The organism is Paraburkholderia sp. CNPSo 3272 (genome assembly GCF_024206495.1).
GTDB lineage: Bacteria > Pseudomonadota > Gammaproteobacteria > Burkholderiales > Burkholderiaceae > Paraburkholderia.
Genome location: NZ_JAMBPQ010000003.1, coordinates 170938 through 228608, shown reverse-complemented (window position 1 = coordinate 228608; position 57671 = coordinate 170938). Strand labels below are relative to the sequence as shown.

48 protein-coding genes and 2 pseudogenes (2 of these 50 only partly in view) are annotated in these 57671 nt (G+C 63.8%); 32 read left to right on the top strand and 18 right to left on the bottom strand.

Annotation, left to right across the window (positions count from 1 at the left end; all coding sequences use genetic code 11):
- The 4 genes from M3I53_RS05420 to M3I53_RS05405 form a co-directional block, all read left to right on the top strand.
- Window positions 1-392 carry the 3' portion of a 1-aminocyclopropane-1-carboxylate deaminase gene (locus tag M3I53_RS05420; protein WP_254314950.1) on the top strand. Its footprint begins 625 nt before the window's first position, so the window shows 392 of its 1017 coding nt (coding positions 626-1017); its start codon lies off the left edge, out of view; its stop codon occupies window positions 390-392.
- Between the two features lie 391 nt (window positions 393-783).
- Window positions 784-2454, top strand: coding sequence for an MASE1 domain-containing protein (locus M3I53_RS05415; protein WP_254314949.1), 1671 nt, complete (start codon window positions 784-786; stop codon window positions 2452-2454).
- Window positions 2455-2482: 28 nt separating this feature from the next.
- Window positions 2483-3100 (top strand): response regulator transcription factor, encoded by a 618-nt coding sequence (locus M3I53_RS05410; protein ID WP_254314948.1) that lies wholly within the window; start codon window positions 2483-2485, stop codon window positions 3098-3100.
- Window positions 3101-3584: 484 nt separating this feature from the next.
- Window positions 3585-3893 carry a DUF4148 domain-containing protein gene (locus tag M3I53_RS05405; RefSeq protein WP_254314947.1) on the top strand — a complete coding sequence of 103 codons (309 nt, stop codon included), beginning with the start codon at window positions 3585-3587 and terminating at the stop codon, window positions 3891-3893.
- Between the two features lie 166 nt (window positions 3894-4059).
- On the opposite strand, the gene M3I53_RS05400 is transcribed toward M3I53_RS05405, so the two are convergent.
- Window positions 4060-5016 (bottom strand): alpha/beta fold hydrolase, encoded by a 957-nt coding sequence (locus M3I53_RS05400; RefSeq protein ID WP_254315104.1) that lies wholly within the window; start codon window positions 5014-5016, stop codon window positions 4060-4062.
- Between the two features lie 598 nt (window positions 5017-5614).
- Here M3I53_RS05400 and M3I53_RS05395 point away from each other — a divergent pair.
- Window positions 5615-5917, top strand: a complete 303-nt coding sequence (locus M3I53_RS05395) for a DUF4148 domain-containing protein (RefSeq protein ID WP_254314946.1) — start codon at window positions 5615-5617, stop codon at window positions 5915-5917.
- 136 nt (window positions 5918-6053) lie between these two features.
- On the opposite strand, the gene M3I53_RS05390 is transcribed toward M3I53_RS05395, so the two are convergent.
- Entirely contained in the window at window positions 6054-7406 is a 1353-nt protein-coding gene (locus M3I53_RS05390) for an epoxide hydrolase family protein (protein ID WP_254314945.1), read from the bottom strand.
- Between the two features lie 109 nt (window positions 7407-7515).
- The gene (locus tag M3I53_RS05385) at window positions 7516-8541 is read right to left on the bottom strand and encodes an alpha/beta fold hydrolase (RefSeq protein ID WP_254314944.1); all 1026 of its coding nucleotides are present in this window, start codon (window positions 8539-8541) and stop codon (window positions 7516-7518) included.
- 889 nt (window positions 8542-9430) lie between these two features.
- Between M3I53_RS05385 and M3I53_RS05380 the strand changes: the two genes are divergently transcribed.
- The gene (locus M3I53_RS05380; protein ID WP_254314943.1) at window positions 9431-10579 is read left to right on the top strand and encodes a branched-chain amino acid ABC transporter substrate-binding protein; all 1149 of its coding nucleotides are present in this window, start codon (window positions 9431-9433) and stop codon (window positions 10577-10579) included.
- Between the two features lie 89 nt (window positions 10580-10668).
- Window positions 10669-10803: a hypothetical protein gene (locus tag M3I53_RS38145; RefSeq protein WP_302057554.1), complete on the top strand. Its 135-nt coding sequence runs from the start codon at window positions 10669-10671 to the stop codon at window positions 10801-10803.
- A gap of 9 nt (window positions 10804-10812) precedes the next feature.
- On the opposite strand, the gene M3I53_RS05375 is transcribed toward M3I53_RS38145, so the two are convergent.
- The 4 genes from M3I53_RS05375 to hflK (M3I53_RS05360) form a co-directional block, all read right to left on the bottom strand.
- The gene (locus M3I53_RS05375; RefSeq protein ID WP_254314942.1) at window positions 10813-12807 is read right to left on the bottom strand and encodes a cation-translocating P-type ATPase; all 1995 of its coding nucleotides are present in this window, start codon (window positions 12805-12807) and stop codon (window positions 10813-10815) included.
- A complete protein-coding gene (gene hflK / locus M3I53_RS05370; RefSeq protein ID WP_254314941.1) occupies window positions 12804-13838 on the bottom strand; it encodes a protease modulator HflK in 1035 nt (344 codons plus the stop codon). The genes M3I53_RS05375 and hflK (M3I53_RS05370) overlap by 4 nt, the downstream gene beginning before the upstream one ends.
- Entirely contained in the window at window positions 13835-14818 is a 984-nt protein-coding gene (gene hflC / locus M3I53_RS05365) for a protease modulator HflC (protein WP_254314940.1), read from the bottom strand. Before hflC ends, hflK (M3I53_RS05370) begins: the two co-directional genes overlap by 4 nt.
- A gap of 129 nt (window positions 14819-14947) precedes the next feature.
- Window positions 14948-16834 (bottom strand): protease modulator HflK, encoded by a 1887-nt coding sequence (gene hflK / locus M3I53_RS05360; RefSeq protein ID WP_254314939.1) that lies wholly within the window; start codon window positions 16832-16834, stop codon window positions 14948-14950.
- Window positions 16835-17101: 267 nt separating this feature from the next.
- Between hflK (M3I53_RS05360) and M3I53_RS05355 the strand changes: the two genes are divergently transcribed.
- Window positions 17102-18511, top strand: a complete 1410-nt coding sequence (locus M3I53_RS05355; protein WP_254314938.1) for a diguanylate cyclase domain-containing protein — start codon at window positions 17102-17104, stop codon at window positions 18509-18511.
- Window positions 18512-18814: 303 nt separating this feature from the next.
- Window positions 18815-20140, top strand: a complete 1326-nt coding sequence (locus M3I53_RS05350) for an MFS transporter (RefSeq protein ID WP_254315103.1) — start codon at window positions 18815-18817, stop codon at window positions 20138-20140.
- Window positions 20141-20152: 12 nt separating this feature from the next.
- Here M3I53_RS05350 and M3I53_RS05345 read toward each other — a convergent pair whose 3' ends face one another.
- The 6 genes from M3I53_RS05345 to M3I53_RS05320 form a co-directional block, all read right to left on the bottom strand.
- Window positions 20153-20950, bottom strand: coding sequence for a sulfite exporter TauE/SafE family protein (locus tag M3I53_RS05345; RefSeq protein WP_254314937.1), 798 nt, complete (start codon window positions 20948-20950; stop codon window positions 20153-20155).
- A 133-nt stretch (window positions 20951-21083) separates the two neighbouring features.
- Window positions 21084-21596 carry an H-NS histone family protein gene (locus M3I53_RS05340; RefSeq protein WP_254314936.1) on the bottom strand — a complete coding sequence of 171 codons (513 nt, stop codon included), beginning with the start codon at window positions 21594-21596 and terminating at the stop codon, window positions 21084-21086.
- A 234-nt stretch (window positions 21597-21830) separates the two neighbouring features.
- Entirely contained in the window at window positions 21831-25301 is a 3471-nt protein-coding gene (locus M3I53_RS05335) for a YhaN family protein (RefSeq protein ID WP_254314935.1), read from the bottom strand.
- A 3-nt stretch (window positions 25302-25304) separates the two neighbouring features.
- On the bottom strand, window positions 25305-26555 hold the full coding sequence (locus M3I53_RS05330; RefSeq protein WP_254314934.1) for a DNA repair exonuclease: 1251 nt from the start codon (window positions 26553-26555) through the stop codon (window positions 25305-25307).
- Between the two features lie 2619 nt (window positions 26556-29174).
- Complete coding sequence (locus tag M3I53_RS05325; protein WP_375542472.1) at window positions 29175-30173, bottom strand: ParB/RepB/Spo0J family partition protein; 999 nt, start codon at window positions 30171-30173, stop codon at window positions 29175-29177.
- Complete coding sequence (locus M3I53_RS05320; RefSeq protein WP_254314931.1) at window positions 30170-31378, bottom strand: AAA family ATPase; 1209 nt, start codon at window positions 31376-31378, stop codon at window positions 30170-30172. The genes M3I53_RS05325 and M3I53_RS05320 overlap by 4 nt, the downstream gene beginning before the upstream one ends.
- Window positions 31379-32769: 1391 nt before the next feature.
- On the opposite strand from M3I53_RS05320, the gene M3I53_RS05315 reads away from it, so the two are divergent.
- Complete coding sequence (locus M3I53_RS05315) at window positions 32770-34113, top strand: replication initiation protein (RefSeq protein WP_254314930.1); 1344 nt, start codon at window positions 32770-32772, stop codon at window positions 34111-34113.
- A 254-nt stretch (window positions 34114-34367) separates the two neighbouring features.
- Here the strand turns inward: M3I53_RS05315 and argG are convergent, their stop codons facing one another.
- From argG to M3I53_RS05295, 4 genes and pseudogenes are all read right to left on the bottom strand, one after another.
- Complete coding sequence (argG, locus tag M3I53_RS05310) at window positions 34368-35702, bottom strand: argininosuccinate synthase (RefSeq protein WP_069263475.1); 1335 nt, start codon at window positions 35700-35702, stop codon at window positions 34368-34370.
- A 180-nt stretch (window positions 35703-35882) separates the two neighbouring features.
- A pseudogene (locus M3I53_RS05305) lies at window positions 35883-36110 on the bottom strand (GntR family transcriptional regulator); the annotation flags it as partial.
- 334 nt (window positions 36111-36444) lie between these two features.
- Complete coding sequence (locus M3I53_RS05300) at window positions 36445-37455, bottom strand: glycosyltransferase family 2 protein (protein WP_254314927.1); 1011 nt, start codon at window positions 37453-37455, stop codon at window positions 36445-36447.
- A gap of 63 nt (window positions 37456-37518) precedes the next feature.
- A complete protein-coding gene (locus M3I53_RS05295; protein WP_254314926.1) occupies window positions 37519-37779 on the bottom strand; it encodes a hypothetical protein in 261 nt (86 codons plus the stop codon).
- Between M3I53_RS05295 and M3I53_RS05290 the strand changes: the two genes are divergently transcribed.
- From M3I53_RS05290 to M3I53_RS05245, 10 genes are all read left to right on the top strand, one after another.
- A complete protein-coding gene (locus M3I53_RS05290; RefSeq protein WP_254314925.1) occupies window positions 37778-38863 on the top strand; it encodes an FUSC family protein in 1086 nt (361 codons plus the stop codon). The genes M3I53_RS05295 and M3I53_RS05290 overlap by 2 nt on opposite strands.
- 520 nt (window positions 38864-39383) lie before the next feature.
- Window positions 39384-40667, top strand: coding sequence for an MFS transporter (locus M3I53_RS05285; RefSeq protein ID WP_254314924.1), 1284 nt, complete (start codon window positions 39384-39386; stop codon window positions 40665-40667).
- A 117-nt stretch (window positions 40668-40784) separates the two neighbouring features.
- Complete coding sequence (locus tag M3I53_RS05280; RefSeq protein ID WP_254314923.1) at window positions 40785-41714, top strand: LysR family transcriptional regulator; 930 nt, start codon at window positions 40785-40787, stop codon at window positions 41712-41714.
- Window positions 41715-41844: 130 nt separating this feature from the next.
- Window positions 41845-42339, top strand: a complete 495-nt coding sequence (locus M3I53_RS05275; protein ID WP_254314922.1) for a hydroxyquinol 1,2-dioxygenase — start codon at window positions 41845-41847, stop codon at window positions 42337-42339.
- A 40-nt stretch (window positions 42340-42379) separates the two neighbouring features.
- Window positions 42380-43399 (top strand): hydroxyquinol 1,2-dioxygenase, encoded by a 1020-nt coding sequence (locus M3I53_RS05270; RefSeq protein WP_254314920.1) that lies wholly within the window; start codon window positions 42380-42382, stop codon window positions 43397-43399.
- 51 nt (window positions 43400-43450) lie between these two features.
- A complete protein-coding gene (locus tag M3I53_RS05265; protein WP_254314919.1) occupies window positions 43451-44917 on the top strand; it encodes an aldehyde dehydrogenase family protein in 1467 nt (488 codons plus the stop codon).
- 7 nt (window positions 44918-44924) lie between these two features.
- Window positions 44925-45992 (top strand): maleylacetate reductase, encoded by a 1068-nt coding sequence (locus M3I53_RS05260; protein WP_254314917.1) that lies wholly within the window; start codon window positions 44925-44927, stop codon window positions 45990-45992.
- A gap of 55 nt (window positions 45993-46047) precedes the next feature.
- Complete coding sequence (locus tag M3I53_RS05255) at window positions 46048-46920, top strand: intradiol ring-cleavage dioxygenase (RefSeq protein WP_254314916.1); 873 nt, start codon at window positions 46048-46050, stop codon at window positions 46918-46920.
- Complete coding sequence (locus M3I53_RS05250; RefSeq protein WP_254314915.1) at window positions 46917-47237, top strand: YciI family protein; 321 nt, start codon at window positions 46917-46919, stop codon at window positions 47235-47237. The genes M3I53_RS05255 and M3I53_RS05250 overlap by 4 nt, the downstream gene beginning before the upstream one ends.
- Before the next feature lie 3 nt (window positions 47238-47240).
- The gene (locus tag M3I53_RS05245; protein ID WP_254314914.1) at window positions 47241-47582 is read left to right on the top strand and encodes a Rieske 2Fe-2S domain-containing protein; all 342 of its coding nucleotides are present in this window, start codon (window positions 47241-47243) and stop codon (window positions 47580-47582) included.
- A gap of 192 nt (window positions 47583-47774) precedes the next feature.
- Here M3I53_RS05245 and M3I53_RS05240 read toward each other — a convergent pair whose 3' ends face one another.
- Complete coding sequence (locus M3I53_RS05240) at window positions 47775-48224, bottom strand: ester cyclase (RefSeq protein ID WP_254314912.1); 450 nt, start codon at window positions 48222-48224, stop codon at window positions 47775-47777.
- A gap of 243 nt (window positions 48225-48467) precedes the next feature.
- Between M3I53_RS05240 and M3I53_RS05235 the strand changes: the two genes are divergently transcribed.
- The 12 genes and pseudogenes from M3I53_RS05235 to M3I53_RS05180 form a co-directional block, all read left to right on the top strand.
- Window positions 48468-49193, top strand: coding sequence for a 2OG-Fe(II) oxygenase (locus M3I53_RS05235; protein ID WP_254314910.1), 726 nt, complete (start codon window positions 48468-48470; stop codon window positions 49191-49193).
- Window positions 49194-49218: 25 nt separating this feature from the next.
- Window positions 49219-49770, top strand: a complete 552-nt coding sequence (locus tag M3I53_RS05230) for a methylated-DNA--[protein]-cysteine S-methyltransferase (protein WP_254314908.1) — start codon at window positions 49219-49221, stop codon at window positions 49768-49770.
- Window position 49771: 1 nt separating this feature from the next.
- A pseudogene (locus M3I53_RS05225) lies at window positions 49772-50535 on the top strand (2OG-Fe(II) oxygenase).
- Window positions 50536-50828: 293 nt separating this feature from the next.
- Window positions 50829-51539, top strand: a complete 711-nt coding sequence (locus M3I53_RS05220) for a DUF969 domain-containing protein (protein WP_254314907.1) — start codon at window positions 50829-50831, stop codon at window positions 51537-51539.
- Window positions 51536-52486 (top strand): DUF979 domain-containing protein, encoded by a 951-nt coding sequence (locus M3I53_RS05215; protein ID WP_254314905.1) that lies wholly within the window; start codon window positions 51536-51538, stop codon window positions 52484-52486. Before M3I53_RS05220 ends, M3I53_RS05215 begins: the two co-directional genes overlap by 4 nt.
- A gap of 10 nt (window positions 52487-52496) precedes the next feature.
- Window positions 52497-53519, top strand: a complete 1023-nt coding sequence (locus M3I53_RS05210; RefSeq protein WP_254314903.1) for a DUF2891 domain-containing protein — start codon at window positions 52497-52499, stop codon at window positions 53517-53519.
- 171 nt (window positions 53520-53690) lie between these two features.
- Window positions 53691-54131 (top strand): CBS domain-containing protein, encoded by a 441-nt coding sequence (locus tag M3I53_RS05205; protein WP_254314902.1) that lies wholly within the window; start codon window positions 53691-53693, stop codon window positions 54129-54131.
- 240 nt (window positions 54132-54371) lie between these two features.
- Entirely contained in the window at window positions 54372-55937 is a 1566-nt protein-coding gene (locus tag M3I53_RS05200; RefSeq protein WP_254314901.1) for a methyl-accepting chemotaxis protein, read from the top strand.
- A gap of 67 nt (window positions 55938-56004) precedes the next feature.
- A complete protein-coding gene (locus tag M3I53_RS05195; RefSeq protein ID WP_254314900.1) occupies window positions 56005-56403 on the top strand; it encodes a VOC family protein in 399 nt (132 codons plus the stop codon).
- A gap of 35 nt (window positions 56404-56438) precedes the next feature.
- Window positions 56439-56693, top strand: a complete 255-nt coding sequence (locus M3I53_RS05190) for a hypothetical protein (RefSeq protein ID WP_254314899.1) — start codon at window positions 56439-56441, stop codon at window positions 56691-56693.
- A gap of 56 nt (window positions 56694-56749) precedes the next feature.
- Window positions 56750-57196: a lipocalin-like domain-containing protein gene (locus M3I53_RS05185; protein WP_254314898.1), complete on the top strand. Its 447-nt coding sequence runs from the start codon at window positions 56750-56752 to the stop codon at window positions 57194-57196.
- Between the two features lie 244 nt (window positions 57197-57440).
- Window positions 57441-57671, top strand: partial view of an ABC transporter substrate-binding protein gene (locus M3I53_RS05180; RefSeq protein ID WP_254315102.1) — the beginning only. Its footprint extends 1035 nt past the window's final position; only the first 231 of its 1266 coding nucleotides appear in the window; it begins with the start codon at window positions 57441-57443; its stop codon lies beyond the right edge, outside the window.

Below are 57671 nucleotides of genomic sequence, written 5' to 3'. Positions count from 1 at the left end.
GCTTCGCGGCGGACGGCCGGGCGGACCGCGTGATCGGCATCGACGCTTCGGCTACGCCGGAGAAGACCCATGCGCAGATCACGCGCATTGCGCGTCATACTGCCGGACTCGTCGATCTCAACCGCGATATCAGCGAGAAGGACGTGATTCTCGACACGCGTTATGGCGGCCCGGAGTACGGGTTGCCGAACGACGGCACGCTGGAGGCGATTCGCCTGTGCGCGCGGTTGGAGGGCGTGCTGACCGATCCCGTGTACGAGGGCAAGTCGATGCACGGCATGATCGACAAAGTGCGCCGCGGTGAATTCGAGCCGGGGTCGAAGGTGCTGTATGCGCATCTGGGCGGCGTGCCGGCTTTGAGCGCGTATAGCTTTATCTTCCGCGACGGCTGAGTTCAAGCGATGGTTCGCTCACGCGCGGGGCGCACGCCCCGCTCTTTGATTTTGATCACGGTATGTAGGGCGCATCGCATCGAAAAGATCCCGCCAGCACCAACGAGCGGAGAACCTGACGTTGTTGAAAGACGCTTCGACATGAGAACATAGGCGATTCGACGGTCGCGGCGTGGGCGACCGTCATCGCAATGTTGTCGTAACGCGAAGCACTTCACGCATAAGGAGTGCTGTGTAGTGTTTGATTAACGCGGTGGGTGCCAGCACAATCATAAGACCAGGTCGGGAACGAGCGCCGAGTGACTCACGAACTGACGGGCGGTTCCCTCCCCGTTCACTCCCAGGCAGCACGTAGCGTATTCGCACTCCGGCTTCTGGATTGGAAGCGAAAATGGCTACCACTCGGGACATTTCCAGATTCAGCCTCTTCCTGCGCACCGGAATCGTTGCCCTGGCGTATTTCGCCGGTGCAAAGCTAGGACTTTCCTATGCGGTAGTGGGGGGCGCAATCTCTCTCGTATGGCCTTCCAGCGGCATCGCTCTCGTTGCGCTGCTCGCGCTCGGCATCGAGGTCGCGCCGGGTATTGCCGTTGGTTCCTTTCTCGCCAACGTATCGGGCGGCGTGCCTGCAGCCGTGGCCGCGGCGATAGGCATCGGCTCCATGGCTGGGCCGTTGACGGCAGCGCTATTGCTGAACCGCGCCACTCGATTCCAGACCACCCTTGCGCGCATCAACGATGTGTTGGCCTTCATCGGCCTCGCTGCGGTGACGAGTACGGCAGTCAGTGCGCTGGTCGGCACGACCGCCCTGCTCGGAGGGGGACTCGTGCCTGGCGCCGGGTACGCTGCAGCCTTTCTGAAATGGTGGCTCGGCGACATGATGGGCGTTCTCGTCGTGGCACCGGCCCTATTCAGCTTCCTCACGTATTCGAACCCGGTCCGATCCGCACAGCGGATCATGGAAGCGTGCGGACTGATTGCTGCAACCTTTTGGGCGAGCTACCTTATCTTCGGTGCCCCGCAACTTGCCGGGCACGGCTACTACCCTGCAGCGCTCGCGATCTTTCCATTCATTATCTGGGCGGCGCTGCGCTTCGATCGCCTGGGCGCCAGCATCGTGACGCTGATGATCTCGGTCGTGGCAATCTGGGGCACTACTCACGGTACGGGGCCCTTTGCTGCCGAATCTCCTGTGGACAGCCTCGTGAGGTGGTGCGCCTTTGCGAACGTCGTGGCGGTGACGGGACTGTTGCTGGCGGCGGCACGCGCTCAGGAACGGGGCGCCCATGCCCTGCTGCAGGCGGCCCACATCGAACTGGAGCGACGCGTCGAGGAGCGCACCGAAGACCTGGAGAAGGCGAACAACGAGCTAAAAGCGGAGATGGAGCGACGCCGTCTGCTGGAAGGGGAGCTGATCCGGATCGGCGATCAGCAGCAGAGACTCATTGGGCAGGAACTGCACGACGGACTTGGGCAACAGCTGACCAGCCTGGGCCTGTACTGCGCCGCCTTGAATCAGAGACTGCAGACCCAGGGCGACCCGGCCGCCGCCGAGGCCGCTAACGTCGTCGGCCTGGTAAAACAGGCGTCCTTGATGACCCGCAGGATCGCCCATGGCCTGGACCCGGTCGCGATGGAATACGGCGGACTTGCGGACGCACTGCATGCGCTGGCGGAGACGGCTGGCGCGCTCGATGGCGTAGATTGCAAGCTGCGGATCGCGCCGGATGTGGACTTGCTGGACCCGCTGCTGCAGATCAACCTGTACCGAGCCGCACAGGAAGCCGTCAACAACGCGCTGAAATATTGTCGTGGCCACCGCATCTGGATCGACCTCGAGCGGGCGGGCGGTCTGCAGACGCTCTCGATCAGCGACGATGGGGTAGGCATCGGCCCTGAGGAAATGGAGCGTGCCGCGGGTCTTGGACTGCACAACCTGCGCCACCGGGCGAGCCTTCTGGGCGGCTCCTGCACCGTGACCCGCAACGGCTTGGGCGGCACCACCGTCGCGATTAGCTATCCGCTACCGGAGGGTACTGGCCATGCAGAGGAAATGCGCTAGCCCAGGCCGTGCGACTCAAATCCTTATCGTGGATGACCACCCCATCATCCGGGACGGGATGACGCTCTTGCTCAATCTGCAAGAGGATCTGCACGTCTGCGGTGCAGCGGGCAGCGCCGACGAAGCGCTCGCGGCGATGAAGTGTCTGCCCGACATGGCCATTGTGGACATCAGTCTGCAGACGGACTCCGGCCTCGAGTTGGTGAAGACGCTGCGGCACCGCTATCCGGATCTGGCAATCCTTGTCCTCAGCATGCATGACGAAAGCCTGTTTGCCGAACGCGCACTCCGCTCAGGGGCAAACGGGTATCTCATGAAACTCGAGGCCACGGAGCATGTCGTGAGTGCCATCCGCGAAGTGCTGGCAGGCAACATCTACATGAGCGCCGCCATGCATGAGAAGCTCGCGCGTGCGCTTGCCGTCCCAAACAGAAAGCCCGAGGGCCAAATTGCGAGCCTTTCGGAACGGGAATTCGAAGTTCTGCACCTGATCGGGCTCGGCTTCAGCACCCGCGATATCGCAGAGAAGCTGAACCGGAGCGTGAAGACCATCGAAGCGCACCGGGCCAATATCAAGGAGAAGCTGAATATCCGCAGCGGCAAGGAGCTGACGCGCTTCGCAATTCAGTGGATCGAGAGCCAATAGCGCTGAGCCTGTCTGCTGAATAAGGCAATCCCCTAGCCTCTTTTAGGACGGGTACCTGGTTCGTGCACATGGAGTCGGCGCATACAGTCGTATCTACCCAACACCGAACGCTCTGTCGCCGGTGCGTTTGCGGAAGCCGTACAACGGCAAGCGCATGGCGATGCGACCCTTCACGACGCTCGCTGTAGCAGCCCTTCAGCGCGAGTCGTTTGCAGATGTTCAACTTAGTCGTGCTCAGGGCAAGGAGATTCGCTTTGAGCAGGATCTCGTTCGTTACAGGAGGAAATCAGCGAAATGAAACGGCTAGTTGCGGCGCCGCCCGCGCTCGCGTGACCGGGCGGTTCCCCTGACGCCGAGGTCCACCGGATGTGCGGCCAGCTCGCTTGAACGTACCCCGGTTCACTGCGTCGATGGGTCGTTGACGCCGGTTGCATACAAGAAGACTCGTCGAACCGTACGTGGCAATCGTTGGAGGTAGCTCATCATGAAATATCTTGCTCAAACTGTCGTTATATTTACTATCGCGGCCGCTCCGGCTCTCTCGATCGCACAGTCGAACGGCCCCGTGACGGCTGAACAGGTTCGCGCCGAGCTCGTCCAGCTCGAACAGGCTGGCTATCACGTCGGTGACGGCGACAATGCAAGCTATCCAGCCGATATCCAGGCTGCCGAAGCGCGCGTGGCCGCGCAAAACGGCGGGAGCAGTTATGGCGGGACGGTCAGCGGAACGTCAGCATCCGGCGCGCCTGCGCCAGCCATTACCGGTTTGAAGCCCGTCTACTTCGGTCAGTAAGACATTGCGTTGACGGACTGTGTTGTGTGGTCTCGCAGCACGGCGCACTAGCGCATCACACTTTACGCGAAGGCCCCTGTCCCGAATGGAGAGGGGCTTTTTGATTGCTTCGCGGAGGTTCGGGGGAGAAGGCGACGATCGGTAGAGGGCTGTACTACGCGGGGATCTACCGAAGATTTGCTTGAAAAAACGTAAGCGCCATTTCGTCAAACTGCTTGTGAAAGACTGTCCGATCGAAGCCGTTCGCATCGATGCAGTAGCCCGGCTCATTGTTCTTCATTGCCGCGGGACACGGAGCAAGAAAAGCAAAATGCGCCGCGTTGGAAACAATGTGATATTCAGGCCTGTGAGGAAGCGTCCTGGCGAGTGCGTCAGCGTTGCGCGGCAGCACGCCGGCGCCACCGAACTGGGAAGCCCAGAGCTGAACTGGCGCTTGCACGTTCTTCAGGCTCGCCGCGGTCGGGAACGCATCGAACGGGTCCGCTAGCACAAAGGCTTTGATCCGTGCGTCATGAGTCAGGTGGTCGGTGGACACCTTTCCACTTCGAACCTGTTTGCAAATCGGAGCGCTCGGGTCCGGGCACGTAATATCGGCGTGCGGGAAATCGGGGTTACCGCCGGCCAACACCAGGCCCGTGTAGCCGCCGCGCGAAAAGCCAAAAAAGCCTATCCGTTGCGGGTCGATTCTGGCTGCGTCGGGGGCCGTGCTCACCATGTAGTCGATAAGACGCTTGATGTCGGTCGGTCGCTCGACGAACACAGACATATCGTCGGCCCGAGTCATGTCAGAGAACGTATCGCCTGGATGATTGATTGCCGCCACGACAAAACCCGCCTCGGCAAGCGTCTCGGCAAGGTCTCGATGGCCAAGGTACGATCCGCCATGGCCATGCGAAATGACAACGAGGGGAAGCTTTTCGCCAACGGTCGGACAGTCGAGCCGCCCCTTCAGGACATATGGACCGATCGGCACTTCCTGGGCAGGCTCACCACACGGTGTCCACACTATCGCTTTTAACGCCGGACCGCCGGCATCAGCCGGAATCTGCGCGAACTTTATTCCCGCGGCGTGTGCAATTGCCGTAGACAAACACAACAGAACGGCCAATATGGGCGTTTTCATGTGGTTTTGAGAGGCGAGTTGTCTGCTTTCAATATCCTGATCGGCGGTATCGCTGCGCAACGGCTCGATGGCCGAGTTCGGTCAGATCCTGATTTTATCCTCGTGCGCCAACGGCGGGATTTTGGATGACGCGGTCGCTCAGGTGTCCGATTTCCCGCGCAGGCGAATGGCGTCTGATGGGCCGTTTCCCGCCCAACCGAATGTGCGATTTGGAAAACCGCACTCGAGCAATCCTCGCAGTCTTCAGCAGCCGGTCATTCGTCGGCGAATGACGTCTACGGCGCACACTCCCGCAGTTGCTGCGCGAGCAGACCCGCGTGCGGATGGGAAACGGTGGGAACACTGGCAATTCCGGCCGGTCTTGCGGCACTGCGCCGACCTCGGCCGTAACGCCGTGGGTATCGATTCGACGCGGGTTGTCGAGAGCCTCCATCAAATGATGGAGGCCAAAACGATCACTCGCGCATACGATCGGAATAGACGACAACGATAATGCTTGCGCGCTGCAAAGTCTGGCAAGGGGTCGAACCAGGTTTCGGATGAGCGGGCCGTTTGCAGCGCGAGTCAGCCGGAGTCACTAACCCGGAGGTGGGCCACTATGAAGACGCTAGTCCACACAGTTTGCGCGGTCGCCGTCATGGCTGTGCCAATTGCATCGTTGGCGCAGGCGGATGGAGGACTGACGCGCGCGCAAGTACAAGCCGAGATCGCTCAGCTTCAGCAAGCCGGCTTCAATCCAGCCAATGCGAATACCGTCGACTTTCCCTCCAGCATGCCGGCCACCGACGCTGGCGCCGCCGGCCAGAATAGCGGCTACGGCCCTGCCATGAATGGCTCGTCGCAGATGGGCCATCCGGCCAGTCCGACTGGGATGAAGCCGGTGTTCTTTGGCGGGTCGTAAGCTCTTTTCGTCTGACCGGCTTGGACGATTGGAGAGCATGCCGTCTGCGCCTGAGACGGCATCGAGCGTCGTACCTTGCCCGCTTCGCGCCATTGAGGAATCCGAATAGAGGAGGCGAAAGCCTCCTTCCTGCCCGTTACGTGCGCAACGGCCTCAAGCCTGCGCGAACCTCCTGCGCGAACAGGATCGGCTGTTCCCACGCCGCAAAGTGACCGCCTTTGTCGGGCCGGTTGTAATAGACGAGATTGTGATACGCCCGCTCCGCCCAGCTGCGCGGGGCCTGATGACTCTCGCCGGGGAACGCGCTGACGGCGGCCGGAACGGAAACGTCAGCGGCAGCGTAGAAGTTGAAGTGCGACTCCCAATAGAAGCGCGCTGCTGATATTCCAGTATTCGTCAGCCAGTAGAGCGTGATGTCGTCGAGGACGTCGTTCAACGTCAGGTCACCCGAGGAATGTCCGTTGATCGTGCGCCCATACACCGCGGATGTGAGCGCAGCCGCCGGCTGCGCATAGCCGTCCGGGTGATCGAGAAGCCAGCTCGCCAGCGCGATGGGCGAGTCCGCCAGTCCATAGAGCGTTTGTGGACGCGTGCCCTGCTCCAGGGCGTAAGCGCGTCGCTTCGACAAGGCGCTCAGTTGGCCGTAAGCGAGCCTTTCGTCCGCCGAGAGACTGGCAGGCGCCGGATCGCCGGCCAACAGCGCCCTGGTAATTTCAGGCGGAACCGTCGCGGGAAAGTTGACGTGAATACCGATCAACTCTGGCGGTGCCTGCTTCGCCATCACGTTCGCCACGACGCCGCCAAGATCGCCGCCCTGCGCTGCAAATTTCGCATAACCCAGGCGCTTCATCAGCACGACCCAGGCGCGCGCCGTACGCTCCGGTCCCCACCCGGTCTCTTTGGGTTTGCCCGAGAATCCATAGCCCGGCAAGGACGGAATCACCAGATGGAAGGCGTCCGATACACTCGCGCCATATGCACTCGGATTCACCAGCGGATCGATGATCTTGAGCTGCTCGATGACCGAACCAGGCCATCCGTGCGTGACCACGAGCGGCATCGCGTTCGCATGTTTCGAGCGGACGTGGATGAAATGAATGTCCAAGCCGTCGATTTCCGTGACGAAATTCGGCAGCGCATTCAGTCTCGTTTCGACGTTGCGCCAGTCGTAACCCGACGACCAATGACGCGCGACTTCCTGAATCATCGCAAGCGGCACGCCTTGCGTATCGTCGGCGACCGTCTCGCGGTCCGGCCATCGCGTCGCCTTGATGCGTCGGCGCAAGTCGGTCAACTGCGACTCCGGCACATGAATGCGAAGTGGACGGATAGCAGTCTTGTCGCCGCCAGTTGCCGCGGCAGCATCAGTGATGGATTGATTTTCTTGCGCGAAAGCCAGCTGACTCAGCGAGCCGGCCGCAACGGCAGCCGCGGCCACGCTCACAAAACGTCGGCGAGACGGCGAAGGGAGAAGAATATCGGTCGACATAAGTGTTCCTGTTGGCGATGAAGTTGGCGATGAAGCCTGGTCCTAGATTGATCGCAGCGTGATCTGACGCGCTACGGATTGCGATGGCGGCGGCAGCGCAGCACCCAGATCAGCTTTTCGGTGCGCCCGGTTGATCGCCTTGCAGGAATTCGATCATTGCTCTCGCAACGAAATCGGGCTGCTCTTCCTGGATGAAGTGGCCGCTGCTCTCCACCTTCAGGGCAGTGAGATTCGCCGTCTTCTGCGCAACGACTTTCTTCATCCATCCGTAAGCCGGGCCACCCAATGCAAGAACCGGCATCTGCAAAGTGCCGTATGCCTTGTTGTCGATGACATCCTGCGGGAAGGCCTGGTACCACGCATTGCTTGCACGGATCGCGTCAGCCGTGTTGTATGCCTGCTCGTACACGGCGCGATCGCGCGCGTCGATTGAGCCCGCATCCACGAGGAAGTAGTTGAATAGCCAGTCCTGTTCCACCCGGATGCGGCCAGCCAGAAGCTTTTCCGGCAAGCCCTGCACCTGGTTGAACGCGAACCACCACAGATACGGGCGCGCCGTGCCCAGCCTGTCGCTGAAGGCGCCTTGCGCCGGCAGCAGCGGGAACGACATCAGGCTGTCGTCTGGATGCGGCAACTCCATCATCACGAGCTTGTCGGTGGCCTGCGGATAGTTCTCGGCATACGCGAATGCCACCGCCGAGCCGATGTCATGTCCGGCGACACTGGCTTTGTCATAGCCCAATGATCGAACCAGCTCGTAGATGTCCCGGGCCATCGTCTTCTTGTCGTACCCGCCTGCAGGTCTCGAAGATGAACCCATGCCGCGCAAGTCCACGGCGATGACGGTGTGCTGCCCGGCCAGAGACGGCATGATTTTGTGGAACGTCCACCAGGTTTCCGGCCAGCCCGGCAGCAGGATCAGCGGCGCACCTTTGCCGCCCACGACGTAGTGCAGGCGTACACCGTCGAGCTCGGCGTAGCCGTTTTTGAATCCAGGCAACGACTTCACCAGCGCCGCATCGGCTACGCTCGCATGCTTCGCAGGCGTCGCCTTATGCGGAGTCGTCGCCCCTGCGCCGGCACTGAACTGCGCCTGCGCGTAGCTCGGCGAAAGGGTTAAGGTCAGCGCTGCCAATACCGCGCCGGCAGTGGCAATCTTCGATATCACTTTCAAGGTACGTCTCCGTCGGTGGTACGGGCACAGGCCGCGCTAGTGATGTTGCATATGCAACATCGGCAATCAGGAAGTTGTGGCATGCGCGGCCGTTACTGGCCTGCGCTGCCTGCGATAGCGCGTGGACTGGCCCGCGCGATGGGCGTATTTGAGCGCGCAGACGTATCTCGAATGTGTCGGGAAAGCGAGGCATTTGTGATTACACGTATCAGTGCCGCGTGCAGATACACTGCGATACAGAACGCAACCGTGCATTTGGAGGGGTCTGATTTCTTCAGAACTATGCGTATGCTTGTTCTGCAATCCTACTGAACGGCCGATACGGGCCCGCTCGTCCCGCTCTGCGTGGTCCGCTGGATCGCGTGGCCGCGATACCGCTACCAGCGTCCCCATCAGCGATTCCGGCAACACCTGACCGACATGCGAAACGTGCGAGCGCTGCGGTCGCGACGCGCTTGCCGTGCGTACCTTGAAATGGACGTGGTTTACCCGAGCCGGTGCTCATGTCGATTACATTTCTATTACGCTTATTTTCGCGCCGGCAGAGCGTACTTGCCCTGATTGCCCCGATTTGGCCGGCTATGCAGAAATGCGCATGGAAGCCGTCGTGAACGGTCAAGACGAAGCGATATTGGCTTCCTATAGTCGCACTCAGCGTCTCGCCCCGGCGTCTTTCGTGCGGAGCGGTCCGATCGATTCCATGCCTATTCTGGAGGAGCCCAGCCCGCAGTCGACGCGAACAAGAGAGTCGTGAACCGGCCGCCGACCGCGCAAGGCAGACAACGCGGGCGAGCCCGGCCGGTATGCACGCCACAGCAGTGAACCCATGCTTGCCGACAAAGGAAACAACATGCGTTTTGCGAAGACTCTTACCCCTATCGCAGTTGCCGTTGGAGCACTTCTCGCTGTAGCACCGCTCGCCTCGCGCGCGGATACCGTCGTTAAAATCGGTTTTGCCGCGCCGCTCACCGGACCGAACGCGAATTACGGCAAAGACCTGGAAAACGGCGTCAAGATGGCCCTCGACGACGCCAAGGCGCAAGGCGTCAAGATCAACGGCCAGCCCGTCTCGTTCGAACTCGTCGCCGAAGACGATCAGGCCGACCCGCGCGTGGGCGTGCAGGTCGCGCAAAAGCTCGTCGACGAAGGCGTTTCGGTCGTCGTCGGCCACTTCAACTCGGGCACGACGATTCCCGCTTCCGAGCTGTACGAAAAGGCGGGCCTGCCCGACATCGATCCGGCCGCCACGAATCCGGTCATCAGCGGCCGCGGGTTCAAGAACATCTTCATGGTGATCTCGAGCGACGCGCAAAACGCGGGCACCGCGGGCGCCTACGCGGTCACGACGACGAAGGCCAAGCGAATTGCCGTCATCGACGACCGCACGGCGTTCGGCCAGGGCGAAGCCGACGAATTCGTGAAGGCCGTCAAGGCGCACGGTGGGGAGATCGTCGACCGCGAGTACACGACGAACCAGGCGACGGACTTCAAGACGCAGCTCACGAACATCAAGAGCAAGAACCCCGATCTGATTTTCGTGGGCGCCCTCAACCCGCAGGCGGCCGGCATCATGAAGCAGATGGCCCAGCTCGGCATCAAGGCGCAGTACGTGGGCGGCGGCGGCGTGAAGGATGTGGACTTCGTCAAGCTTGCGGGCGACGTGTCCGAAGGCGCCATGGCGTGGGAATACGGCCGTCCGCTCGACAGCACGCCGGTCGGCGCGAAGTTCGCCGACCGCTTCAAGCAGAAGTACGGCGTGGAGGTGCTCTCTTACGCGCCGTTCGGCTACGACGCGGCGTGGGCCGCCATCAAGGCGATGCAGGCCGCCAATTCGACCAAGCCCGACGACTATCGCGCGAAGATGCAAGGCATCGCCTTCGACGGCATTACCGGCCATATCGCGTACAACGCGAATGGCTCGCTCAAGAACGGTTCGTCCACGGTCTATCAGGTGAAGAACGGGCAGTGGGTGACGGTCAAGACGGTAAGCGGTCTCTGATCGCCCACGCGGCCCTCGCCTCGTTCAGGCGAGGGCCGCGTGCAACGCGAGGATTTGCACCGCCACCGGCAACTGCACTCCTGGAGGCTATGCCGGATACCGCCATGATCCCCAGTTGTCCACCGCCGTTGCGGGTGTCGTTCCGCCGGCGGCACGGCATTCTGCCGAGCCCGGCGATGAAGCTGCTGGAGCAGTTGCGCACGTTGACGGCGGTGCCGCACTAACGGCGTTCGTCATTCGTCGCGCAGGAGACGCCCCGCGTTCGCGATCACCACGAACGTGCCCACGTTGTGCAGCACCGCGCTCGCCACGGCGCTCAGCACACCCAGCGCCGCGAGCGTGAGGACGGCCACCGTCCACGCCAGCCCGATCGCTGCATTCGCCGTCGCGATGCGCCGGCAGCGCCGCCCGAGGCGCACGCTGTCCGGCACGCGGCGCAGGTCGTCGGCGAGCAGCACGATGTCGGCGGCGGCGACGGCGATATCGATGCCGCGCTCGCCCATCGCCACGCTGGTCGCGCCGGCCTTGATCGCGAGCACGTCGTTCAGACCGTCGCCGACCACCATCGGGCGGTGCCCCGCGCCGATCTCGCCCAGCACATAGTCGAGCTTGTCGTGCGGCAGCGCATGCGCCACCACGGTGTCGATGCCCACTTCGGCGGCCACGCGGCGCGCCACGCGCTCGCGGTCGCCCGTGAGCAGCGTCGCACGCTCGATGCCGAGCGCACGCAGCCCGTCCAACGCTTCGCGGGCTTCCGCGCGCACCGTGTCGGCAAAACCGAACCACGCCAGCAGGCGGCCATTGAGCGCGATGCCTGCGCATGGGCCGTCCAGTTGCGCGGGCGTGGGCGGCATCGCGCTCACGTATTGTTCCAGCAGATCATGGCGGCCCAGCACCGCCTCGCCTTCCGGCATCGTCGCGAGCACGCCGAGTCCGCGCAGTTCGCGTGAGTGCGGGGGCGGCTCGGTGTGCTGTATTCCCGGCGCGCCGTAGCGCAACAGCGCGCGACACACCGGATGTGCGCTCACCTGGGCGAGCTGCACGGCCAGCGCCAGCGTACTGGCTTCGTCGGCGCCCGGCTGCAGCATCACCGTCGTCACGCGCAACTCGCCGTGCGTGAGCGTGCCTGTCTTGTCGATGACGAGCGTATCGATTTCCGCCAGCGCGTCGATAAAGGCAGCATTCCTGAACAGGATCCCGCGCCGCGCGCCCGCCGCGATGCCGGCGATCGCGGTTGAAGGCGCTGCCAGCACGAGCGCGCATGGGCACGCGGCGACGATCACCGCGAGCATGGCCGAGGCGTTCGCGCTCACGAACCACACGATCGCCGCGATCAGCAGCACGAGCGCGAGGTAGGCGTCCATATAGCGTTCGAGCGCCTGCGTGATGGGCGGCTTCGCGGCTTCGGCGCGCTGCATCAACTCGACGACCTTGCCGAGCGTCGAGGCCTTGCCGACGTGCGTGATCTCTACGCGCAGCGGGCCGTCCAGATTCATTGCGCCGCCGAAGACGCGCGCGCCCTCGCCCGCGTCCTGCGGCAACGATTCGCCCGTGATCGGCCCGTTGTCGATGGCCGAGCGGCCGTGCCGCACGATGCCGTCCGCGGGCACGCGCGAGCCGGGCAGCACATCGACGACGTCGCCGGGACGCAGCGCGTCATAGGGCACGGTCTCGATCGCGCCCGCGGCGCTCACGCGCCGCACGTCGCCGGCAGTGAGGCGGCCCAGCGCGCGGATTGCTTCCTGCGAGCCGAGCACGCTGCGCTCTTCAAGCGCGTGGCCGAAGGTCATCACGATCGGCAGGAGCGCGGCCGTCGTCATGTCGCCCACGGCCCATGCGCCCAGCATGGCGAGCGCGATGAGGCGGTCGGTCACCCCGTGCAGACTCGGCGTCCTGAGGCTGCGCCACGCGCCCGCGAACACGGGCGGCGCGACCACGAGCGAGGCGACCGCCGCCAGCACTTGCGCGAGCGTGGCGTCGCCGCTCGCCAGATGCGGCCACGCGAGCGAGAGCAGCAGCAATGCGCCCGCGAACAGCGCGAGCAACGTGTGGCGAGTGATGGCGCGGCGCTCGGCGTCCGACATGACGAGCGTCGCGACGGATGGCCCTGCGCGGCCTTCGTGCCCTTCGTGACCATCGCGCTCGTGGCCGTGTGCGTGCGCGGATCCGGTTTCCTGTGCGGCGCCGGGTGCGCGCTGACTCGTCGGCGTTTCGTATGGCATGGTCATGGCGCGCGTCCCGGCACCACGAGGCTCGATGCGTCGTTGGGGTCGAGCGTCGTCACGCGCGCGGCGTGGGCGAGCACCGCCTGCACGCGGTCCCGATACGCACGCGCGAGCAGCCCCGGGTCGTGGTTCGCGCCGAGCGCCGCTTCGAGCTGCGCGATCGTCGAGGTTTCCGACTGCGCCGTCGCCACGCGCTCCGCCGCGCTGGCTTGCGCGTCCTGCACGATGCGGTCGGCGCTCTGCTGCGCGTGCTGCCGCGTCTTTTCCGCAAGCGTGCGCGCCTGAGCGACATCGCGCTCGGCGTTCTGCAGCGAAGTCAGCACCGCGTTGAACGCATCGACAGCCGAGGCCGGAAACGACGCTTGCAGATCCATGCGCGAGACCTCGATGCCGAGCCCCGCATGCGCGGCAGTCAGCGCGTCGAGCTGACGCTGGACCGCGCGCGCGAGATCGCCGCGCAATTGCTCGCGGCGCGCGGCCATCTGCTGATCGGCGGCCACCATCTCCGGACGCGCGACGAGGATCGAATCGAGGTCGCGTTGCGCGGCGGTTTGCGCGAGCGCGGCCGAGACGATGCGCTCGAGCGCGGCGTCGAGATGCGCGAGCTGCAACGCATACGCGTAAGGGTCGCTCACACGGTAGAACAGCGTCGCGCTCACCTGCACGACGCCGTTGTCGCCCGCGAGCACGTAGCCGGAACCCGCTAGCGCGTCGCTGGCATCGCTCAATTGCGCGGGTGCACCCGGATCGCGCGTGAGCGAGACGATGCGCCGCTCGAGCACACGCTCGCTGCCCGGCACGAGCAGCACCGTTTCGAATGGCCGCGGCAACGCGACGAGCAGCCCCGCGCCCTGGCTGCGCACGTAGGCGCCAAAGCGCATCACGACGACGCTGCTGTCGGCGGGAATTCGGCGCACGTTCGACGTGGCCCACGCGAGCGCGGCCAGCACGGCCAGCGCCGCCACAAACCAGAACGACAGACGCACCGCCTGTGCGCCGGGCCCGAGCGCCGGGAAGTTGTCGCTCGTGCTCATGGCGTGTGCCCGCGTGCGTGCGCATTCGTTGCGGGCGCAACGACCGGCCCCGACGGCACCGCGGCCGCGCCGAGCCCGGGCGGCCCCTGCACGAGCGCGCGGAACGGCGCGGCGTCGGTGCGCAGGATCAGGTTCGTGTTGCTGTTGACAACCGTCCCGAGCGTGTCGAGCGAGCGCAGCATCGTATACAGCTGCGGATCGGCGGCGTAGCTCTTGCCGTAGATCGCCGCGGCATCCTTGCGCGATTGCGCTTCGATATCGGCGGCTTTCACATTGGCGTCGGCGATCAGCACGCGCGCGTCGCGATCGGCGTCCGAGCGGATCTGGGCCGCTTCGCGCAGGCCTTCGGCCGTGCGCTGCGCGGCCACCGTCTCGCGCTCGGCGCGCATGCGATCAACCGTCGCTGCCAGCGTCACGGCAGGCAGCGTAAGGCGTTCGAGCCCGACCTGCACGACGTGCACGCCATAGGCCGCATACACCTGCGCATCGACCTGGCGGCGCAGCGCTTCTTCGAATGCGCCAATGCGGACCTGCGATGGATCGGTGTTCACGAGCGAGGCGAGATCGAAGCCGGCCGACGTGGTCTGCAAGGCCGAGCCGACCAGCGAGCGAATCTGGCGCGCGGCTTCGTCGGGTTCATTGCGCACCGCGCGCACGAAGCGGCCAATGTCGTTCGCGTTGGCGGGCACGCGCCAGGCCACATAGGCCTGCACGATGATGCGCAAACCATCGCGCGTGCCGACGTCCTGTAAAGCGCTCGAGGTCGTGTGCAGGCGCAGGTCCACCGGCACCGCGGCCTCGATGGGCGCGGGCAGGCGCCACGCGAGGCCGGGCCGCAACAGCACGCGCACGGGGTCGCCAAAGCGCGTGACGACGGTAGCCTCGCCCTCGCGTACCTGCACGACGCTCGCCACGATGAGCGCAACGACCACGCAGAACAGCGCGAACGCCACGCGCAGCGCGAAACGCCGCGGATTCACGGGCGCCAATCCAACTGAGCCACGGGAGCCGCCTGCGCCGTGGTCATGATGATGATGGGAATGCGCATCGCCGTGTGTATGCAAAAGGCTCACGTTCGAATCACCTTGCTCTGTCTATGGGGTAATGGGTCACCACGCCTTCTTCATGCCAGCCGCGGTGGCCGGGCTCAACGTGCGCAGATCGATCGTCGCGCGGCTGCCGCTCGCGAGCCGGTCGTCGATCACCGTCACGCTCGCGTTTTTCAGCCCTTTTTGCAGGCTGTGCAGGTAATACTCGAAACCGAATGCCGGGCCGCCGAGCTGCTGCGCGATCACATCGGCGTCGAAGCCGATCTGTTGGGCGCGCGCGGCGGCAAGCGTGTCCGCCGCGTTCGCGCTGCCCAGCGCGACGGTCTCGATCGCCTGCTGCTGCGCTTGCCCGAGCGCAGTCGCCGCGAAGCCGTGCGCCTGCACCACGCTGGCTTGCGCGCGAATCTGCGCGGCCTGCACGCCGTGATATGCGGCGGCCGCGCCCGCGGGCGGATGCACGCTCTCGATCACCACGGCCACGACCTCGATGCCGCTCGCAAGGCGGTCCAACTCGTGCTGCACGGCGCTGCGCAACGCGGCGGCCATGGCCGTTTGCGGCGTGTCGAGCAGCGACGGCAGCGTGCGCGACGCAAGGTAACGCACGACCTCGCGGTTCGCGATCGAGCGCACCGTGTCGTCCATGTCGACGGCGCGATAGAGCGAGGCGCGCGCCGCCGCGTCCGTGAGGCCGACGCGATAGTCGAGCCGCACGTCGGCGCTCACGATCTGGAACGCCTGCTGGGCGCCGCTCGTGCCCGCGATCACCTGAGTCGTCTCCCAGGGGTGCGTCACGTCCCAGAGGCGATTCAATTGCGCGGGTGTGTCACCATCGGCGGAAACGGCAGGCGCGGCGCGGCTGCTGTCGTTCGCGCTGCCCGAGACGATCAGTTGATGGACCGCGCCGTTGTCGATCACGCGAGCGCGGCCGAAGGGCCAGGGCAGGCCCACATGCAAGCCCGGCTGCCACACGGCGACAGGTGCGCCGAAGCGCTCGTACACAGCGCGCTGATCGGGGCCGAGGATCGTCACGCCGCCGAGTAGCCAGCCCGCCACCACCATGGCCATCAGCGCCCCAGGCAGGAGGCGAACGAAGCTCTGGAGCGCCCAGTTCTGCCGCAGGTCGATGCCATAGCGCATACGCAATTGGGCGTTGAGTGCGGCGACCGGACGTGCCTGCACGCTCAACACGCCCGCGATGGTGCTATGCAGGAAGCGGTCCTCGTCGGGCTTTCCCAGCGCAGCGAGCAGCGCACGCAGACCGAGTTCGACGGCAATCGCGCCACAAAGCAGGGCGACGATACGCACGAGCCACGTGAGCGGCTCGCCCGCATAAGCCAGCGCCGCGACCGATGCCGCCATACTCAACGCAGCGACGAGCACCACGCGCATCAGGCCCGCGAGCGCGGCGGACTCGCGCGACTGCGCGGCGCGCTGCGCATGAAAGCGCTCGGCCACGAGCGCAGCGAAAGCGACGACGAGCGCAGCGGCTCCCGCGACGAGAAAAGACGCGGATTCACGTTGCGAAACGGTTGGCGCAAAAGCAGGGGACGTCCACGCAGAGAGGGCGAACGCAAGCGAAACTAGCGCGGCGAGCGGCGCGATCCACCGTTGCCACGGAAGCGACCGCAGCAGGCCGCGCATGTCGGCGGCCTCCGAATCGCGCTGGAACGCGAGGCGCAAGAGGCGCAGCGCAGTCTTCGCGACCGGTTCGCCGGCCGGCGCGCGCGCCGCCAACAGCCGCGTGCCGAAGGCGACGATGAACAGGTTGAGGCACGCGCTCGACATCACGGCGCACAGGCGCGCATCGAACGGCACAGCGAAAACGAAAGCCAGCGCGCCGAACACGCAAGCCAACCCCAACGCGGACCAGCCAAGCCTCGTCTGGCCCGCAGGACCGCCGAGCCAGCCATAGCCTTCGCGGTGGTCGCGCGATACGCGATGCATCATCAGCAATCCTTACATGCAAATTACATGAAACAGGCCCGCGCGTAACGACCACCGATCGCGCGACGCCGAAATTCGCGCGCCCAATGTAGCGCGCTCAAAACCGAAACTCAATATAACTGGGCTCGTTCATCCGTGCCCCACTATTTAGCCGATTCGGAGCACAATACCTTCAGTCAATTGAGTCTGCTTTCCGGACGCGGGCGGCCACTCGCGCTGTCACGCCACGATCACAATTCTCGAGCTGAGCACCAACCCAAAAGTCATCATATGGACGGCTTGCTGATCGGTCCGGCAACGCGCAGGCAGGCGCTCTTCGCCAGCGTATGCGCGTTTGCGATTCTCCTCACGCTCGCGCTCGCGGCGCCGCATGCCCGCGACGCGCTGCCCGGCATCGCCCCGTTCATGCCGATGTGCGCGCTCACGGTGTTCACCACGTCGAGCATCGCGGCGTTCCTGCTGGGCGCGCGTTTCGCGGCTACGCGCGTGGCCATGCTCGCCGCGCTGGGCGGCGCCTACGCGTTCACGGCCATTACCGTCGCGCTGCAGCTGTTGATGTTTCCTGGCGTGTTCGGGCGCACGGGGCTGCTCGGCGCGCTGCCGCATAGCGCCGCATGGATGTGGGTGTTCTGGCACGCAGGCTTTCCCGCGCTCGTCATCGTGGCCGAACTGGTGAGAAAGCGCCTGCCCGCCCCGCCGTTTGCCCGCGAACGTCTCGACGCGCGCGGCTGGCTGCTCATCGCGGGCCCGGCGGCGGTCGCCGCCCTGCTCGGCGTACTCGTCACGCACGTCGATCTCGCATCGCCGTTTCGCGACGTTGCGAGCGCTGTGCCGACGGCGGCTCTCTCGCCGGCCTCGGCCATCGCGAACAATCTCGCGGGCCTCGTGATTTGCGCGCTCAACCTGATCGCCATCGCGCTCGTGCTGCTCAAGGGACGGCTGCGCCTCGTGCTCGATCTGTGGATCGTGGTGGCGCTGCTCGCCTCCCTCGTCGACGCCGCGCTCAATACGCTCAGCATCGAGCGCTTCACGGTGGGCTGGTATGTCGCGCGCGTGTTCAGCATGTTCGCGCCAGGCGTGCTCGTGTGCGTGCTCGTATGGGAAGTGACGGCGCTCTATCGCCAGCTCGCCCAAGACCACGCCACGCTGATCCGCGCCTCCGCGCGCGATGCGCTCACGCGTGTCTACAATCGCAGCTATTTCGACGAGCAGTTCCACCAGGCCTTCGAGCGCGCCGCGCGTAGCGGCCAGCCGCTCTCGCTCGTGATGCTCGATGTCGATCACTTCAAGCCCTACAACGACGCCTTCGGCCATCTCCACGGCGACGCCTGCCTCGGCGCGGTAGCGGGTGCGCTCGCCGCAACGCTTGCGAGCGCGCCGCACGCGCCGGGCGGCTTCGTCGCGCGCTATGGCGGCGAAGAATTCGCGCTCGTCCTGCCCGATACCGGGGCAGATGAAGCCGCGGCGCTCGCCGAAGGCGCACGCGCTGCCGTCGAGCAACTGGGCATTCCCTCTCCCGCCGCCGGCGGCCTCGTCACGGTGAGCGCGGGCTGCGCCACCCGCGACGCGATCGTTGCGTCGTCCCCCAATGCGCTGATCGAAGCCGCCGATGCCGCGTTGTATGCGGCCAAGCACGCCGGCCGCAACCGCGTGAGCCACACAGGCGCGAGCATCGCGTAACCCCTGCCGATTCGTTGCCGTTCGCATTGCATGAGCGGCATTGCGAAGCGCGGCATTGCCATAAGCGCAACGCATTTGGGTTTCAACCAGGTGCTTCCATGTCAATGCATCAATAAAGTGCGTGCTATGGCTTGTATCGGCATTTGCATACGTCGCGCGCAACCCATGCAAATACATCGATGCATGCACATTTTGTCCCCACACGCTTTCAAAATGTAATGAGGAATCGGGATGTCCATTGAAAAATCGGCGGAAATTGCCGCCCGCTTCGACCGGCTGCCGCCGTCGCGCACAGTCTGGTCGATGGTGATTCTGCTGTCGCTCGGCGGTGTATTCGAGTTTTACGACCTCTTCTTCACGGGCTATGTCGCGCCCGGCATGGTGCACTCGGGTCTTTTCACGCCGGAATCTCTCGGCTTCTTTTCCGCACTCGGGCCGCTCAAGGTGGCCGGCTTCGGCACCTTCGTGTTCTCGACCTTCGCGGGGCTTTGGGTCGGTGCGCTCGCGTTTGGCCAGGTCGCCGACCGGTTCGGGCGGCGCATGATCTTCACGTGGTCGCTGATCTGGTACATCGTCTGCACGGCGATCATGGCGTTTCAGACGAGCGGCCAGGCGCTCAATATCTGGCGCTTCATTGCCGGCATCGGCATTGGCATCGAGCTCGTGACCATCGACACGTACATTTCCGAGTTGATCCCGAGCGGGGAGCGCGGCCGCGCCTATGCGGTCAACCAGTTCATCACGTTCAGCGTGGTGCCCGTAGTCGCGTTTCTCGCCTATATCCTCAAGGACTCGCATCCTATTGGCCTCGACTACTGGCGCGTGGTGATCCTGATCGGCTCGGTGGGCGCGGTGGTGGTATGGTTCCTGCGCCGCAGCATTCCCGAAAGCCCGCGCTGGCTCGCGCGCAATGGCCGTGAGGACGAAGCGGAACGCATCGTTGCCGACATCGAGCGGCGCGTCGCCGCCGAAACGGGCACGGCTTTGCCGCCGCTCGGGACGATCTCGCTTGAAAAGGCCGGGCGCGGCTCGCTTGGCGAAATATTGCGTGCGCCGTATTCGCGGCGCACGGTGATCCTGTCGATTTTCAACATGGCGCAGGTGATCGGCTTTTACGGCTTCGCCGCATGGGTGCCGACGCTGCTTATCGCCCGTGGCGTCCATATCACGCAAAGTCTTGCGTACGCCTTTGTGATTGCCATCGCCAATCCGTTCGGACCGCTGATTGGCGTGTGGTTCGCCGACAAGCTGGAGCGCAAGACGCAGATCGTCGGCGGCCTCCTCATCATGGCGATCGTGATTACGCTATTTGCGCAAGCCACGCAGCCGTGGGTGCTGATCGTACTGGGCGTGCTGTTCACGCTCGCCTCGAACGTGATGTCCTACGCCTATCACGGTTATCAGGCCGAGCTTTACCCTACGCGTATCCGCGCCCGCGCCGTCGGCTTCGTGTATTCGTGGAGCCGCATTGCCGCCGCGTTCGCGGGGCTCGCCATCGGCATCCTGCTCCATCATTACGGTGTGCCTGGTGTCGCCGTGTTCATTGGCGCTTCGATGGTCGTGGGCATCGTGATGATTCTGCTTGGGCCGGTGACGCGCGGGCTCTCTCTAGAAGCGATCAGCCATTGAGTCAGGTGATCGTCAAAACAGGACGTGCGATTTGACGATCATCTGTACGGCTGCGGCCAGCACGCACACGAGCACGACCACGCGAAACGCGAGCGGATGCATTCTGTCGCGCAACGGTCGAATGAGCAGCATGCCCGCGATGGCGGGCACGCTGGCCGCCGCCGAAATCGCGAGATCGACGAGATTGGCGTGCGCGCCGTGGCTGAACGTCGTGATGAGCGTGATGACCGAAACGACGAGAATGATCGCGATCTGTTTCGTAAAGGCGCGGCCCGTGGCGCCCGACGCGATCAGATACATGGCGAGCAACGGGCCCGGCACGGCGGCAATGCTCTCCATGAGCGCGGCCCCAAAGCCGAGCGCGAAACCCACTGGCCGCGCGAGTGCAGGCGCGAGTTTGAAACGCGGCGAGACGAGCAACAGCAACGCCGCCACGATCAACGCGACGCCCGAGGCCGCCTGGGCGTGATGCGGCTCCAGCGCGATCAGGACGGAAACCCCAATCACATTGCCGATCACGGTGCCAATTAACGGCGCCGCGATATTGCGCACGGTGGATAGCATTTCGCCCCCCTCCAGCGCCTGCGGAATATTGCCGAGAATGATCGGCATGGACAGCAGCAGCACCGCTTCCTTGACCGGCAAAAAATACGTGACGATGGGCATGGCCACTAGCGGCACGCCGATGCCCGTCACGCCCTTCACCATGCCACCCAGCACGAGCGCAATCGCAATGCCGAGCAATTGAAGTACGTCGAGCGATTGCAGATGGGGCGCGAGAAGACCCGAGGAAAAAGAAAGGCCGGACATCGGTGACATTTCGGGGCAATGGGCGCGCGTCGTTTCGCGCCGCTCATGTGAAAGTGGCCGCGGGCGTCGAAACGCCGGCGCGGCCACCGGTTCGCAAGCGAATTTCGCTTATGCGCTTTTTTCAGCGACTTTATTAAGCAGCCGCTGCGGCTTGTGCCGACTTCGCGCCGGCTCGACGGCCTGCCGTTTTACGCCCCGCCCGCTTTGCGGGTGCCGCTTTCTTCGCGGGCGCGGCCTTAGCGCGCTTCGCCGCGGTCTTTTTCACCGCGGCGGCATTGGCGCGCGGTTTGCGCGCGGCGTTGCTAGCGGTCTTTGCCGCGCTGCCGTCGATCAGGAATTTCGAACGGTCTTTCACGTCGCGAATCCATGCCGGCGCACGGCCGCGGCCGGTCCACGTGGCGCCCGTTTTCGGATCGGCATATTTGGCCGCAACGGTGCGCTTTGGACCTGCGGCTTTGACGCCTTTGCCAGGCTTGCGGCCGCGTTTCTTGCCGACGAAGCGGTCGATGTCGGCCACGCTCAGGCCGTGTCTGGCCATCAGATCGCGAATTTTCGTGAGACCGACCGACGCTTGTTTTTCCACGATCGATTCGGCCTGCTTTTGCAGCTTTGCGATCTTCGATTGAATTGCATCCAGGGTGACCATTCACACCTCCTTATTCACGGTTTTTACGGACACCCTTCAACCATCACTGGCCGATCGAATTGCGATCTTGTCGGCCGGGGCGTCGCGAAAGACAGGGTGATTATGAAGTCAAATCACGCATGGTGGCAAATTTAAACGAATGTTTTGTAGTGGAAAACATGTTTCCTGATCGGACTATTGATCGTTCCGCAAACAAAGTCTCCATGAATTTCCATTGAGAAAACATTCGCACCGCTACGCGAGGACAGGCGTACGCTGCAATTCGACAATGTTGACCCGCGCGCCAAAAATCTCGCGGATCATGGGCAAAAGGTGATCGTGGTGCGTGAGAAACAACACCTGGGTTTTCGCGGAGAGATTCCGTAATGCCGCGAAACCGGCCTTTGCTCGCTCGTCGTCGAAATTGATGAAGAGATCGTCGGCCACGAAAGGGAGCGCCGCCTTGCTCACCAGCTGCAATTCGAGGGCCGCGATGCGCAGCGCGAGAAAAAGCTGATCGCGCGTGCCTTCACTCATTCCACTCACTTCCACGGTTTTGCCGTCGCTGCGGCGCGCATGCAACGCGGGCGGATTGCGTTCGTTGTCCACCACGAGCCTCGCGAAATCACCGAGCGTGAGTCCACTGAATATTTCACCCGCGCGACGCAGCATCGGCCCCTGCTTCTGGTCGCGATAACGATCCGTTGCCCATTTGAGCAGGCGGCTTGCGGTCGCGGCTTCGAGATATTGCTCCGCGGCGTCGCCCATGGCGCTCAGGGCTTCCTGGCGTTTCGCTTCGGCGAGCGCGGCATTGGCCTGGCCGTTGATCGCGTCGAACGCTTGCTTTGCGCTGACCTGTTGCTGCAGGCACTCGCTCAGCGCACGGTCGCCCGCTTCGCGTTTCTGGTTTACGGTTGCGAGCAGCGCGGGCACCTCGGTGATGTGCTGCTCAGCGATCTCCGCCTCGATGGCCTCCTGCGCAAGTCCGTCGCCTTCGCGCACGAGCGTGTCCCGCGCCGCCGAGATCGCCTTCGACAGCGCGCGGCGCACGTCGGAACGCTCGGCGAGCGGCAATGCCGCGTCGATCTCGTTCACGCCCGCGAGCTTCAGAATGGGCTCGATGCGCGCCTGTGCGCCCGCCACCGCCGCTGCTGCGTCGGCCACGCGCATACGGGCAACCTGCACGTCGGCATCGGCCTGAGCGAGGGATTTCGCCGTTTCGCGCGCGGTGGCGAGCCGCGCCGCGAGCTGACGCGCCACGTCGATGCCGTCGCCCGACGCGGGCCATTCGGGCGCGAGCGCCTCGGCGAGGCGTCGCGCGTCGGCTGCCAGAATCGTCAATTGCGTGCAGATCGCACGAATGCGGTTACGGGGTACTTCGGCATCCGAAAAAGCGGCAGCAATGGCATTGGCGAGTTCGATGGCGCCTTCCGCTGCTGCGAGCGTCGCCGCGCGTGCGCCGAGATTGGCTTGCGCGAGCGCCTCACGCCATTGCGTCTGCCACTTTGCGTAGGCGTCCTGTTCAATCTTCAAGCGCGATTGCGCGGCTTCGCTCGCGCGTTCGGCGTCGCGAATCTGCGTTTCGAGACCTTCGCGCTGCACGGCGCTCTTCTGGGCCGATTGCACGACGGTTTCCGCCATGCCAATCAACGTCGTCAGCGCATCGTCTTCATTTGCCTGTGCGACCGGCCGCAAGGCTTCCAGCAGCGCCGCATGCGCGGCAATGCGCGCCGCGCGACGCGCTTCGAACTCGCTCGCGCGGCGGTCGCTTTCGCTCTGTGCGTTGAGCGCCGCTTCGCGATTCGCGAGCCACGCGCCCATGTCCGCAAGCGGCATGCCAGGCAGTTGCGCGTCGATTGCAGATTGCGTCCAGCTATTGCGAAAGGCCTTGAGTTCGCGCTCGCGTTCGCTCAACGCTGCAAGCTTGCGCTGCGCGTTCGCGCGCGCCGTCTCGACTTGCTGACGCAAGTTCTGCAATGTGGCCGCCGCCTGCGAAGTGCCGAGCTGTGCATCGACCAGCTCGTCGGCCAGGCGCATCGCGTCGTCCACGGCGGGCGCACCATCCGCGAGACTGACGCGCGCCGCCTTGACTTCGTCCCACGCGCTGTCGCGGCGTGTGCGCGCAGCCTGCACTTCTGCGGTCGTGACAACCTTGTTGCCCTGCGTGAAATGCGTCTCCTGCAATTCGAAACGCTCGATCTCTTCTTGTGCGGCCGTGACCGCTTCTCGCGCTGCGGCCACCGCGCTCGTGCGCTCGCTTTCTTCCTTTTGCAGTGCGGCCAGGCGCGTGGCCGATGGCAGGTCGAGCGCGCGCAGTGCTTGCACCGGCTTGCTCCATCGACCGAGCAGTTGGCGCTTTTCTTCGACCGTGCGCTGCGCATCCGCCAGTTCGCGCTCGAGCGCATTTTCCTTCGTCACACTGTTGCGGAATTCGCGCGCATCGTCGAGCGCGGCGTGCAACGCACGCGGCACGTCGATACCGGGCAGGCGCACAAGCTGCTGCTGCAATTGTGCGAGCTTGCGCGTCTGTTCGTCATGCGCCTCGCGCGCCGTCGTGAGCGCCTGCTCGCGAAGACCGTGATCGCGCAGCAGGTTGGTCACCGTCTTCAGCGCGAGCGCGCCGGGCAACGCCGCACGCAATGCGGCTTCGTCACCCGGCCAGCCAAGCTGGGCCGCAGCGGCGAATGCGGCATCGAGATAGTTGCGGATCTCAGTTTCACGCACCAGCAATTCACGCGGATGATTGACGCATTCGCCGCGCAGCGTGTCGAGTGCGTCGATTTCGGCGGCGAGCGCAAGTGCCGCGCGATCGGGCTCGATCGCATCACGTGACGCTTCTTTACCTGCAAGATCGGCCTGCCACGCTTCCTGCACTTTACGCTCGGCGGCGATGTCGGCTTGCGCCTTCAACAGATCGGCGTAGGCGGTGGGCGGTAGATCGATGACCTCGCCCAATGCGGCCAACTCGTTTTGCTTGAGCGAAAGCTCTTCTATACAGGGAGCGAGACGGCGCACGCGTTCGAGCTTCGAGCGCTGCGATTCGAAACTGCGCTGTTCGGCGCGCAAACGCTCAATAGCCTGTTCGACTGCTTCGAGCGCGTCCTTCTTCTCGACCCAATCGCGCGTGCGCACCTGCGCGGCCTTCAGTTCGCTCGTTGCCTCGGCGAACGACGTTTCCGCTTGTGCGTACGCACTGCCGCTGCGTCGCGGAGCCCAAAGTTCGGCCGCGCGACTTTCGAGTTCCTCGCGCACGGGCCCGAGGCGCCCCACACCCACCGCCGATTCGAACAACACCTGGCCGAGCTTGTCCGATGCGTCAAGAATGCTGCGCCCCCCTTCAACGAGCCGCGCATGATCGAGGCCGAACATCTGCTCGAAGAACTCCTTGCTCGTGCCGTCGAGAAATGCGGCGAGAAAGTCCTCGGGTAGTTTGTCGTCTTGCGGGGTGCGCAGCGAGTTCCGGCCGCGCGCGCGATGAAATCGTCGCTCGGCCGCGTCGTTTTCCAGCACGCCGCCAATGCGCAATTCCGGCGTGTTATGGAGAAAATCGAGCGGCGTTTGCAGCCGCATGCCAAACAACAACTCCGACACAGCGGTGCGCACTGTGGACTTGCCCGCTTCGTTCGGCCCGACGATGACGTGGAAATCGTGCGCGGCGTGGGGAAACGGCAGGGTCGTATCAGTGAATTTTCCGTATTTGATCAAATCGAGTTGCTTGAGACGCACTGGTCATTCTCCCGTGGAAAGGCGCGCAAGCAGCGCGGGGCCGACCTGCTCCACCAGCGCTGCGAGTTTGCCCTCGCGGGCGAATTCGAGCAGTGGCGCGTCTTCTTTCACTTCGCTGCGCACCTTGCCGACGAAGGCGCGCAAATCGCGTTCGAGCAGCGCGAGAAATTCGGCGTCTTGCGTGGCGGCTTCGAGTAGCAGTTTGAGATCGGCGAGCGCTTCGATCTGCTCGTTCTGTGCGGCAGCCGTATCGGCCGCGCTCGTTTCGAGCTTGACCTTTTCCAGCCACAGCGTGTCATTGCCGATAATGCCGACCTGATTGAGCACTTCAGCGCGCAATTGCGCGGCGCGCCCGAAAAAGAGTCCATGTGCCGGCGACTTGCCCGTCACCGTCACGCGCACCGCGCGCGGCACATGCGCGTCGACGGATAGCAGCGCTTCGAGCGCGGCGCCAATCTTGCGCGACAGATCCGCGACGCTTTCGCAGTCGCTCGCGTCGACGCCCACCGACTCCCAGCGCAGCACATCGAGGTAGAGACGTTCGACCTCCGTGCGGCAGCCCTCGACGCTCACGAGCACGGCGCCCCGGCGCCCCGTTTCGCGGATGTGCCGGCCCTGCAGATTGCCCGGGAATACGATCGTCGACTCTTCCGCCCACTGCTGGAACTCGTGGACGTGACCTAGCGCCCAGTAGTCGTAACCCTTCGCGTGCAATTCGGCACGCGTGCATGGCGCGTAAGTCGCATGCGCGGCATAGCCTTCGAGCGCGGTGTGGAGCACACCGATGTTGTAATAACCGGAAACCGGCGACGGGTAACCCACGGCGAGATTTTCCACCACGGCTTTGTCCTTGAAGCTCTGTCCGTGCAGCGCCACCTTGATGTCGTGCAGCGCGTGAGTTTCAGCCTTGCGATGACTGAACACCGTCACGTTGTCCGGCAATGTGAGCTTCCTGGTCATTTCGCTTTCTGCGTCGTGATTGCCCCACAACGCGAAGACGCGAATGCCAGCCTTGCGCAGACGTCCCATCTGCTGGCCGAAGAAGACACCGGTGTTGTGGTCCTTCCAGTCGCCGTCGTAGAGATCGCCGGCGAGGACGACGAACGCGACCTCTTCGTCGATGGCGCGATCGACGAGCAGGCGCAGCGCCTCGCGCGTGGCGTTGCGCAATTGGGCGACCGGCGCATCGGGGTATGCGCTCAGGCCATGAAGCGGGCTGTCGAGGTGTAGATCTGCCGCGTGGATGAACTTCACGACGTTTCCTGTATGGTGTTTACGGGCGCTGAATGGAGAAAGGGTGACTGCTGCTTTCTCGCGCGAGCAGCACATGATGGGCGCTGGCGATTTGAGCGTGACCACGAGCCGGACCGGAGCCCTGTCTAGTGTTCTGCAACGGGGCCCAATTTTAATCGACGCGCATGGGTGGGATACGGGTACCGTCGTACGTCGAGGGGTGAAGCGCGGCTTCGCGCGTCACTCCGGCGCAAAAATTGAAAACTACAAAATACGTATTGAAATGTACGATGGATGCTGGCGAAGCGGGTTCTGGCTCCTAGGCACTCATTCTGGCTGTGTTTCGGGGTCGTAATGTCGTTACCGCCGTGAAACAAGAAGTAGAATTTGGATTGTTTCAGGCATAGAACGCCCGTCGCATAAGGCTTTCGGCGATTTATTGGTTGTGGGTTAATTGTTTCACGCCCTTGGGATCGCGTTCTGAGGGCGGATTGACCCGGTGTGACGATAGTTTCTACGATGTGGTTCTGTTCGCGTCGGGGTCGATGTGCGGTTCTGGGTGCTCCACTCGTCTCCTCTATTTCTCGATGGAGACGCGTCGATCGCTACTTTGTTTGCTCGGGGGCAGTCGCAGCACTGACGCGAGCGGCCCCACATTGGTTGCTTCGTCCCCATCGGATCCGCGTCATCAGTTAGTTGCATTTATGGCGCCAATCTGCGGGGCAAATAGCGGGATTTCTTCCGTGATCGTTCGTCCCCCCGCCTAGTCCTCGCGTTGCTGTGCTGACCTGGTTCAGTTCGTTCATAGGCGCCAACCGACATGGCGCACGATACCAAGAGTCCCACACACCGCGCACAACGGGCTCACCTCAGACTTACGGGCCATCAGTTCTGCCGCCGCTGCCCCGCCGGTCGTCCCGAAAGGAGGGGTCAAGTGAGAAGGACTGAGCGGCGCTGCCTCGCCTGTGCCGGAGACAACCAGGCTGGAATCTCAGCGTAAGGCGCAAGCGACTTACGCGAGCACATGGCGCGGCCGGCCACTATCAAGCCGTCCGTTTGGGGGGCCGCTACGCTCATGCACTGATCGGGCATGAGCGTAGCGTCACATTCGTGTGCCGCGTAGACCGAAGCGCGCTCACCACCCGAGAATGTGTCGGGGAAAAATCAAGATCAGCGATGTGGCAAAGCCATGGCTCCCGGCCACCTGCGAAGACTGTCTGCGCGGGCTCCTGGGGGCAAACCGAGAGCGGGCGTAATGTCCCAGTTGGGGCACATGCACCAGCAACTGCAAGTCAGAGGTGTGGCAGGTCCATCGTACGATGCAGATCGCTGGACATGTAATGCGCCCGCCCATTGGCGGCAGCACATGCTCTCAGGAAGCGATACCGAACATAGCGCTCCTCCAATTCTTCGAAGAGGCTTGATTTCGGCCAGAGCAGCGGAGGGGCATCCTCGTCTTCCGGTGACAGGGAGGTAACCGCTATTTGAAGCCCCAGATAGTTGAGATACGCCGGCGACGTGACGAGTCGACACGCAGACACGCTCGATAGGACGCACACGCTGCCGACGCGAATTGCACCGAGGCAGCCAGCACCGCCAGAGACGTCCACACGAGCGGTTGCCTTTTCACGCGTCACAGTCCGTGAGGCCACAACTGCTGAGAGCCAACGACTGTGTGTCGACTCGACACACTGCCTCGGCCCACAAATCCGCCATGAATCCCGCACACCGCACAATGTGTGTTGCCGGGCAGATCACCTCATTGTTTTCGTTCTGCTGCTGTCGCGCGTGTCCCGGGTCGCAATCCCCCCCGGCGGCGACGGAGAGGAGGCAGTGGCAGTGTGTCGACTCGACACACTGCTCCGGGCGGGAAGTCAGTCTCCGAGCGAACAGGCGAGGGACACCCTCTCGCTCTTACACACTGAACGATGAGTGCGGAGACGAAACCTCACCCTCATGCTCATTGTCGTGTTCCCATGACTCCCGCGGTTCGGAGCCACAGTCCGTCTGTGTCGACTCGACACACTGCTTTGGGCGGCGGGAGTCAGCACGCGAATGGGACAAGCGACGGTTCGCCCTCTCGCTCCACACAAAGCACCATGCCTCGCTGCGGAGATGACCTCACCCCCAATGCTAGTTGTCGTGCGTCCCATGGCTACCGCCGTTCGGAGCCGCGGTCCGTGTGTGTCGACTCGACACAGCGCCTAACCCCAAACAAGTGAAATTGACGACCGCCGCCACCCGGTTTTCGAGCGCGCCTCGCGCCGACGGCAGCCCGTTGGGCGTCGCCGACGGAGTAATCGAGGCGGCTATTTGTATCGTCTTTCGGCACGCCTGCTCGCTCGTGTGTCGAGTCGACACACGAGCCGCGTCGACTGCCTTGATATGCTGGCCCGGCAACCAACCCTCCCCGTGCTGACTACTACTGGAATCCGCGAGGCACCCACAGCATCCTCACAGCCCGCGCTCCCGGCCACGACTCACCTTGCTCGTGTGTCGACTCGACACACGCTCGCCCGCCCACCAACGCCTCTCATGCGACGGGCAACTGTGTGTCAACTCGACACACGACCTAACCCCGCAAAAAGAAAAAGCCCGCCGAAGCGGGCTCCCATCTCCATCAACAATCTCACGGCCCAATCAGCCGGGTTTCACATTGAACAGCTGACTAATCAGCTCCCGAATTTGCGTTTCCTGGGCATCCGACAACACGCCAGTCTTGAGCTTCACCGTAAAGCTGTTCGTGTCCTTCGTAATGCTGCCGGCGTGGCTCTTGCCCGAAAAGATCTTCTCGATGCTGCGCTCCGATACGCTTTCGGTCGACTCCCCTCGACTGGCTTGCGCTCCAATCGCCGCAGCCAGCTTGCCTTGATCCAGCGTCCGCTCGACCACCGCCGGCCACAACTGGCGCGCTGCCGAAAGACCCGCCGAGCCGAACTTCTTGATTGCCGAAACAACCTCGTCAGCGGCCGACCCGCCGAGCAGTCGCGGATTCAGATCAAGATCGCGTCGGATGAAATCCGGCAGATTCTCAAAGGCCAAAAAGCGGTACAGACCTTTGCGCGACATCCCCAACGCCTCGGCCATACGCTTGCGAGTTGGAAACTCTCGTTCGGCGCGGCGCAGCGACTGCCCGATCTCGTAGTCGGTGAGGTCTTCGCGGCCGACGTTTTCCACGAGCGCGAGAACTGCCATGTCCTGATCGGAGCACTCGATCACGGAGGCACGAATGTCCTGCGCCTGAATCAGGGCGTGCGCACGAAGACGTCGCTCGCCAGCGATCAGCTGATAGCCGTTCTCCGCACGACGAACAACGACCGGCTCGATAAGCCCGACTTCGCGGATCGATTCAGCCAGCGACGCAAGGCCCTCGTCGCTGAAGATCTTGCGCGGCTGCCACGGGTTCGGCTGAATCGCGTTCACCGGAAGCATGAGCTTGTCGCTCGTGTTCTCCAGTTCCTGGATGCGCTGCTGCGCCACCGCCAACGCGCCGAGCATGCCGGGCCCGGTCTTGAACGCGCTGCTGCGTCGCGCCGGCTCGGCCGGAGCGACGGCTGCCGGCCGCTCTGTGGCTGGCCGCTCCGACGACGAACCGAGTTCACGGGTCTTCGCCGCCATCTTGTCGCGGAATGAACTCACTTGCCGGCCCTCCATTTTTCTACGTAAAGATCGTCGATCCACTGTACGTAATCAGTTAGCGGCTGACGCACGCGCGCCACTGTTTTGTCAGCGAGGTCTCCCTTGCTGATGTCGAACACGGTAGCCATGGCGAGTGCGCCGTTACTCATTGCGGAGCTGGCCGGCACCTCGAGCGCGTTCACCCAGTCCTTGTAAGTCCGCTGCACCCATGAGCGCACGACCGGTGCTGACGACGTCTTGCCGTAGTCGACCTTCGAAAGCAGAACGGAAACGAAGTCGTACGTCTTCTCGTCGCCGCGTTCCATGATCGTGTGCGCCAGGTCTGAAAACAGGCTCCAGAACGAGACCGAACTGATGAAGTCCAGACTTTCGGGCACGAGCGGCATGACCATTGCGTCGGCGGCCATGAGCGCGTTGATCGTGAGATAGGACAGCGACGGCGCCGTATCCAGAATGATGTAGTCGTATTGCTTGCGCAGCACCTCCACTCCCTGGCGAAGCAGATCCCAGAACTTGAATCCCGGGTTCTTGATCACGGTACCGGGAATATGGAACTCCGCGGAAAACAGCGTGGGGTGCGCGGGAATAACGTCAAGCCCGTCCCAGTAGGTTTCCTGCACAAAGTTCAGCAGACCGCCTTCCATATGCGGGTCGTAGATGAACGGCAGGACCGTGCTATCCTCAGTCACTTCCTTTTCGGCATACAGACCGCAAAGTTCCGTGAGCGACGCTTGCGGATCCAGGTCGATCAGCAGAACCTTGCGGCCACGCAAGGTCAGGCCTTGAGCGAGACACATGGTCGTGGTCGTCTTCGTCGAGCCGCCCTTGAAGTTGGCAACCAGGATCACCTTGCCGTCGGCGTCGCGCACGCCGGTGTGGAGCGGTGTCTGATAAATATCGGAAACCTGCTGGACCCAGGTTCGCGCTTCGGGCAAGGTGAAGACCCGGCTACGCCCGGACCCCTGCGCCACGCCTTGCGGGAGACCTTCGCGGGTGGCAAGCAGGTTGTTCAATTTGATGCGATCAATGCCGCACATCTCTGCGACCTGAGCGGACGTGAAGGTGGGCGCCATCTTTCGGGGTCGGGGCGCCAGCATCATCTCCCGAAGCTCTTCCGATAGCCGACCGGCCTCTTCGGCAAATTCAGTGATCGCGGAAAGATCCACACGTCGATCGATCGACGGCAATTCGATAGTTTTCGCCATTAATACGCTTTTTATCAGAATTTGGATAAAGCGTAGAATACAGCAAAAGCGTATGAAAACACACTAATTGAGGGCGATATGAAAAAAAATGGCCCTTCAAAACGGTCTCTATTGCCCTCGTGGGACGTTCCTAAGGGGAAAGTACCCGCGAAACCGGCAACGTCACCACGGCCGCGATAGACCCTTTCTCTCCTGTCTGCCTAATTTTGGTTCAAAACGTCGGGGCCAGAGCACTTCGTTGCCTCCACGCCGGTCGCGGTTTTTGTGCGCATCCCGCTGCGGTTCTTTTCGCGCAAGCTTCATCGCTCGCATGCCCCCGCACAGTCACGGTTTTTGTGCAATTCGATCGCATGATCCGCCGCCGCTCCCCGATCTAGCGGTCAGGTAACGATTTTTGTGCTTCCAGATTTCTGCTGCCCAGCCGGGCCAGCCACAACTGCACATAAACCGTTACCGCACGCGCAGTGAAAGCCTTGCTGCACCGGCCCCCGCCACCACACGGCACAAAAACCGTTACCTGATTTCCCCTCCGCACCGGTAGGGCTGGCATTTCGCTGTTTCGAGGCGCTTGAATTCCCGGAGGACGTACCTCAGCGCCAACGCTGCACAAATTCCGTTACCTCGTCCCGCCGCCAAACGACAAAACCACCGCGTCGTGACCACACAATAAGCGTTACCTGTCGCCCGGGATCCGGAATGTGCACAAAAAACGTTGCTATCACGGCGTCGCTCGCGCGTGCACAAATTCCGTTGCCTTCCGTTCCTCCCGTCGAGAAGTCACTCCTGGATAACGTCGACGGTCACCTTTGCCGGATTCAACCCGGTCGCGGCTCGTCAAAAGACGTTCTGCACATAAACCTCTTCCAAAAGCCACTGGAGCTGCACAGAAATCGTTACCCTTCCACCGTTTCCGGCGGACCAAAGGCAAATCGCCTCCAGTTGCCCCCCTGCTGGAAGCCTTTGCGCGCGGGGCTTTGAAGCTACCCCACCTGGATTTCTCTGACTGCATCAGGAGACACAACACGACAAATTTTGCGTTGAGTATCTCTTTTTGCAGGCGGTTTGTTTGTTTACTTAAAGATAAAAACCCACCAACCAACTAACGTGCGCAAGTGTTTTCTTTCTTTTCAAACGCTTGCCCTGTAAAAGCACCGTTCTATGTGCGCACTGCACCGTTTTATGTGCGGCCAGGTGCCGTTTTATGTGCTGTCGCTGTAGAGATATTTGTGCGATCAGGTACGTTTTTTGTGCGAGAGCCGAATTGCGCGGCTGTTTGAGGTAACGTTTATTGTGTTGACTTGTGTTTGAGTAGTGATAGAGTGCCCGCCAATGTCGACGGGGAGAGCGTGCGTATGTCGGAGGAGAGCGGCCGAAGGACTACAACACTGCAGATGTCGCTGGGTCTCTTTGAGGAGATGTCTGGCCAGCCGATCAATGAAAGCACGCGCGAGATCGGTTTTCAGCGCAACAACGTGTTCGTCGCCATCAATGGGCTTGGGCTGTCTTCGCGCCGTTTCATCGACGCCGCCTATTTCATTGCCGCCCAGGAACCCGCGCCGCGCGATGTCTACGACGTCGACCTGAACTACTTCAAGTGGCTCATGCGCTATGAGAGCCGCAACGTGCGCCATTTGCAGAGCGTCATCAAGGAAGCGCAGCGCGTGCTGATCGAAGTGACCGACACGCCTCCCGAGCGCGCACCCAGCGAAGACGACCAGTGGATTTCCGAGCAGCTGATGGGCAGCGTCAAGATCGGCAAGGGGCGCATCCAGTTTCGCATTCCGCCGCTCATGCTGCGCCACATCACCGGGCCCGACAAGCATCACTGGCTGAATCTGTGCATCACGGCGTCGTTCTCGCAAACCTACGCGCGCGCCATCTACGATTATGTGCTGCCGTTCGTGGCGGCCGGTTTGACCGACTGGATCGAGCTCGACGTCATGCGGCGCTGGCCCGGCAAACTAGGTACGAGCGCGTCGGAGTTCAAGCATTTCCGGCCCAAGTATCTCGATCCGGCGGTGCGCCAGATCAACGAGCTATCGGACATCGACCTCAGCTACGAAACCCGGGCCGACTCGGAAACCTCTCGCAAAATCAACAAGATCCGCTTCCGGATGAAGCGCAAGGACACGGTCGCCGCGCTTCTCTCGCGGCAGCCCGATGCGCACGACCTGCTGCTCACGCTCAAGGAGGAGTTCGGCCTCTCCAACAAGCAGTTCGACGTGATCGCAGAGCATCGCATGAGCTGGACTGACGAGCGCATCCAGCAGGCCATCGAATACACGCGTTTCCGGCTCAACCAGGGCAAGGTGACCAAGAGCCCTGCGGGCTATCTGATGAAGGCGTTGAGCCACAACTGGCAGGTCTCGGAGGCCGAGCGCAAGATGGTGGCGATCCAGGGCGAGCTGGCCGTGGCTGCGACGGCTCAGGAGACCGCCAGGACGGTCGCGACCACGGCGGTGAAGCAGAGCATCGCGGCGCGCGACGAAGAGGCGCGCTCGCAGCGCAACGAGGAGGTCAAGCAAGGTCGCGAGCACTTCGAATCGGCCGACGAGAAGACCCGCAAGGAGCTGGTGCGCCTCTACATCGCCTCGCAGGCCGGCAAGCTCATGCTGCGCCGCCTGAAGCTCGAGGCGGGGGCGCTCTCAGACAGCAACATCCTCAACCACTCCGATCTGTCGTGGTACTTCGGGCAATTCGTCTACGGGAAGATGAAGCAGCTTGCCGTGCAGTGAGCGTCTTCAATACGCTAGACGGCTGATATGTCGGTGGGCGTATTGCGGCCTGGCCTCGCAGTCCGTCACTGCCTCCGGCGCTCACGCAGCTGAAAACTTCCAGCCGATCAAGGAGTTAGGGCCCGCGTCCCAGGCGTTCTCCACAAGCTTGCCAACAAAATCTGTGGGTAACTCAAACGCCAGATTCAAACCCTCGCAGACATAAAAAAAGGGAAGGCCCGGTGCCTTCCCCTTCTTCACAAAGCGACGACGCCTTACTTCTTCTCGTCGTTCAGTTGCGGCAGCGTATAAGCCGCCCCCGGCGCGAGCAGACCGACCTTCGAGTACACACGCAGCTTCTCGCGCGTGTCGGTGATGTCGAGGTTGCGCATCGTCAGCTGGCCGATACGGTCGCGCGGCGAGAACGTCGAGGCGACCTTCTCCATCGACAGACGCTCCGGCTGATACGTGAGGTTGTCCGACTTCGTGCTGAGGATCGAATAGTCGTTGCCACGACGCAGTTCGATCTTCACTTCGCCGGTGATGGCGCGCGCCACCCAGTGCTGGGCCGTTTCACGCAGCATGATGGCTTGCGGGTCGAACCAGCGGCCCTGGTACAGCAGGCGGCCCAGGCGGCGGCCGTTCTCGCGGTACTGCTCGATGGTGTCTTCGTTGTGGATGCCCGTCACGAGGCGCTCATACGCGATGTGAAGCAGCGCCAGACCCGGGGCTTCGTAGATGCCCCGGCTCTTCGCCTCGATGATGCGGTTTTCGATCTGGTCGCTCATGCCCAGACCGTGACGGCCGCCGATGCGGTTCGCTTCGAGCAGCAGTTCCACGGCGTTCGGGAACGTCTGGCCGTTCAGCGCGACCGGCTGGCCTTCCTCGAAGCGGATCGTCACTTCTTCGCGGTCGATCTTGACGTCGTCGCGCCAGAACGCCACGCCCATGATCGGGTTCACGATCTTGATGCCGCTTTCCAGGCTTTCGAGGTCCTTCGCTTCGTGCGTTGCGCCGAGCAGATTCGAGTCCGTCGAATAGGCCTTCTCGGCCGACATCTTGTATTCGAAGCCCGACTGGCGCATGAACTCCGACATTTCCGAGCGGCCGCCCAGTTCGTCGATGAACTGCTGATCGAGCCACGGCTTGTAGATCTTCAGGTCCGGGTTGACGAGCAGGCCATAGCGGTAGAAGCGCTCGATGTCGTTGCCCTTGTAGGTCGAACCGTCGCCCCAGATGTTGACGCCGTCTTCCTTCATCGCCGCCACGAGCATCGTGCCCGTCACAGCGCGGCCGATCGGGGTCGTATTGAAGTACGTGACGCCGGCCGTCGAGATGTGGAATGCGCCGCATTGCAGGGCGGCGATGCCTTCCGCCACGAGCTGCGCGCGGCAGTCTATCAGGCGTGCACCGGCGGCGCCGTATTCGGTCGCGCGGCGCGGGATCGAATCGTAGTCGTCTTCGTCGGGCTGGCCCAGGTTCGCCGTATAGGCGTAAGGCACGGCGCCCTTGAGCTTCATCCAGTGCAGCGCGGCGCTGGTGTCGAGGCCGCCGGAGAAGGCGATACCGACCTTTTGGCCGGTCGGAAGGCTTTCAAGAATTGTGCTCATGATGAGAAAGAACCCGGTAGAACGAGGATGCGGAAGGAATTCGGTCGAATCGTCAAGTATGTTGTATCCCCGGCCTTTCGGCAAGCCTGGCGGGGAGGGCCGCAGGCCCCGTTCGACGCGGCATCCGCGTCAATAAAAAGGGGCGCAGCGAGGGCACATGCTCGGCACAGGCTGCAGGCTGCGGCGCGGCGACCAGTCGACGAGGCCTTCGCGCGTGAGCGCGAAAAGCGCCTCACGCACGGGCATACGGCTCACGCCAAAGCGTTTGGCGAGATCGACCGAATTCAGGTCGTCGCCGGGACGCAGCCGGCCTTCGATGATGCCGCGCGCCACTCAGTCGGCAATCTCGGCGACGCTCGACTGCTCGCCGGTTTCCAGGGCGGCCAGTACGCCGACGTCTTCATCCATGCGCTTTCTTTCCCCGGGACGCCGCGACCGGGCGCAGCGCCGCGGAGTGTAACAAATCCGCCGCCCGCTTCGCTCTCGAAATCGCAGGGCGGTTACGGAGATGTAGACACGGTTGCGAGAAGGTCCCGGAGAAAGGCGGGAATTCGCCATATGCCGAATCCAACTGTCGACACTAAAAGGCAATCCAATCGAATACCGGTCCGGCAAGGAGACGCCATGTACAGGTGCGCTCGCCAACGCCATGTGCGCGTATTCCAACGAGACGGACGACTTCGAGCCCGTCACGAAAGGTGCACCCCGGACCTGCGGCCCCGTTCACGGCGTGATGTGTCTGCTACGGCATGCGCGTTCGGGACGTATTCACGACGTGCTCGTCCTTCATGCCCAACAGGGCGACGGACTCCGTGCCGCGCCGCCGCGTGGCTTTCCAGATCATCAGCAGGTGGTAGTAGAGTCGCGGGCTGAAGCCGAAGCGGTACGCGTAGAGATTGCCGAGCGCGAGCTGCAGACCAGCGCGCGCCTCGCGATTGCGCGCGAGCAGCGAGACCACGATCGGCACGAGCCGGCGCATGGCGAGCTTGCGAGCCGGTTCGAGTTCGGGCGGCAGCGCGAGGCTTTTGAGGAAGCGCCACGCTGAGATCGACGACGCGTTGATGCTCGTGCGCGTCGCCTGGGATACCGAAACGTCGGTAATGCGATAGCACGAGACGTACTCGTTCACGTAGCACACGCGTTTTGCCGCGAGGCACAGGCGCGTGCCGAACACGTAATCGCAGCAGGTGCCGTAATGGTCGTCGTAGCCGATGCGCTTGACGAGCGCCGCATCGGCGAGCCAGCCGTTGTTGGGGAACATTTGCACGATGCCCACGCGGCCCGGCGGGTGTTGCAGTCCCGCGGCGCTGGCCGTACGGTGATACGCGATGTTCATGCGCTCGCTAGCCGCGTGCATGATGCGCCCGTCGTGATCGGTTTCGTATTGATCGCCGAACGCGACTTCCAGATCCGGATAACGTCCCCACTGTGCAAGCAGCTTCTCGATGCAATGCACGAGCAGATAGTCGTCGTCGTGGATCAGGAGGATCTTGTCTCCGCTCGCGCGCTCGAAGAGGCTGGCCACGTTGGGCGCCTGGCCGAGCGCCGGCACGTTGCGCCGGTAGGCGATGCGCGGGTCGTCGCGGTAACGCGAGGCGATCAGTTGCTGCGTGCGATCGTCGCTCGAATCGTCGCCGATCACGATCTCGATGTTCGCATGCGTTTGCATGAGGCACGAGTCGATGCAGCGAACCAGCAGTTCAGGCCGGTTGTACGTCGGCAGGCAAATGGAGACCTTCGTTGTTGTCGTCATGGGCAGACCCCAGTGCTTGAGGGATACGGAGACGTTCGCAAAGCTCCGTTCGTAATACGAACTTCATCCGTTGCACATGACGGTAAATGAACAAAACCGGAAAGAAATTGAAAATAATTCGCAAGGAATGAGGTTTGCGCAGCGCGGCCCGCCGAGCCCCAACGGCGGGCATTCGCGCAAAATGACTTGTTTTATCTGATGAATCGGAAAGAAAATCCGGGCCTGCAATAAAAGGGACGACGTCGAAGATGGACTGAGTGCCGGAACAGTCATGTCATTCGCGTTAGCATTGGCGCTCCGCCTGAAACGACCGCTGGCATCCATGGCCTCCATCTCCTACGCCCACAAACCGCTCACGCCGTTTCGCCGTGCGCTCGCACGTTTCTCTCTCTCCGAACTCGCGAAATACACGAAACTGACGCTCGGTATGTGGATCGGCTTCGGCGTTCCATACGCGTGCGGCTATCCCGAGGCGGCGGTCGCCCTCTCCGGCTCGGCCATGCTCACGCTCGCGCTCGGCAGTTCCATCTCGGCGGCACGCGGGTACTTCTACAAGCGCGTGATGTCGAACCTCGTTGCGATGCCGATCGGCACGCTCCTGATCTGGCTCACCGCGCCGCATCTGTGGCTGGGCGTCATCCTGCTGCCGCTCGTGATCTTCACCATCGTGCGCATCCGGCCTTCGGTGTTCCAGATGACGAGCATCACCGTGCCGATGACGCTCGTGCTCTACACGGGCGAACACATACCGCTGCTGGAGCAACGGCTGATAGGCGTGGTGCTCGGCATGCTGCTCGGTTTCGTCATCCAGCAGATTGCTTTTCCCCCCGATCACGGTTTCTGGGCGAATACGCTCGTGAACGACGGCAACGCCCAGGCCGAGGCGTTGCTCGCCGAGGTCGCAACGAAAACGCTGGACCGCGCGAAGCTGAAATCGGCGACCGCTGCGCTGCGGGTGTCGAGCAGCAATCTGAAGCAGGCGCACGATCTCCTCAAGTCGGACCTGGAGCAGTCGTGGGTGTCGGCGCATCTAAAACGCAATCGCGATCGCCTGCCGCTGTTTTCGTGCTACCACGAGCTGTTCGACTCGATCGTCGGCTTCCTCGAAACGCTCGACACGTTCAATGCGCAATACGAGGCGCTAGATGCGCAATGGAAAGAGGCATACCGGCGCGGCCTCGCGCGCCTCGTGGACGTGCATCGGCAACTGGCCTCACAGGCCGACCTGCGGGTGGAGCGCCCAGGTCTGCTCGTGGCGCCGCTGACGCGGGAGGAGCTGAATGCGCTTGTCGAAGCGCTGCCCGCAACGGGCGTATTCACGAGCGTCTATCTCGGACATTTGACCGGCTACGGCATCCTGCTGAGCCGTTTGAGCGACATGCATACCGAACACTTGCGCAAAGCCTGATCGCTGCGCTCATTCCTCGCGGATCTTGCCGGCGATCCGCGCGGCAGCGGCCTGGAGATCGCCCGGATGGCGCGCGGCCCTCTCCTCCACCTTGAAGAGCCGTTCGATCCCGTGGGACGGTCCACTTTCTGTGCGCCAACATCGTCGCGCTGCTGGTGTTGATTCTCGTGCCGGGCGTCGCGTTCGGGCTCGCGCAACTCATGCGTTGAATGCCTACCGCCCGCCGCGCCCGCGAGCGTCTACCCGTAATTGTCCTGGGGTGGGCGCGCCGCGGCGCAACGCGTGGTGCGCACCGCTCGCAGCGTCCCGGCTGACGTGCCCGGCGGCCTTTCGCGCCCGATTGTTCGCGATCCGCGAATGACGTATTCGGGCGTTATCCGGTACTGATTACGCTGCGCTTGCGACTATCTTTGCGTCGTCGATGTCGATGGCGTCCAGCACCGTGGCGCACGTCGCGTCGCACACCCGTTTTTGTACATGAGCGTGTGGCGCGGCATCCGGCCGGCCCGAGGAGACAGAGATGAAACCGAACACATGGGACACGGCCTACGAATGGAAAGCCGTGACGCTGCTGGCGCTGGGCTTCGGCCTCGTGGGCCTCGACCGCTGGCTGATCGCGCCGCTGTTCCCGTCCATCATGAAAGACCTCAACCTCAATGCGCAGGACGTCGGCAATTGCATCGGCATACTCGGCCTTTCGTGGGGCGTGTTCGCGGCGGTCATGGGCGGCATGTCCGACAAGGTGGGGCGGCGCAAGGTGCTGATTCCGGCGATCATTGCGTTCTCGCTGCTCTCGGGTTTCTCGGGCCTCGCAGGCGGCTTCGCGAGCCTGCTCGCCGTGCGCGCGCTGATGGGTGTGGCCGAAGGCTCGTTCTGCCCGACAAGCTTCGCCGCCACGGCCGATGCCTCGCACCCGAAGCGCCGCGGCTTCAATCTCGGGCTTCAGCAAAGCGGCTTCGCGCTGTTCGGGCTCGCGCTTTCGCCGATCATCGCCACGCAGTTGCTGGGCGTAATGAGTTGGCGCGGGGTGTTCGCACTCGTCTCGGTGCCGGGTCTGATTCTTGGCTTGCTGATGTACCGCGTGATCCGCGAGCCGCAAGGCGCGCTTGCGCGTCAATCGGGTGCGTCTGCCGCGAAGGCCGAACGCGGCCACTGGCGCGACGTGCTCCGCAGCCGCAACATTCCCGTGGCGATGGTCGCGCTCTTCTGCGCCATGACGGGCGTGTTCGTGCTCGGCGCCATGCTGCCGCTCTATCTCACGCAGTACCTTTCGCTCGACATGCAGCGCATGGGCGTGGTGGCCTCGGCAATCGGCTTTGGTGGTTTCGTCGGACAGTTCGGCTTGCCGGGGCTTTCGGATCTGCTGGGCCGGCGCCTCGCGAGCGTCATCGGCTTCGTGGGCACCGCTGTGATGCTAATCGTGTTTCGGGGTCTGGGCGCACAGCCGTTCGCGCTCTTCGCGGTGCTGTTCGCGGCGTCGTTCTTCACGCTCGGCCTCGTTTCGCTGCTCTCGGGACCGGTTGCCACCGAAGCCGCCCCGGCCGGCATGGTCTCGACTTCGATCGGGCTGGTGGTGGGCGCGGGCGAAATCTTCGGCGGCGGCGTGGCGCCCGCGCTCGCCGGATTCGTTGCAGCGCATTTCGGTATCCAGAACATTTTGTGGCTGCCGATCGGCGCTGTTTTCCTCGGCGTGCTGGTGAGCCTCTTCCTCAAGGAAACCGCACCAGCGAAGCTGCGCCGCAGCGAGGCCGCTGCCCCACCTGTCCCCGCCGCGCCCTTGCCGGCAGCGGGGCAGGCCGAGTAGTGTGCACGCGCGGTCCGTGTCGACTTCTGTGGCCGCGCCGCCCGTGCAGGAGCGGCGCGAGCGATTGGGGGCGGGCCCTATACTTGGATGGCCCGAACCCGTGAAGAAGAGAGGAGCATGGACCGATTCTTGAGCATCGAAGCGTTTGTGCGCGTGGCGGAAACGAGCAGTTTCGTGGAGGCGGCCCGGCAACTCGGCGTGACCAGTTCGGTCGTGACGAACCGCATCCAGCAACTGGAGAAGTTCGTCAACGCACCGCTCTTTCATCGCAGCACGCGGCACGTGCGCCTCTCCGAAGTCGGAGAGGCGTTTTATCGTGAATGCGCGGAGGTGGTGGGGCGCGTGAACGAGCTGACCGACCAGATGCGCGAACTGCGCGCCACGCCCACGGGCAGGCTGCGCCTCCAGATCTTGCCGGGCTTCGCGCTGGGCCATTTCGGCGCGCCGCTCGCCGAGTTCAATCGCCGCTATCCAGGCATCCAGCTCGATGTGATCGTCAACGACCGCGTGGTCGATCCGATCGAAGAAGGCTTCGACGTCGCGTTCCAGATCTTCCCGCCGATTTCCGATTCGCTGATCGAGCGACGGCTCTTTTCGGTGCGGCGGCTCTTTTGCGCCACGCCCGCTTATGTAGAAGAGCATGGCGCGCCGCAGCATCCGCGCGAATTGCTGCAGCACACCACGGCGCTCTATTCCGGCTATCCCTCGCGTAACCGCTGGACGATGACACGCGGCGACGAAGTGGTGGAGATGGAGTTGCCCGGCATGATCCGCTCGAACTCGGTGCATTTGCTGCGCGACTACGCGCTCACGGGCGGCGGCGTGGTGTGCCTGCCTACGCTCGTAGCGAGCGAGGCGCTGCTCAACGGCTCGCTCGTGCCGATCCTCACCGACTACCATCTTTCAGCGTTGAGCTTTGCCGCCGTATATCCCTCCACGCAGCGCCAGGCCCTGAAAGTGAAGGCGCTGGTGGAGTTTCTGGCCGAATATCTGGGCCCCGAGCCCGCGTGGGACGTGCCGCTGATCGAGCGCGGCTGGGTGCGCTAGCGCTTGCGACGATTGCCTGCCGCGATTATTTGCGAAACGCGAATGCCGTAGTCGCCTGGCCGCCGGTTGTTGCCACTGCGCAGCGCTCCTAAAGTTGACTCCAACGAACCTTCCAAAACAGGAGACAGCCATGACCGATTCGTCATTCCACACCGTCTTCGGCTCGCTCGAGCAGTACCGCAAGGGCGAGATCGAAATCACGAGCGGCGACGCCCGCCACTATGTTTTCTCGAACGTCTTCGAAGTCGCCGCAAGCTCGGCGCCCTACGAAAAGGTCGTGGTCGGCAAGAACCTCGACTACGTGATCGAGGTGCTGCGCACGGAAGGGCAATCGCGCTGGTTCGCCTGCGCGCACGATGAGTTCGTGATCCTGATGGATGGCGAAGTGCGCATCGACTTCATCAAGCTCGATACGCCGCCCAAGGGCGGTACGGGGACGGTCGCCGCGGGCGAGCAGCCTGCGGGCCGCAAGATGGGCCACGTGGTGTTGCGCCGCGGCCATCAAGCGCTGCTGCCGGCCGGCTGCGCGTATCGCTTTAGCGCGCAGAAGGCTGGCGTGGCGCTCGTGCAGACCATGGCCGGTGAACTGTCCGTGCAGAAGTGGGCCGATATCTGCCTGCACTGAAAACACGCGCTAACCGATCAGCCGACTACTGGAGACCCACATGGCCACCCTCGATACCCTCGACCATTCCGCAGGTTTTGCCGCCGACACCGTACGCGCAAGCGAGCCCGACGCCGTGACCGGCTATCGCCGCTACACGCTCGGCGCCTTCGAATTCACGCGCGACGAGTACTTCGTGAAAGTGCTGTGGCCCGCGAAGGGGCAGACGCGCACGCACGCCATCCCCGCCGACGCCTTCCTGCGCGCCATGATGCGCGACGTGGCCTGGGGCTTCTTCTACGGCTGGGTGAACTTCGACCACGTGTTCGGCACGCGCAATCACTACGGCAAGGTGGACGTATATGCGGGCTCGTTCAACGGCATCATGAAGGACGCCGGCGTGGACTATATCGAGACATTCGAAACGCCCACCATCATGGCGACCTTCAAGGCGATCCTGCACGACTGGACCAACGAAGGCTTCGACCCGTTCGCCGCGCCCGAGGAAACCGGCACCGCATTCGGCCGCAAGCATGGCGAGAACGACGCCGCCATCGAGCGCACGCGCATCGCCACGCGCCGCATGCCGGGCCTCGAAGGCGACTCGCCGCTGCGCGACGACCTGCCGGTGAACCGCGCCTTCGCCGACGTGCCTCAGGACAGCCCCGAAGTGCACGCCGAGCCCGGTTTCGAAGGCGAGCTGCACGCGTTCAACCTCTTCAAGTACCTTTCGCGCTCGGACGTGACATGGAACCCCTCGGTCACTTCGGTGTGCGGCCAGAGCCTGTTCTGCCCGACCACGGAGGAATACATCCTGCCGGTCTTCCACGGCAACGACCGCGTGGAGTGGTTCCTGCAGCTTTCCGACGAGATCGTCTGGGACATCGGCGACAAGAACACCGGCGCGCCGCGCGCACGCATCACCATGCGCGCGGGCGACATTTGCGCCATGCCCGCCGATATCCGCCACCAAGGTTATTCGACGAAGCGGTCGATGCTGCTCGTGTGGGAGAACGCGACCGCTGGCTTGCCCACGCGCTACGAGAGCGGCGAACTCAAGCCTTATCCGGTCGAGTTCTGAACGAGTTTCGCAGCTACGCAGCACGCCTAAGCATCAACCGAGGATTTACCCATGCAAACGCAATTGTTCATCGACGGCCGCTTCGTTGACGCCGTCGAGGGCGGCACCATCGACGTGCTCAATCCGCACGACGGCTCGCTGATCACGAAGATCGCCGCCGCCACCGCCGCGGACATCGATCTGGCCGTGGCCGCCGCTACGCGCGCCTTCCCGCAGTGGGCGGCGATGCCGGCCGCCGAACGTGGCCGCCTGCTCCTGCGTCTGGCCGACGCCATCGAAGCGAACGGCGAAGAACTCGCGCAATTGGAATCGCTCGACACGGGGCACCCGATCCGCGATTCGCGCACGCTGGACGTGCCGCGCACGGCGGCGTGCTTCCGCTACTTCGGCGGCATGGCCGACAAGCTGCAAGGCTCGGTCATACCGGTCGAAGCGGGCTTTCTCAACTACGTGCAGCGCGCGCCCATTGGCGTGGTGGGCCAGATCGTGCCGTGGAATTTCCCGCTCATGTTCACGAGCTGGAAGATGGGCCCGGCGCTCGCGGCCGGCAACACGGTCGTGCTGAAGCCCTCGGAAATCACGCCGCTTTCCACGCTGCGCATCGTCGAGCTGATGGCGGAAGTGGGCTTTCCCGCGGGTGTCGTCAACATCGTGCCGGGCTACGGACATACGGCCGGCCAGCGGCTTGCGGAACACGAGGGCGTGGGCAAGATCGCCTTCACCGGCTCGACGGCTACGGGGCGGCGCATCGTGGAGGCCTCGAAGGGCAACCTGAAGCGCGTGCAGCTCGAACTGGGCGGCAAGGGCGCCAATATCGTGTTCGACGACGCCAATCTCGACGCCGCCATCAACGGCGCGGCCTGGGCGATCTTCCACAACCAGGGGCAGGCGTGCATTGCGGGCTCGCGTCTGGTGCTGCACGAGCGCATCGCCGACGAATTTCTCGAACGCTTCGTGGCGCTCGCCGCCTCTATTCGTGTCGGTAATCCTTTGGACCCCGAAACAGAAATGGGGCCGCTCACTTCGCTGCAGCATCTGGAACGCGTGAAGGCCTTCGTGGATGTGGCGCGCGAGCAGGGCGGGCGGGTCCTCACGGGCGGGAGTGCGCCGCAGGACCCCGCGCTCGCCAACGGCTACTACGTGCGCCCCACCGTGATCGAGGCGAAGACGCCGGACGATCGTATCGCGCACGAAGAGGTGTTCGGGCCGTTCGTGACCGTGCTGCGCTTCAAGTCCGACGAAGAGGCACTCGCCATTGCCAACGGCACCGACTACGGTCTCGGCAGCGGCCTGTGGACGCGTGACCTCTCGCGCGCACACAGCATCGCGGGCAAGATTCAGGCGGGCATGTGCTGGGTGAACTGCTACAAGCGCGTGAATCCGGGTAGCCCGTTCGGCGGCGTCGGTCAATCGGGCTACGGCCGCGAAATGGGCTTCGAGGCGATGCACGACTACACGGAGGCCCGCTCGGTGTGGGTCAACGTGGACGCCCATGTGCCGCCCCACTTCAAGCGTTGAGGCACGTATGGATCGCTTCGTTTATCAGGGCTCGCCGTCGCGCGTGGTGTTCGGCTGGGGCAACCTCGCGCGGTTGCCCGAAGAAGTGGACCGGCTGGGCGCGCGCCGCGCGTTGATCCTGTCGACGCCCGAGCAGCGGCCGCTCGCTGAAGAAGTCGCGCGCCTGCTCGGCGAGCGCGCCGCGGGCATCCACGCCGAAGCGGTCATGCACGTGCCCGTGGAGGTCGCGCGGGCCGCGCGCGAGAGAGCGGCGGCGCTGGACGCGCAGTGCTGCGTGGCCGTGGGCGGCGGCTCGACCATCGGCCTTGGCAAGGCCATCGCGCTCGAATCGGCGCTGCCGATCGTCGCCGTGCCCACGACCTATGCGGGCTCGGAGATGACGCCCATCTACGGTCTCACCGAAGGGCGCCTGAAAAAGACCGGGCGCGACCTGCGCGTGCTGCCACGCACCGTCATCTACGACCCGTCGCTCACCGTCTCGCTGCCGGCCGGCATTTCGGCGGCTTCGGGCATAAACGCAATGGCGCACGCGGTCGAGGCGCTCTACGCAGAGGACGCGAACCCGGTGATCAGCCTGATGGCCGAAGAATCGATTCGCGCGTTGGGCGAAGCGCTGCCCGGCGTCGTGCGTCGCCTGGACGACGCGGCAATGCGCAGTCGCGCGCTCTATGGCGCGTGGCTCGCGGGAACTTCCTTGGGCGCTGTGAGCATGGCGCTGCATCACAAGCTCTGCCACACGCTCGGCGGCACCTTCAATCTGCCGCATGCGCAAACGCATGCGGTCATGCTGCCGCATACGGCGCACTACAACAGCGCTGCGGCGCCACAGGCGCTCGAGCGGGTGGCGCGTTCGCTCGGCGGCGCGCAGGCGGATGAAGCCGGGGCGCGGCTCTATGCGTTGAACGAGTCGCTTGGCATTCCAATGTCGCTCAAGGAAATCGGTATGCCCGAAACGGGCCTCGACGAAGCCGCTGATCTTGCGTGCACGAATGCCTACCCTAATCCGCGACCGTTGGAGCGCGCGGCGATCCGTGCATTGCTGCAACGGGCATGGGAAGGCGCGGCGCCGCGCTAATTGGGCCGCGCCACGCCGCGTGCGTGGCGTAAAGAACGAAGGAAAGGAGACAACCATGTCGATGCATGGCACCGAGGCCGAACGCGCCTTGACGGAACAGGTCGTGGGCCGGTTCGCGAACACACCCGACGCGCGCCTGCGTACGCTGATGCAAAGTCTCGTGCGGCATCTGCACGCCTATGTGCGCGAAGTGGAGCCGACAGAGGCGGAATGGTTCGCCGCGATCCGCTTCCTGACCGAGACGGGCCAGATGTGCGACGACGTCGTGCGCCAGGAATTCATCCTGCTTTCCGACACGCTGGGCGTCTCGATGCTCGTCGACGCGATCAATCATCGCTACGCGACAGGCGCGACCGATACGACCGTGTTCGGCCCGTTCTATATCGAAGGCATGCCGGAACGAGGCTATGGCGAGAACATGGCGTTCACGCCGGGTACGCCTGCCCTCGTGCATGGCCGCGTGCTGACGACCGACGGCAAGCCCGTCGCGAACGCGCTGCTCGACGTGTGGCAGACGGCGGACAACGGCATGTACTCGGGGCAGGACACCGCACAGCCGCACGGCAACCTGCGCGGCCGCTATCGCACCGATGCCGAAGGCCGTTACGCGATCCGCACCATTGTGCCCGTGTGCTATCCCATTCCGACCGATGGCCCGGTGGGCCGCATGCTCAACGCTACGGGGCGGCATCCGTGGCGGCCCGCCCATTTGCACTTCATGATCACGGCGCCGGGCCACAGCACGCTCGTGACGCATCTGTTCAACCAGAACGACCCGTATCTGGATTCCGATGCGGTGTTCGGCGTGAAGCCGTCGCTGCTCGTCGACTATCGCGAGCACGCGGCGGGCGAGGCGGCCGCGCAGCAGTTCGGTTTCGAGGGCGGCTTTCGGGAGGCGCGCTACGACTTCGTGCTGGAGCGCGCATGAGACCGCACACGCGTTACTACGCCGTATTCGCCACCGACAAGCCCGGCATGCGCGACGTCCGCGAGCGCGAGCGCGCAGTGCATCGCACCTATCTGCGCTCGGCCTCGCAGCGCGGGGTTTTCGTGCGGCTGGGCGGCTCCACGCTCGCGCCGCATTGCGACGCGCTCAACGGCACGCTGCTCGTTATCGAGGCGGAAGGATACGACGACGTGATGCGCTTCGTGCGCGACGATCCTTACACGTTGGCGGGCTTGTTCGAACACGTCGAGATCCGTCCGTGGGACTGGAATCTTGGCAATCCTGAGCAAAGAGTGTGAATCATGCCGACCGTGTGCCTGTGTTGCCTCGACGATGTGCCCGACGGCGGCGCGCGCGTGATCGACGCCGCGCTGGCGGGGCGGCCCGTCGTCGTCGTGCGGCGGGCCGGCAAAGTATGGGCGTACGCGAACCGCTGCCCGCACTTCTCGGTGCCGCTCGACTACGAGCCGGGCCATGTGCCGACGTACCGCGCACAGGTGATCATGTGCGCGCATCACAGCGCGTTGTTTCGTTTCGAAGACGGGCAGTGCATCGAAGGCCCGTGCGCGGGAGCAAAGCTCGATGCCATTCCCGTTTGGCTCGATGCGCAGTCCAACGTCGTGGCGCATTGCGGCGGCGCCTGACTGTCTTCGACGCACGGCGGATCGATGCTCGCGCTGAGTCCGGCATCGGATTGGGCTTGGCGCAAGAACAGTGCGAGAAGTTCAGGCCGCAGCCCGTCGCCGCGTTGAGCGGCGAGCGCGTGAAGGGCGAGGAGCGGAGCAAGCTGTGACATGATTCGACTCCCTATGTGAGACCTTCCATTCGCCGCGCAATCAGACTCGCTTGATGAGCCCGAGCTGCGTGAGCGCGGTTACGCCGTCGTCGAGCCCGATCTCCTCGACGATCTTTCCGTCTTTCAGGCGCAACACGGTCGTGCCGGTGAAATGCATCTTGCGGCCGCTCGCCGCCGGCAACGATCCCGCGAGAAAGTCCCCGAACGCCGGACCCGAATGGGTGCCGCCGCCTTCCCACTGACCCACCACGTATTCGCCTTCGGCGATGAGATCGGCCGCGCCCCAGAAGCTCAGATTGGGGAATGCGGCGCGAAAGCCGGTCATGAACGCCTTGATGTCTTCGCGGCCGCGGCGCGGCTCGTGCAGCGAATACTTGAGCAGCATGTCCGGCGCGGCCAGCTCGTCTACGACGCTGAGGTCGCAGGTTTCGCCCCAGAAGCGCGTGAACCAGCGGCCAACGATCGCCTTGTTGTCCTCTTCCATCGACATGTTCGACTCCTTGCTGATCTCGATTCACGGCGAAGCAGGATTGCTCCGCCTGAAACGAACGATATCGACCGGCAAACCGCGCAGATACCCGTTTCTTGCCGTGACATTCGCGTGGCATTCACGCTGTGGCGCGCGCTGAATTAGAGCGCAACATTCGGATCGGAACGCGCGGGGCGTTGGCGTATCGTTGGTCTGTATGGCAGATCGGCGAGAATGCCGCTTGCGAGAGGAGGGACAGACGCGATGAAAACCGGAGCCATGCGGGCTCAGAAGCCGGAAGCCGCAACGTACGACTGGGTTGAGATCGAGCGATCGCTTGATGCGCGCGGCTATGCCGTCCTGCCCCGCGTGCTCAGGCCCGAACAATGTGCGCAGCTCGCCGCCCTTTATGCGAGGGACGAAGGCTTTCGCTCGCGCATCGTCATGGCGCGCCACAATTTTGGGCGCGGGGAATACAAGTACTTCGCGTATCCGCTGCCGTCGCTGCTTCAGCGCTTGCGGCATGCGCTCTATCCGTACCTCGCGCCTATCGCCAACCGCTGGAACGGGCAACTTGGGATCGACACGCAGTACCCGGCCGACCTCGACGCCTTTCTCGATCAGTGTCACCGCGCGGGGCAAACGCGCCCGACACCGCTCATCCTCGAATACGGCCCGGGCGACTACAACTGCCTGCACCAGGACCTTTACGGCGAACATGTGTTTCCGCTGCAGGTGGCGATGCTGCTCTCCCGGCCCGGCGTCGATTTCGAGGGCGGCGAATTTGTGATGACGCAGAGCGCGTCGAACGGTCAGTGTGCCGAAGTGATTCCACTGGAGCAGGGCGACGCGGTGCTGTTCACCGTCAACCAGCGGCCGGCTGCGAACCGGCGCGGCGGCACGCGCAGGGTCGCGATGCGGCACGGCGTGAGCGTCGTGCGCAGCGGCAAGCGTCATACCGTCGGCCTGATTTTTCACGATTCACGTTAGCGCGCAGGACGCGAAGGAGCGCATCATGCAACTGTTTCTCAGCCATATCGAGTCGCCGCTTGGCGACCTCATGCTGGTGAGCGACGCGCAGCATCGACTGCACGCGCTCGAATTCTCCGATCACCGCTCGCGTCTGCATCGCGGCCTGCGCGATCGTTACGGCAGCGCCGAATTGATCGACGCCGCCGCGCCGGCTTCGATTGCCGACGCCATGACGCGCTATTTCTCGGGCGAATTGAACGCGCTCCATGCTCTCCCGGTCGTCATGGCGGGCTCGGACCTGGAAGAAAAGGTCTGGGCCGCGTTGCGCCGCATTCCGGCCGGTACCACCACCAGCTACGGGAAGCTCGCGAGAGCGTTGGGATTCGAAGACCCGCGCGCGGCGATCGACATCGGCGCGGCGAACGGCGCGAATCCCATCGCGATCGTCGTGCCGTGCCATCGCGTGATCGCGAGCAACGGCGAGTTGAAGGGCTACGCGTGGGGCCTGCATCGCAAGCGCTGGCTGCTCGAACACGAGAGGTCGATTCCCGCCACGCGCGAGATTCCGCAGACGGCGACGCTGCCGGGTTTTTGAAATGAATATGACCTTGCCCGTGACTTCATCTGCCGACGCATTCGACAAGCTCGATTGGAGCGCAATCGCCGCGCAACTGGACAGCGAAGGTTATGCGGTACTGCCTCGGCTAGCCGGCGCCGACCAAGCCCGCCTGCTCGCGCGCGACGCCGGCACATCGAGTGCATTGCGCCGCGTTGCGCTGGACTCGCTCGATCTCGGCCGTGGCGATCTGCTGTATTTCGGCGCCGCGCTGCCGCAGCCGTGGGCGCAATGGCGTACGGATCTCTATCGTCAGTTGACGCCCATCGCCAATCGATGGAACGAGATGCTTGGCATGCCTTATCGATTTCCGGCGACGCTAGAGGCATTTCGGGAGCGCAACCGGCGAGCGGGCAAACGCAGGCGCAGTCGCATTTGAACCAACTCGGCACTGACGACTATCTGGCACTGCATCAGCGCAGCGACGGAGATCATGTGTTTCCGCTGCAAGTGGTCGCGTTGCTCTCCGCGCCGGGCAAGGAGTTCGCGGGCGGCGAACTGGTGCTGACGGAGCAGCGTCCGCGTATGCAGTCGCGTCCGACGGTCGTTCCGCTCGGCTTGGGCGACGCGGCGATCATCGCCACGGCCCAGCGGCCGTTCAAGGGCAACAGCGGCTACTACCGCGTGAACCTCCGGCATGCCATCAGCCGCGTGCGCAGTGGCGAGCGCATCGGCGTCGAGTTGTCGTTCCACGACGCGCCGCAAGCGGCAATCGATCAACGCGCATTTGATCTCGACACCTGATTCATGCCGCGCAGCCGCGCTGCGGCGCGCGCAGGCATTGCAGTCCGTCGCATTAGTTGCAACTAACTGTCAAGCCCGCCCACCCCAGACCAACGCCGCGCTACTGCGCGGCGGCACCGACTCGCGTCCACATGATCCCCATCGCCCAGGGACTTCCCCTATAAAGACTTTATCGACTATTTATCGATAAATTGTCGTGATAGATTCCTGGGCTGAATTGGGCGCAACGGGGAAGCGCGCGCCCGCGCGGCCGTGTCAACGAGACCGGCGCAAAGACATAAGGCGGAGGAGAGATGCTGGTTTTGATAGGGGTGCCGATCGTGGTGATCGGCTTCGCATTGCGCCTGAACGCGCTGCTCGTCGTGACTGCGGCGGGCATTGCGACGGGGCTTGCGGGCGGCCTGCACACGGTCGAGATCGTCAGCGCCTTCGGCAAGGCGTTCGCCGACAACCGCTATATGGGCCTCATCTGGCTCACGCTGCCCGTGATCGCGCTGCTCGAGCGCAACGGCCTGCGCGAGCAGGCAAAGCACCTCATTTCGCGCGTGCACGCTGCCACCACCGGCCGCGTGCTGATGCTCTATTTCGTGATCCGCCAGGTCACGGCCGCGCTCGGCCTCACGTCGCTGGGCGGCCATGCGCAGATGGTCCGTCCGCTGATCGCGCCCATGGCCGAAGCCGCCGCCACGAAGCGCTTCGGCGAGGTGCCCGACGCCGTGCGCCAGCAGATCCGCGCCAACGCCTCGGCCGTCGACAACATCGCCGTGTTCTTCGGCGAAGACATTTTCATCGCGATTCAGTCGATCCTCCTCATCAAGGGCTTCCTCGAGCAGAACGGCATCATCGTGCAGCCGCTGCAGGTCTCGGTCTGGGCGATTCCCACGGCGGTCGCGGCGCTCCTCATCCACTGCGTGCGCCTGAAGCTGCTCGATCACGATCTTTCGCGCCGCGTGGGCGCGGCCAATGCGCAGCGCGCCGCAAGGCGCGAGGGAGCCGCATCGTGATCAAGCTCGAATCGCTCTATGTCGTTGCGGGCCTGATGTTCGCGTCGTTCGCCCTCTTCAACCTGCTCGACCGCGCGAACCCGCGCCGCGTCGTCAACTTCGTGTTCTGGGGCGTCTATGCCGTGACGTTCCTGTTCGGCGGCGTGCTGCCGCATTTCGTGATGGGCTGCCTCGCCATCGCGCTCGCCTTGATGGCGGGCTCGGGCAGGCTGGGCCGCAGCCCCGCGGCCAGCGACAACGCCAAAGCCGAGGCGCGACGCGAGCAAGGGGCGCGGCGCTTCGGCAGCCGGCTCTTCATTCCCGCGCTGCTCATCCCGGTCGTGACGCTCGTCGGCACGCTCACGCTCAAGTACGCGCCCTTCGTCGAAGCGAAGAACGTCACGCTCATCTCGCTCGTGATCGCCACGCTCGTTGCGTTCGGCGCGGCGCTCGTCATGTTGCGCGATTCGCCCGTGCAAGCGCTCAAGGGCGCGCGGCACACCATGGACGCCGTGGGCTGGGCCGCCATCCTGCCGCAGATGCTCGCGGCGCTCGGCGCGCTGTTCGCCGCGGCGGGCGTAGGCCACGTGGTGTCCGAGCTCGTGACGAACTGGATTCCCCAAAATTCGGCGTTCGCGGTCGTGGCCGCCTACACTTTCGGCATGGCCCTCTTCACGATGATCATGGGCAACGCGTTCGCCGCCTTCCCGGTGATGACCGCCGGCATCGGCCTGCCGTTGATCGTGCATCAATTCCACGGCAACCCGGCGATTCTCGGCGCTATCGGCATGCTCTCGGGTTTCTGCGGCACGCTCATGACGCCGATGGCCGCGAACTTCAACATCGTCCCCGCTGCGCTGCTCGAATTGAGCGACAAGAACGGCGTGATCAAGGCGCAATGGCCGACCGCCGTGCTGCTGCTCGTCGTCAACACGCTGCTGATGTACGCCTTCGTTTTCCGGTTCTGATGAGCTCACGATGACCACACACCTCACCGCCGCCCATGCCTCGAAGTTCGCCTCGCTCGCGCTTGCCCACCTCACGCGCGAGTACCCGAACAAGCTGACTCACTCGCTCGAAGGCCCGCAGGACGTGCAAGGCCCGCGGGCGCTGCATCCCGTCTTCTACGGCAGCTACGACTGGCATTCGTGCGTGCACGGCTACTGGCTCGTGCTGCATCTGCTGGAGCGCTTTCCGGACCTGCCCGAGGGGCCGCAGATCGTCGCCGTGGTCGAAGAGCACTTCACGCCGGAGAAGATGGCCGGCGAGATGGCCTACCTCACGCTCGCGCACAACCGCGGTTTCGAGCGCCCTTATGGCTGGGCATGGCTGCTCGCGCTCGCGGCGCAGGTCGACGCGCTGGTCGAGTCGATGAAGCTGCCGCAGGCCGCGCGCTGGCAGGCGGCGCTGGCGCCGCTCACCGACTGGTTCGTCGAGCGCTTCGAGGAATTCCTGCCGAAGGCGACCTATCCGTTGCGAGTGGGCACTCACTTCAATACGGCGTTCGCGCTCACGCTCGCGTACGACTTCGCGAAAGCCACCTCGCGTCCGGCGCTGGTGACGCTGATCGAAGACACCGCCACGCGCTGGCACGCGAACGACGCGGGCTGCCAGGCATGGGAGCCGGGCGGCGACGAATTCCTCTCGCCCGCGCTGAGCGTGGCCCTGCTGATGAGCCGCGTCTTGGGCGCACAGGATTTCGAGCCGTGGTTCACGCGCTTCTTGCCCAACCTCGCGGTGCAAGAGCCGGTCACGCTCTTCACGCCGGCCACCGTGACCGACCGCAGCGACGGCAAGATCGCCCACCTCGACGGGCTCAACCTGAGCCGCGCGTGGTGTCAGCGCTCACTTGCGCGCGCACTGCCCGCGGGCGACGCACGCGTGGCCGTCCTCAACGATGCCGCGCATTCGCATCTGGCCAGCGCGCTCGACCACGTGGCCGGGGACTATATGGGTGAGCACTGGCTTGCCACCTTCGCGACGCTCGCGCTCGAAGCATGACAAACGAATGAACCAGGTGGGGCGCGCCTTACGCGCGTGCTCCACGCCGCTTTCCAGACTGAAGATTTGCGCGCCGGCGGTCGATATAACGGGCTGAAGCCCTGAGCCGCCACCGGAATCTGCTGTGCATAGGCCGACTCGGGACATCGAACCCATTCAGGTCTGGAAGGTATGCAAGTAGAGAAATTCATGACGAGCCGTGTCGTCACCGTCGGTTTCGACGACACGCTCGCGACCGTGCGCGAGATCTTCGCGCAAGCGAGCTTCCATCATCTGCTCGTGGTCGAAGAGGGCAAGCTGCAAGGCGTCGTCTCCGATCGCGACCTGCTGCGCGCGATCAGCCCGTTCATCGACAGTGTGGTCGAATCCGCGCGCGACCTCGGCACGCTCAATAAACGCGTGCACCAGATCATGAGCCGCAAACCGCTCACGCTGCGTCCCGAGTCGAGCCTCTCCGACGCCGTGGCCCTCTTTCTCTCCAACAAGATTTCGTGCATTCCCATTGTGGATGCCGAATTTCGCCCCGTGGGCATCGTGAGCTGGCGCGATGTGCTGCGCTATCTGGTGCCGACGGACGAGCGCGAGGCGGGTGCAGCGCAAGCCAGCGCGTGATGCGGGTTAGCTCGCATGCATCCCATATATTGGCCTGTATTACGAAGTGCTGCTAACGGTCGTACTTCTTTGCTGAGAACTATAAAGTTCGCAGGCTTTGCTGCCGTTGTTATGTACTGGGCGCTTAATCAGCCTGAACGCATGGGCTGCACTGGGTAGGCGCACCGGAACATTCGATGAAAAACGAGTGGGACACGCGCGGCCTCCAGAGCCGCGCGCCTCACATAAGAGAGACCAGGAATGCTTCACAAGCTGTCGATACGCGCGAGCCTGACCCTGATGATCGCCTTCTTCGGCATCGTCCTGATCGTGGGCGCCGCCACAGGACTCCTGTCGATGCGAGCGGGCAACGAGTCGCTGCGCACCATGTACACCGTCAATACGCCGGCCGTTGCCGACCTGGAAGGCAGCGCCGGCCAGCTGCTGCGTCTTCGCCTCGCGCTCGCCACCAACGCTTCGCTTTCCGATCTCGGCGACCACGATGCCGCGGACGCGGTGCTCAAGCGCTTCGATCAGTACCTGAAGAACTCGAACGAGCGTCTGGACCACTATCTGTCGATTGCGAGCGGAGAAGGCGAGGCGCAGGATTTGATCGCCGACATGCAGGCCAAGCGCAACAGCTTCCTGCACGATGGCCTCGAGCCGGCACTGGCGGCGCTCAAGGCCGGCGACAAGACCGCGTTCCAGGAACTGCAGGGCCACAAGCTTCCGTCGCTCTACACCGACTATGAAAAGGCGATGCTCGTGCTGGAGAAGCGCCAGATCGATCTCGGCGCGCAGCGCTACCAGGAAGCGCAGGACCGTTTCAATGCGGTGAGCATCGCGGTGGGCGTGGGCATGGTGCTTTCGCTGCTGTTCGCGTGGATCGGCCGCGCGGCGCTCATGCGCGCGATCGTGCATCCGGTGGACGCGGCCATCGCGCAGTTCCAGCGCATCGCCGCCGGCGACCTGAGCGGCACGGTGCAGACGACGAGCAACAACGAAATGGGCCGCCTGCAGGCCGCGCTGCGGCAGATGCAGGATGCACTCATCAAGACGGTCAGCAGCGTGCGCGAAGGCGCGCTGTCGATCGACAAGGGCGTGAGCGAGATCGCCGCGGGCAATACGGATCTCTCGCAGCGCACCGAGGAGCAGGCCGCCTCGCTCGAGGAAACGGCGGCAAGCATCGAAGAGCTGACCTCCACCGTCAAGCAGACCGCAGAAAACGCACGCCAGGCCAGCACGCTCGCGGAGGGCGCCTCCGGTCTCGCCGCGCAAGGCGGCGCGCTCTCGCGCGAAGTGGTCGGCACGATGCAGGACATCGTGGGCGATTCGCGGCGCGTGGGCGAGATCGTCGGCGTGATCGAAGCCATTGCGTTCCAGACCAACATTCTCGCGCTCAATGCGGCCGTGGAAGCCGCGCGCGCGGGCGAGGAGGGGCGCGGCTTCGCGGTGGTGGCGAGCGAAGTGCGCTCGCTCGCGCAGCGTAGCGCCGCGGCGGCCAAGGAGATCAAGGAACTGATCGAGTCGTCGACCTCGCGCGTGGAGACCGGCGCGGGCCTCGTCGAGCGCTCGGGCTCGACGATGAGCGAAATCGTCGAAGCGATCGCGCGCGTCAGTGCGATCATGAACGAGATTGCGTCGGCGGCTTCGGAGCAGAGCACGGGCATCGATCAGGTCAACGTCGCCGTTGGACAGATGGACCTCGTCACCCAGCAGAACGCGGCGCTCGTCGAGCAGGCAACGGCCGCGGCTTCGTCGCTCGAAAACGAAGCGCACCGGCTCAACGCCGCGGTTTCGGTGTTCCGCACTGGTCGCGCGCAGTAACGCGAACGCTGCAGGGTGTGATTCGCCGGGTATAGTCGTGCATTCACGACTGCGGAGTTCCAGCACCATGCAGCTTCTCGATCACGTTTCGATCGGCGTGCCCGATCTCGACGCAGCGCGCCCCTTCTACGATGCGATCATGAATGCGTTGGGTGCGCTCAAGGTCTACGACCGCCCCAACGCGCTCGGCTACGGCGAGCGTTGCGACGCAGGCGAAACCCAGTCGTCGTATCTTTCCATCTATCTGGACGCCAGCGCCATCGAGCCGAACAAGCGGCACTGGTGCTTCAAGGCCGCTACACGCTCGCAGGTCGATGCGTTCCATGCCGCCGGCGTCGCGGCGGGCGGCCGCACGGATGGCGATCCGGGCTTGCGGCCGCATTATCACGCCGACTATTACGCCGCCTTTCTCATCGATCCGGCCGGCAACCGGCTCGAGGCCGTGTGCCATACTGCATCGGCCTGACGTCGCGCATCACGTCAGGCGCGGGATATGGGGAAATGACAGGCACCGGCAAATACTGGTTTCGAGCCAAGCGCTACGGTTGGGGGTGGGGACTTCCGCTCACCTGGCAGGGTTGGGTGGTGCTCGTGGCGTACGTCTTGTCGATTGCCTTCGGCGCGGTATATTTTGAACCGCATGGGCATCCGTTCGCATTTGCGGGGCTCGTGATACTCGCCACGCTCGCGCTTTCTGCGGTGTGCTGGCTCAAGGGCGAGCCGGCTCGCTGGCGCTGGGGCAAGGACCGCGAGTGAGCGTCTCGTTTCCAGGGGCGTAGCGTACTGCTTAAGTTGTCCTGAAGGGGAACGCCATGGCGCGAGCAAAGCAAACCGGCAGCGCTGCGCTGCCTGGCACATGGAAGCTGCAATCGTTCACGACCGAAGATCTGGCCACCGGAGAAAAGACCGATTTGTTCGGCGCTCATCCTTGTGGCTATCTCAACTACGGCCCCGATAAGCGCATGTACGCGATCCTGCTCGAGGAGAACCGCACCGCGCCAGCCGACCTCGTGCCGACCGACGCCGAGCGCATCGCGCTTTTCAATGGCTCGTGCGCGTATGCGGGCACATGGAGCGTCGAGGGCGACGTGGTGAGCCACCACGTCGACGCATCGTGGAACGAATCATGGACGGGCACGATTCAGTTGCGCCGTTTCAGAATCGACGGCAAATATCTGCATATGACGACACTGCCTGGCCGCAACCCGGTGACAGGTAAAGAATGCATTTCCGAACTGGTGTGGGTGAAGGTCGAATAGACGGTACCGCTCAGCGGTCCCGAACGTGTCCGAAGTGCTGCGCCTCGCGTGTGCAGCCGCGCGGGGCAGCGCACTTTCTTGCCGCTTTGCACCATGAAATCGTCACGCGATCCGTATGTTACCTGTCATCGTTTTTCCCGATTGAGCGCGCGAAGGCTGGTGATACTGTTGTTGGCACATTCTTCAAAGCAGCAATGTAGTGGGCAGATGTTCCTCAACGATCCTGGCGAATCGGAGATGCATGATGTCCAGTAACGGCGCGTGGCGAAACCTTCATCGCGTAGCGGCGACGGGTATGGTGGCGGCAGGGCTGGGCCTCGCGGGCGGCGCGCATGCCGCGGGGGACCCGATCAAGATCGGCGTGATCAGCGAGGAGTCCGCGGTGGCGGGCGCCTCGATCAGCAAGGCGGCGCAGCTCGCCGCGGACGAAATCAACGCGAGCGGCGGCGTGGATGGCCGGCCCATCCAGATCATC

Coding starts and splice junctions, on each gene's coding strand:
- M3I53_RS05415 (WP_254314949.1), top strand. CDS start 784: ATGGCTACCACTCGGGACATTTCCAGATTCAGCCTCTTCCTGCGCACC.
- M3I53_RS05405 (WP_254314947.1), top strand. CDS start 3,585: ATGAAATATCTTGCTCAAACTGTCGTTATATTTACTATCGCGGCCGCT.
- M3I53_RS05400 (WP_254315104.1), bottom strand. CDS start 5,016: ATGAAAACGCCCATATTGGCCGTTCTGTTGTGTTTGTCTACGGCAATT.
- M3I53_RS05395 (WP_254314946.1), top strand. CDS start 5,615: ATGAAGACGCTAGTCCACACAGTTTGCGCGGTCGCCGTCATGGCTGTG.
- M3I53_RS05390 (WP_254314945.1), bottom strand. CDS start 7,406: ATGTCGACCGATATTCTTCTCCCTTCGCCGTCTCGCCGACGTTTTGTG.
- M3I53_RS05380 (WP_254314943.1), top strand. CDS start 9,431: ATGCGTTTTGCGAAGACTCTTACCCCTATCGCAGTTGCCGTTGGAGCA.
- M3I53_RS38145 (WP_302057554.1), top strand. CDS start 10,669: ATGCCGGATACCGCCATGATCCCCAGTTGTCCACCGCCGTTGCGGGTG.
- M3I53_RS05375 (WP_254314942.1), bottom strand. CDS start 12,807: ATGACCATGCCATACGAAACGCCGACGAGTCAGCGCGCACCCGGCGCC.
- hflK (WP_254314941.1), bottom strand. CDS start 13,838: ATGAGCACGAGCGACAACTTCCCGGCGCTCGGGCCCGGCGCACAGGCG.
- hflK (WP_254314939.1), bottom strand. CDS start 16,834: ATGATGCATCGCGTATCGCGCGACCACCGCGAAGGCTATGGCTGGCTC.
- M3I53_RS05355 (WP_254314938.1), top strand. CDS start 17,102: ATGGACGGCTTGCTGATCGGTCCGGCAACGCGCAGGCAGGCGCTCTTC.
- M3I53_RS05350 (WP_254315103.1), top strand. CDS start 18,815: ATGGTGATTCTGCTGTCGCTCGGCGGTGTATTCGAGTTTTACGACCTC.
- M3I53_RS05345 (WP_254314937.1), bottom strand. CDS start 20,950: ATGTCCGGCCTTTCTTTTTCCTCGGGTCTTCTCGCGCCCCATCTGCAA.
- M3I53_RS05340 (WP_254314936.1), bottom strand. CDS start 21,596: ATGGTCACCCTGGATGCAATTCAATCGAAGATCGCAAAGCTGCAAAAG.
- M3I53_RS05320 (WP_254314931.1), bottom strand. CDS start 31,378: ATGGCGAAAACTATCGAATTGCCGTCGATCGATCGACGTGTGGATCTT.
- M3I53_RS05315 (WP_254314930.1), top strand. CDS start 32,770: ATGTCGCTGGGTCTCTTTGAGGAGATGTCTGGCCAGCCGATCAATGAA.
- argG (WP_069263475.1), bottom strand. CDS start 35,702: ATGAGCACAATTCTTGAAAGCCTTCCGACCGGCCAAAAGGTCGGTATC.
- M3I53_RS05300 (WP_254314927.1), bottom strand. CDS start 37,455: ATGACGACAACAACGAAGGTCTCCATTTGCCTGCCGACGTACAACCGG.
- M3I53_RS05290 (WP_254314925.1), top strand. CDS start 37,778: ATGGCCTCCATCTCCTACGCCCACAAACCGCTCACGCCGTTTCGCCGT.
- M3I53_RS05295 (WP_254314926.1), bottom strand. CDS start 37,779: ATGGATGCCAGCGGTCGTTTCAGGCGGAGCGCCAATGCTAACGCGAAT.
- M3I53_RS05285 (WP_254314924.1), top strand. CDS start 39,384: ATGAAACCGAACACATGGGACACGGCCTACGAATGGAAAGCCGTGACG.
- M3I53_RS05280 (WP_254314923.1), top strand. CDS start 40,785: ATGGACCGATTCTTGAGCATCGAAGCGTTTGTGCGCGTGGCGGAAACG.
- M3I53_RS05275 (WP_254314922.1), top strand. CDS start 41,845: ATGACCGATTCGTCATTCCACACCGTCTTCGGCTCGCTCGAGCAGTAC.
- M3I53_RS05270 (WP_254314920.1), top strand. CDS start 42,380: ATGGCCACCCTCGATACCCTCGACCATTCCGCAGGTTTTGCCGCCGAC.
- M3I53_RS05265 (WP_254314919.1), top strand. CDS start 43,451: ATGCAAACGCAATTGTTCATCGACGGCCGCTTCGTTGACGCCGTCGAG.
- M3I53_RS05260 (WP_254314917.1), top strand. CDS start 44,925: ATGGATCGCTTCGTTTATCAGGGCTCGCCGTCGCGCGTGGTGTTCGGC.
- M3I53_RS05255 (WP_254314916.1), top strand. CDS start 46,048: ATGTCGATGCATGGCACCGAGGCCGAACGCGCCTTGACGGAACAGGTC.
- M3I53_RS05250 (WP_254314915.1), top strand. CDS start 46,917: ATGAGACCGCACACGCGTTACTACGCCGTATTCGCCACCGACAAGCCC.
- M3I53_RS05245 (WP_254314914.1), top strand. CDS start 47,241: ATGCCGACCGTGTGCCTGTGTTGCCTCGACGATGTGCCCGACGGCGGC.
- M3I53_RS05240 (WP_254314912.1), bottom strand. CDS start 48,224: ATGTCGATGGAAGAGGACAACAAGGCGATCGTTGGCCGCTGGTTCACG.
- M3I53_RS05235 (WP_254314910.1), top strand. CDS start 48,468: ATGAAAACCGGAGCCATGCGGGCTCAGAAGCCGGAAGCCGCAACGTAC.
- M3I53_RS05230 (WP_254314908.1), top strand. CDS start 49,219: ATGCAACTGTTTCTCAGCCATATCGAGTCGCCGCTTGGCGACCTCATG.
- M3I53_RS05220 (WP_254314907.1), top strand. CDS start 50,829: ATGCTGGTTTTGATAGGGGTGCCGATCGTGGTGATCGGCTTCGCATTG.
- M3I53_RS05210 (WP_254314903.1), top strand. CDS start 52,497: ATGACCACACACCTCACCGCCGCCCATGCCTCGAAGTTCGCCTCGCTC.
- M3I53_RS05205 (WP_254314902.1), top strand. CDS start 53,691: ATGCAAGTAGAGAAATTCATGACGAGCCGTGTCGTCACCGTCGGTTTC.
- M3I53_RS05200 (WP_254314901.1), top strand. CDS start 54,372: ATGCTTCACAAGCTGTCGATACGCGCGAGCCTGACCCTGATGATCGCC.
- M3I53_RS05195 (WP_254314900.1), top strand. CDS start 56,005: ATGCAGCTTCTCGATCACGTTTCGATCGGCGTGCCCGATCTCGACGCA.
- M3I53_RS05190 (WP_254314899.1), top strand. CDS start 56,439: ATGACAGGCACCGGCAAATACTGGTTTCGAGCCAAGCGCTACGGTTGG.
- M3I53_RS05185 (WP_254314898.1), top strand. CDS start 56,750: ATGGCGCGAGCAAAGCAAACCGGCAGCGCTGCGCTGCCTGGCACATGG.